The following is a 57,671-nucleotide window of genomic DNA, read 5'->3' as shown; positions in this document are numbered from 1 at the left end:
TATTTCCAGGCCATTCAGCGCGGTGATTTGCTTTGTGGAGATAAACTTCCCTCTATTCGCGAGCAGGCACAGGTATTAAACGTTGCCAAAATAACGGTCGTGATGGCCTATGATAAGCTCATGGCCGCGGGATTAATTAAGAGTCGACAAGGTATCGGCTACGAGGTCATCTTCACCACACCTGTACGCACAACGCCAGCAATCGTGCCCGTCGCGCAGGGTTCCCCGCCGATGAAACCTAAAGCGGCTGGGATCCCCACCGATGTTTATGCAGAGCCTGGGCGAGAGTGCTATTGCCAAATGAGCGTTCCCGATCCCAATGCTTTTCCCTGGTCAAGCTGGCGCAAATGGAATAACGCCCCCAGCGTCCTCAAGGAACAATTATTCACCCGATATCATTCACCAAATGGATTATTTTCACTGCGTGAACAATTGGTCAGATACCTTAATTTATCTCGCGGTATTAATACTCGAGCAGAGAACATCATTATTACTAACGGGATTCAGGAAGGACTGTCACTGCTCAGTCAACTCTTTATTAACCATCATACTTTCAGTCAGCAAAAAAAGTGCCATATTGTAACCGAGTCCCCTTGTTATTCGGGGGCCTGGCATCTGTTTAATTATTACGGCGCAGACATTACGCCAATTGCTGTCGATAACCACGGACTGCAAACAGATAATTTACCGGAATATGCTACCCAGCTTTGTTATGTTACTCCAGCGCATCAGTATCCGCTGGGTAGCGTCCTGTCACTGGAGCGGCGTCAGGCATTATTAACATGGGCGCAGCGCGTCGGCGCTTACATTATTGAAGACGATTACGATGCCGTTTTTACCTATGGAGAAAATCCCCTTCCCGCGCTGAAAGCCATGGATTATCACAACCGGGTTATCTATATAGGGACATTTTCCAAAACATTGGGACCAGGAGGACGTCTTGGCTATCTCATTTGCCCTGACGAACTGCTTCCGGCCGTACAGAATATGAAAGCGCTCAACAACAACGGGAGCCAGTGGTTGTTGCAGCAATTTTTGGCCGAATTAATGCAAAATCAGGTGTTTTATACGCATATCAGCAAGCTGGCCTGCAATTATGCGGCACGTCTTACGCTATTACGCGACGGCCTATCCGCACTGTTTCCCGAAGGGAAAATCGCGGGCGCAACGGCAGGTCTGCACCTCTCATTACGCATTGCCTGGTCCCCCGAAATTATCGCCAGGCTACAACAACGCTGCCTGCTGGCCGGGATTCGTTTCGATACGTTGCCAGATATAGAGAATGGCTCAGAAGCCGCATGGCGTGAAGAGAACAGCGACGCAGTTATGTTTTTTGGATTTGGTGGATTGCAGTTACAGCAGATAAAAAGAGTCCTGGCGGTACTGGAGCAGGCGCTATCGCAGCCTTAATGGATTACAGGGATCGAGCCTGCCGCTCAATCCCTGTTGTTCGCCTTACAGCAGATCGCGGAACTGTGTTTGTTTCAGCGCCAGCTCAACGCCACGGACTTCCGCCAGTCCTTTCAGACGACCAATCGCAGAGTAGCCCGGGTTGGTTTTTTTATGCAAATCATCAAGCATCTGGTGCCCGTGATCGGGGCGCATCGGGATTGGACGCAGATCGCCCGCCTTTTTACGACGCTGCTCTTCGCTCAGAATCGCCGCCACCACCGATACCATATCCACATCGCCCTGCAAATGCGCACCTTCGTGGAAGGTTTTCGGGTTATCTTCACGGCAAGTTGAACGCAGATGCGTGAAGTGAATACGATCGCCAAAGGTTTCAATCATTTTCACCAGATCGTTATCGGCGCGTACGCCGTAGGAGCCGGTGCACATGGTGAAACCGTTATTGATGCTGTCGACGGTGTCTTTCAGCCACTGCATATCTTCGATGGTCGAAACGATGCGCGGCAGGCCAAGGATCGGACGCGGCGGATCGTCCGGGTGTACGGCCAGACGCACGCCGACTTCTTCTGCCACTGGCACTATCGCCCGCAGGAATACCGCCATGTTATTGCGCAAGTCGTCTTTGCTGATGCCGTCATATTCAGCAAGGCGCGCACGGAACTGATCCAGGGTATACCCCTCTTCGGCACCGGGCAGACCTGCGATGATATTGCGCGTCAGTTTTTCAATATCGGCCTCGCTCATGGCATTGAAATAGTCCAGCGCCTGGCGTTGTTCTTCCGGGGTGTAATCCGCTTCAGCCCCTGAACGTTTGAGGATATGCAGCTCAAAGGCAGCAAAAGCGATCTGGTCAAAACGCAGCGCTTTGGAGCCGTCCGGCAACTGATACTCGAGGTCAGTACGCGTCCAGTCGAGGATCGGCATGAAGTTATAGCACACGGTATCGATGCCGCAGGTCGCCAGATTACGGATACTCTGCTGATAGTTAGCAATCCACGTTTGATATTGACCAGAGTGCGTTTTGATATCTTCGTGGACGGGGATACTTTCCACCACTGACCAGGTCAGCCCTTTTTCAGCCAGAATAGCCTGGCGCTTTTTAATCTCTTCTACCGGCCAGACTTCACCGTTGGCAATGTGGTGCAAGGCGGTCACAACACCCGTTGCGCCAGCCTGACGCACATCATCAAGCGATACTGGATCGTTAGGTCCGTACCAACGCCAGGTTTGTTCCATGGTTTCACCTCACAAGTTGTTATACCAAATTAGACTCACTTAATGACGACTACCATACAGGCATCTGGGCGAGGATCAACGAATCCGCAATGATTGGTTGATCCAGCTCACATTACCCGGATAAATGAGGCACACCAATTCAATTTGCTGTCATATAACTTTATACTGCCATTGTTAATTAATGGTTAATCAGGTGTATTGAATGAAAACTATTGCCTCAGTGCCGCTCGCGAAAAATGTCATGATGCCGCAGTACGATCGCCAACAATTAAAAACGCGGATTGTGCATTTTGGTTTCGGTGCTTTTCACCGCGCCCATCAGGCATTACTGACCGATCGGGTACTGAATGCACAGGGTGGGGACTGGGGAATTTGTGAGATAAGTCTGTTCAGCGGCGATCGACTAATGAGTCAGCTTCGCGAGCAGGATCATTTATTTACCGTGTTAGAAAAAGGGGCGAATGGCAACCAACCGATTGTTATCGGCTCCGTCAAAGAATGTCTGAACGCCACGCTGGATTCGCTGGCGGCCATTATCGAAAAATTCTGTGAACCTCAGGTGGCGATTGTCTCGTTAACGATTACGGAAAAAGGCTACTGCATCGATCCGGCAACAGGCTCGCTGGATCTTTCTCATCCACGCATTATTCATGATCTACAGACTCCGGCTGAGCCACATTCCGCACCCGGCATTATTGTTGAAGCGCTGCACCGCCGACGTGAACGCGGGCTGCAACCTTTTACCGTCCTCTCCTGCGATAATATCCCGGATAATGGCCATGTGGTAAAAAACGCCGTACTGGGAATGGCGGAGAAACGCTCACCTGAGCTGGCCCACTGGATCCAGGAGCATGTCAGCTTCCCGGGTACCATGGTGGACAGGATTGTTCCTGCCGCCACCGAAGAGTCACTGGCTGAAATCGCTCGTGAGTTGGGGGTGGCCGATCCCTGTGCAATCAGCTGCGAGCCCTTTATTCAGTGGGTGATTGAAGACAATTTTGTGTGTGGTCGTCCGCAGTGGGAAACCGCCGGCGTACAAATGGTTGAAAACGTTCTGCCGTGGGAACAAATGAAATTGCGGATGCTGAACGGTAGCCATTCGTTTCTCGCGTATCTCGGCTATCTGGCCGGGTTTCAGCACATCAGCGACTGCATGCAGGACAGCGCTTTTCGTGAAGCCGCCTACCGTCTGATGCTCAACGAACAGGCGCCTACCCTGCAAATCACCGATGTTGATTTAGACCAATATGCCGCTAGCCTGCTGGAACGCTTTGCCAACCCGGCGTTGAAGCATAAAACCTGGCAAATCGCGATGGATGGTAGCCAAAAATTACCCCAGCGTATGCTGGAAGGGATCCGCGTACATTTAGCACGGCGCAGCGAGTGGCCGCTGCTGGCACTCGGCGTCGCAGGCTGGATGCGTTACGTGAGCGGAGTGGATGATTCAGGTGCGGCCATTGATATTCGTGATCCATTGAGCGAGAAAATCAGCGCGCTTGTGAAGCAGAGTACAGACTCAGAACGCGTCAGCGCCCTGCTTTCTCTGCATGAGATTTTCGCCACCGATCTGGTACAGAATCCGCAGTTTGTTGCGGCTATTCAGCTCGCCTGGCAGCGTATTGCCCAATATGGTGCGCATCAGGCTGTCATTGAAACGTTAAAAAGTTAACGATTTCTGCCATTAATCAGGACGAAGCGCGTCTTCGTCCTCTCACCCCTTCTCTTTTTCCCCGTTTTTCGCCAGGATTGTTAAATGCCATTACGGCAATTTATGATTCTGGAGTAAATGTGACTAAAACCAATCTCATCACCGGTTTTCTCGGCAGTGGCAAAACCACCTCTATTCTTCATTTATTGGCAAACAAAGATCCCGCAGAGAAGTGGGCCGTACTGGTCAATGAGTTTGGCGAAGTAGGTATTGATGGCGCCCTGTTAGCCGACAGCGGCGCATTGCTAAAAGAGATCCCCGGCGGCTGCATGTGCTGTGTTAACGGCCTGCCAATGCAGGTTGGCCTCAATACGTTGTTGCGTCAGGGAAAACCTGACCGACTGCTCATTGAACCTACCGGCCTCGGACATCCCAAACAGATTCTGGATTTACTTACCGCGCCGGTTTACGAACCGTGGATCGATTTGCGCGCGACCCTTTGTATTCTTGATCCTCGCCAGCTACTGGATGAAAAAAGCGTCGCCAATGACAATTTCCGCGATCAACTGGCTGCCGCCGATATCATCGTCGCCAACAAAGCCGACCGCGCCACAACGGAAAGCGAAAACGCCCTGCAAACCTGGTGGCAGCACTATGGCGGCAATCGTCAGTTGGTCCATGCCGATCATGGAAATATTGCCGGTCAATTACTGGATTTGCCCCGACTAAACCTGGCGCAGCTTCCCGCAAGCGCTGAGCACGCCCATAGTCATGCTGACAAGAAAGGGCTGGCGGCGTTAAGTTTGCCCGCACAACAGCGTTGGCGTCGCAGCCTGAACAGCGGTCAGGGTCATCAGGCCTGCGGCTGGATCTTTGACGCCGATACGGTGTTCGATACCATCGGCCTGCTGGAATGGTCGCGCCTTGCACCCGTAGGGCGTGTAAAAGGTGTAATGCGTATCAAAGAGGGGCTGGTGCGCATTAACCGTCAGGGAGACGACTGGCATATTGAGACGCAAAACGTCGCTCCGCCGGATAGCCGTATTGAACTCATCTCCGATACCGACACCGACTGGAATACGTTACAGAGCGCATTGTTGAGACTTCGTTTAGACGGTAGCGCGTAAGGTTGCCTTCGTTTTATAGCAATGGTAAACGACGATGAAAACCCGATACCCTCTTATTATACTGCTCAATATTGCAGGTATAGCGCTGTTTCTGTCCTGGTATATTCCCGCCGGGCACGGGTTCTGGTCCTCACTGGATACGGGCGTCTTCCGTTTCTTCAATCAGAAGCTGGTTGAAAGCCCGCTGTTTCTGTGGATTGTTGCGATCACCAATAACCGGGCATTTGATGGCTGCTCGTTGTTGGCTATGGGCGCACTGATGCTGCACTTTTGGCTGAAGGATACGGCGGAAGGTCGCCGGCGTATTGTGGCTATTGGTCTGGTGATGCTGCTCACCGCAGTGGTATTAAATCAGTTGGGCCAGGCGCTTATTCCGGTTAAACGCGCCAGCCCTACTCTGATGCTGGATAATATTTATCGCGTCAGCGAACTGCTGCATATTCCAACCAAAGATGCCTCCAGAGACAGTTTTCCTGGCGATCACGGCATGATGCTGCTTATTTTTTCCGCATTTATGCTGCGTTATTTCGGAAAAGTTGCAGGCATAATCGGCCTTATTATCGCTGTGGTTTTTGCTTTTCCACGCGTAATGATCGGCGCTCACTGGCTCACCGATATCGTGGTCGGCTCCATGACGGTTGTGCTGATTGGCTTACCCTGGTGGCTAATGACGCCATTAAGCGATCGTCTGGTCACGCTGTTTGTGAATTATCTGCCCGGCAAAAACAAACAATTTTCAAACAAATAACGCAAAACAATTAACATCATCAGGGAAACTTCTGATTCCCTGATGATGACGACCGATATTCCATCATTCTGATTGTCATTCTCCTGTCATCTTATTCATGTTTAGAATGAATGGCTTGCATATTTTTTACGCTAATTGTTCTTAATTTAGCCAATGCCGTTTATTCACTTTCTGTATCAATTTTTCTTATAAGAAATCACATAAAATCTCTCGCAATGACTGGGGCGATCGGGTAACCTCGAACTCGTTTTGCCTCGCGGGACAATTATTCCCTTTCTGAATAAATTTGTGCGTTCTGCCACAGATTTGACCTTAAGGAATTGTCTCATCGTGCGATGGTAATTAGTCTCGTCACGTTTGGCATTTTTTATAACGATATTTATCGTTAAGGACTTCAAGGGAAAACAAACAAAATGGTCAAATCTCAACCGATTTTGAGATATATCTTGCGGGGCATACCCGCGATAGCAGTTGCGGTTCTGCTTTCCGCATGTAGTACCACGAACACCGCCAGGAATATGCATTCTGAGACGCATGCTGTGGGCAATGGAGATAACTCTTCACTGCAAGCCTCTCAGGATGAATTTGAAAATATGGTCCGTAATATCGATGTTAAATCACGTATTATGGATCAGTATGCTGACTGGAAAGGCGTGCGTTACCGCCTTGGCGGCAGCACCAAAAAAGGTATTGATTGCTCCAGCTTCGTACAGCGTACGTTCCGTGAGCAGTTTGGTTTAGAGCTTCCGCGCTCAACCTACGAACAACAGGAAACGGGTAAATCCGTTTCGCGTACTAATCTGCGCACAGGCGATCTGGTTCTGTTCCGTGCTGGCTCCACAGGCCGCCACGTCGGTATCTATATCGGCAACAACCAGTTTGTTCATGCCTCGACCAGCAGTGGCGTTATCATTTCCAGCATGAACGAGCCTTACTGGAAAAAACGTTACAACGAAGCTCGCCGGGTTCTGAGCCGCAGTTAATTTCGTTTGGCAGCTATCCCTTGGCTATCCTGATGAGACATATCAAAAGCACTGCTTCGGCGGTGCTTTTTTGTTTCGCCTCTCGACTAAGAAAAATCTCACAGCATGGACCATTTCAGGTTATATTCATACAGAATAAGCGGTTACTACAGGTAAACATAAGGAACTATGTTCAGACGCAGCTCTTCATCCGGTCGGAAAATCCTGCTTTCCTGTATGTTAACGGGGCTTATCGTCGCATTGCTCGTGAGTACCCTGCAATTTTTGGTTACCTGGCATAAGCGAGAGGTTAAGTACGAAACGCTGCTTGCCGATATCCAGAATTATGTCAGTAGTTACTTTGCAGATCTCAAAACCACCACAGATGCGCTTCAACCCCTGCTGGAAAAGAACTGCCAGCAAGTCGCTGCAAAACTTACCTCCAGTGCGGCTTTTAACCTCAACGTTCGCGCTTTTTTGCTGGTAAAAGACGGCATTGCTTTTTGCTCCTCCGCAACAGGCGCAATGAACGCCCCCATTTTGTCGCTGATCCCCAAGCTGAATATCAACAAAGATGTTGATGTGGAAATACTTTCCGGGACGCCCATGATGCCGGATAAGCCAGCGATAATGATTTGGCACCGCAATCCCTCGTTCCATAACAGCGGCGTATTTTCTTCATTGAATATCAACCTGGCGCCCTATCTGCTTTATACCGCCCGCGAGGATAATTTTAATGGTATTGCCGTTATTGCTGGCGACACGGCTATTTCAACATTTTCATCCCGAATTATGGACGTCTCTGCGCTGCCTAACACGCCATGGCGCCAGGCGACGCTTAAAGAGGTACCGCTGAAGATTCGTTTGTATGCGCAAGAGTGGACGTACAACGACATCTGGTACGCGATTATGTTGGGATGTATGGCCGGGATTATCACCGGGGTTCTCCTCTGGTATTACATCTTCACTGTCCGGTTACGCCCTGGTAAAGATATCCTCCACGCCATCAAACATAATCAATTTTATGTGGTGTACCAGCCCGTCGTAGAGATGCAAACGCTGGAGGTAAAAGGTGTTGAGGTGTTATTACGTTGGCATCATCCATCAACGGGTGAGATCCCACCGGATGCCTTCATTCATTATGCAGAATCGCAGAAAATGATTGTCCCGCTGACCCAACACCTCTTTAAGTTAATAGCGCAGGACGCCCCGACGCTGCAAAAAGTGTTTCCTGCTGGCGCCAAACTGGGGATTAACATCGCACCAACGCACCTGCACGGCGAGAGTTTTAAAGATGACATTCGACGGCTGCGCGCCTCGCTTCCCGCGAACCATTTTCAGTTAGTGCTGGAAATCACTGAACGCGATATGCTTAATCAACACGAGGCGACACAGCTATTCGAATGGCTACACTCTGTTGGCTTTGAAATTGCTATTGATGATTTCGGCACCGGTCATAGCGCGCTTATCTATCTGGAACGCTTCACCGTTGACTACCTGAAAATCGATCGCGGGTTTATTAACGCCATCGGCACAGAAACCCTGACCTCTCCGGTTCTGGACGCCGTGTTGACACTCTCTAAGCGTCTTAATATGCTGACGGTTGCTGAAGGGGTAGAAACACCTGAGCAAGCTCGTTGGCTGCGCGATCGTGGAGTACATTTTTTCCAGGGATACTGGATTAGCCGACCGTTAAAGCTTGCTGATTTCGTGCGTTGGATGGCGCAGCCCAATAAGCCAACGTGGTGATCGCAGTTTGCGATTCATATACTCTTACTCGCCGCCACACCCCTTATCTCTCAGGCATGATGCCCGTCGGGTTGTGACAGGAAAAGGAAAGCGCTTTTATATGATCCCTCGCCTACTGCTGCTGTTTATCGCCCTCATCGGGTTTAGCGTTCAGGCGCAATCCATCAAAGAAAGCTATGCGTTTGCCGTACTGGGCGAACCGAAGTACGCGTTTAACTTTAACCACTTTGATTACGTTAACCCAGCCGCGCCCAAAGGCGGGCAAATCACCCTCTCCGCGATTGGTACGTTCGATAACTTCAACCGCTATGCAATGCGTGGCAATCCCGGCGCGCGCACCGAAACGCTGTACGATACGCTTTTTACCACCTCTGACGACGAGCCTGGCAGCTATTACCCGCTCATTGCCGACAGCGCGCGCTATGCTGACGACTATTCCTGGGTAGAAATCGCCATTAATCCACGGGCGCGTTTTCACGATGGCTCCCCCATTACCGCCAGCGATGTCGCCTTCACCTTTCACAAATTTATGACTGAAGGCGTGCCGCAGTTTCGCCTCGTCTACAAAGGCACAACGGTAAAAGCCATTGCACCGTTAACCGTGCGTATTGAATTAGCCAAACCGGGCAAAGAGGATATGCTCAGCCTGTTTTCATTACCCGTGATGCCTGAGAAATACTGGAAGGATCATAAACTCAGCGATCCCTTATCTTCCCCACCGCTTGCCAGCGGCCCGTACCGTATCACCCAGTGGAAAATGGGCCAGTATATTGTCTATTCGCGTGTCAAAGATTATTGGGCCGCGAACCTGCCCGTTAACCGCGGACGCTGGAACTTTGATACCATCCGCTACGATTACTATCTTGATGACAACGTCGCCTTTGAAGCGTTTAAGGCCGGGGCGTTTGATCTGCGTCTGGAGAACGATGCCAAAAACTGGGCGACACGTTATACCGGCAAAAATTTCGCAAATCATTACATCATCAAAGATGAGCAGAAAAACGAATCCACACAGGATACGCGTTGGCTGGCCTTTAATATTCAGCGTCCGGTATTCAGCGATCGACGCGTACGTGAAGCCATCACGCTGGCCTTTGATTTTGAATGGATGAATAAAGCCCTGTTCTATAACGCCTGGAGCCGGACAAACAGCTATTTTCAGAATACCGAGTATGCCGCAAAAAATTACCCCGATGCGGATGAACTGGTGATACTCGCGCCATTGAAAAAAGATCTCCCCCCTGAGGTCTTCAGCCAAATTTTTCAGCCGCCAAAATCAACAGGTGATGGTTACGATCGTGACAACTTATTGAAAGCCAATACCTTACTGGAACAGGCTGGCTGGATACTAAAGGGACAGCAGCGCGTGAACAGCGCCAGCGGTAAACCCCTGAGCTTCGAACTGTTGCTCCCGGCGGGCAGTAACAGCCAGTGGGTACTGCCGTTCCAGCACAACCTGCAGCGCTTAGGCATCACCATGAACATCCGCCAGGTTGATAATTCGCAAATCACGAACCGCCTGCGCAGTCGCGACTATGACATGATGCCGAGGTTGTACCGCGCGATGCCGTGGCCGAGTTCAGACCTGCAAATTCTGTGGGCTTCTGAGTACATTGACTCCAGCTACAATGCGCCCGGCGTGCAAAGCCCGGTGATTGATAAATTGATCAATCAAATCATCGCGGCGCAAGGTGATAAAGCCAAACTGATCCCGCTGGGACGGGCGCTGGACAGGGTATTAACCTGGAACTACTACATGTTGCCGATGTGGTACATGGCCGAGGATCGTATCGCCTGGTGGGACAAATTTTCACATCCTGCTATTCGCCCAATTTACACCATCGGCCTCGATAACTGGTGGTATGACGTCAACAAAGCGGCGAAGCTACCCGCAGCCAGACGACAGGGAGAGTAAATGGGCGCTTATCTGATTCGACGTCTGCTGCTGGTGATCCCGACGCTCTGGGCCATCATCACCATCAACTTTTTTATCGTGCAAATTGCCCCCGGCGGTCCGGTTGAGCAGGCCGTCGCCGCTATTGAGTTCGGGCAAAGTGGCGCCTTACCCGGCGCGGGCAGCGAAGGCGTTCGCGCCAGCCACGCGCAAACCGGCGTGGGTAACATTAGCGACAGCAATTATCGCGGAGGCCGCGGTCTTGACCCGGAAGTGATTGCAGAAATCACCCGCCGCTACGGGTTCGATAAACCTATTCATGAGCGTTACTTCAAAATGCTCTGGGACTACATTCGTTTCGATTTCGGCGACAGCCTGTTTCGTAGCGCTTCGGTGCTGACGCTTATCAAAGACAGCCTGCCCGTTTCCGTCACGCTGGGGCTGTGGAGTACGCTCATCATTTATCTGGTGTCGATCCCGCTAGGTATCCGTAAAGCGGTACACAATGGCAGTCGATTCGATGTGTGGAGCAGCGCATTCATTATTATCGGCTATGCCATCCCGGCCTTTCTGTTTGCGATTTTGCTGATCGTCTTTTTTGCCGGGGGAAGCTACTACGACCTGTTCCCGCTGCGCGGGCTGGTTTCCGCCAACTTTGACTCTCTGCCCTGGTATCAAAAAATAACCGACTACCTGTGGCATATTACCCTGCCGGTGCTGGCGACGGTGGTTGGCGGGTTTGCCGCGCTGACCATGCTGACTAAAAACTCATTTCTGGATGAAGTCCGCAAGCAGTATGTCGTCACCGCGCGCGCCAAAGGGGTAAGCGAGAAAAATATTCTATGGAAACATGTGTTTCGCAACGCGATGTTACTGGTGATAGCAGGTTTCCCGGCAACGTTTATCAGCATGTTTTTTACCGGCTCGCTGCTGATTGAAGTCATGTTCTCGCTTAACGGACTGGGGTTACTGGGGTATGAATCCACCGTATCACGCGACTACCCGGTGATGTTTGGCACGCTCTATATCTTCACCCTGATCGGACTGCTGCTGAATATTCTCAGTGATATCAGCTATACGCTGGTCGATCCCCGTATTGATTTTGAGGGACGCTAATGTCGCGATTAAGCCCCGTCAATCAGGCCCGCTGGGCGCGTTTTCGTCATAACCGCCGCGGCTACTGGTCGCTGTGGATTTTTCTGGTGTTGTTTGGCCTTAGCCTGTGTTCCGAACTGATTGCCAACGATAAGCCGCTGCTGGTGCGCTATGACAGCAGTTGGTATTTCCCTTTGTTCAAAAACTACAGTGAAAGCGACTTTGGCGGACCACTGGCGACCAAAGCTGATTATCAGGATCCCTGGCTACAGCAGCGCCTGGAGAAGCAGGGCTGGATCCTGTGGGCGCCCGTACGCTTTGGGGCCACCAGCATTAACTTTGCCACTGATAAGCCCTTCCCTTCCCCACCTTCTGCGCAAAACTGGCTGGGGACGGACGCCAACGGCGGCGACGTGTTGGCGCGTATCCTCTACGGCACGCGTATCTCGGTCCTGTTTGGTTTAATGCTGACCCTGTGTTCCAGCGTGATGGGCATCATGGCTGGCGCTATTCAGGGCTATTATGGCGGTAAGGTGGACCTGTGGGGGCAGCGATTCATTGAGGTTTGGTCTGGTATGCCAACGCTGTTTCTGATCATTCTGCTGTCGAGCGTGGTCCAGCCCAACTTCTGGTGGCTGCTGGGCATTACCGTGCTGTTTGGCTGGATGAGTCTGGTTGGCGTGGTACGTGCGGAATTTTTACGTACCCGAAACTTTGATTACATTCGTGCCGCGCAGGCGCTCGGCGTGAGCGATCGCAGTATTATTCTGCGTCATATGCTACCCAACGCGATGGTCGCCGCTCTGACTTTTTTACCGTTTATATTATGCGCCTCGATAACCACCCTGACCTCGCTGGATTTCCTCGGATTCGGCTTACCGCTTGGCTCGCCATCGTTGGGAGAACTCCTGTTACAAGGTAAAAATAACCTGCAGGCGCCGTGGCTTGGGATCACTGCGTTCATCTCCGTTGCCCTGCTTTTATCGCTACTGATCTTTATTGGTGAAGCGGTACGCGACGCGTTTGATCCCAATAAGGCGATTTAAAATGACACAACCTCTGTTAGCTATTGATAATTTATCGGTAGGTTTTCGCCACCAGGAGAGCGTGCGCACCGTGGTCAACACTCTCTCATTGCGGGTTGATGCCGGGCAAACGCTGGCGCTGGTGGGCGAATCTGGCTCAGGGAAAAGTGTGACCGCGCTTTCTATTCTGCGCTTATTACCGTCCCCTCCTGCGGTCTATCTTGCCGGAGATATTCGTTTCCATGGTGAATCATTGCTTCACGCCGACGAGCAGACGCTTCGCGGCGTACGAGGGAACAAAATCGCCATGATTTTCCAGGAGCCGATGGTGTCACTGAACCCGCTTCACAACCTGGAAAAACAGCTTTACGAGGTGCTGTCGCTGCATCGGGGAATGCGTCGCGAGGCCGCCCGGGCAGAGATTCTGACCTGTCTGGACCGCGTCGGGATCCGTCAGGCGGCCAAACGTCTCGCAGATTACCCACACCAATTGTCCGGCGGTGAGCGCCAACGTGTGATGATCGCCATGGCGCTGCTAACGCGGCCAGAACTGCTGATTGCCGATGAACCCACCACCGCGCTGGATGTCTCCGTTCAGGCGCAGATCCTGCAACTGCTGCGGGGGTTACAGCGAGAGCTGAATATGGGATTACTATTCATCACCCATAACCTCAGCATTGTGAAAAAGCTGGCCGATACCGTGGCGGTCATGCAAAACGGCCTGTGCGTTGAGCAAAATCGTGCCGCACAACTGCTCTCTGCGCCCTCGCATCCGTACACGCAGAAATTGTTAAACAGCGAACCTTCCGGTGACCCGGTCCCCTTACCTGTAGGGCAAACTCCCTTGCTGGAAGTGGAAAAACTCCGCGTCGCCTTCCCTGTCCGCAAAGGCATTCTGAAGCGCGTAGTAGACCATAACGTCGTGGTCAACGACGTCAGTTTTTCCCTGCGGCCCGGTGAAACGCTGGGGCTGGTCGGTGAGTCAGGTTCCGGGAAAAGCACCACCGGGCTGGCGCTACTGAGGCTAATCACATCGCAGGGGAGTATTGTGTTCGATGGCCAGGCGTTGCATACCTTAAATCGTCGCCAGCTGTTACCCGTACGTCACCGCATTCAGGTGGTATTTCAGGATCCTAACTCCTCGCTAAACCCACGTTTAAGCGTGCTACAAATTATTGAGGAGGGACTACGCGTTCATCAACCGACACTTACTGCCGAACAACGTGAAGCGCAGGTGAAAGCGGTCATGACGGAAGTGGGGCTGGATAGCGAAACGCGACATCGTTATCCCGCAGAGTTTTCCGGTGGTCAACGTCAACGCATAGCCATTGCCCGGGCGTTGATTCTAAAACCTTCGCTGATCATTCTGGATGAGCCGACATCCTCACTCGACAGGACCGTACAGGCGCAAATCCTGATGTTGTTAAAGTCCTTACAGGAAAAGCATCGTCTGGCCTATATTTTTATCAGCCATGATTTGCATGTCGTACGCGCGTTGTGCCATCAGGTTATTGTGCTAAGGCAGGGAGAAGTTGTGGAACAGGGGCAATGCGAGCACGTATTCAACGCGCCACAACAGGCCTATACGCGTCAGCTGCTCGCGCTAAGCTGACGCTCAAAACGGATTGTTATTTGAAAAAGGTTCTGCGATTGCCACGCCGAAATTTTTCAGTCTGCAGGTCGCAGCAAACTCATCCTGACGATTCACAAACAGGCACGGCTCCCCTTCGCATTCCAGAACGGAACAAGGAACCTCAATGTCACTGAGGGCCTGGCTGAGTTTATGCATGACTGACCACGCGCTATCACCATCCGGGCTGAGCAATTTGAGCGCCACCAGGCTGTTCTCATTGCTCTGGCCGTTTTGCGGAATCGGTTCAACTTTCGAACCTGCGAAACCCACCGACCAACGATAGCACTGCGGCAGACGATGAACGATTGAGAGTTGTAATGTCATCACTTTCTTTCCCTGGAAGCACAATCACTTCACAATTATTTTAAATCAATATTAACACATCATTGACAAAACGTCTTTAAACAGTTGGTAAACGTTTACACCCATGTCCATATGCTGCTTTCCGAACCAGGTATTTAAATTTATTCAATGGTTCTGGCAAATTTCCGGGCTATATGTACTCGTTTCTGAGATCTAACTCAACCTTTTTAACTACAATGATGTGACTTTTTACATAAATTGATTTTACATAAAATAAACATAAGCAGGAGAATTGATAGATTTGCGGTTGATATACATCAACTCTGGAGGCCTTATGACCTCCAGGTTGTGTATTAGATCACCGTTTTTTAGCGCGACTGGCGTAGAGATAGAAGAGAATAGAGCTGGTGGCGCAAAACGCTATCGACCAAATCATCGGCCAGGCCGAGTTAAAAGTCGCCAGTGACAACAGTGCCCCAACAATAGCGCCAATGCCAAATCTGAACGTCCCCGCCAAAGATGATGCCGTTCCCGCCATGTGCGGGAATTCATCCAGGATGACCGCCATCGCGTTAGATGACACCATCGACACGCAGCCGACAAATGCCGCCACGCCCACCACCAACGCCCAAAAACCTACCCCGAACAGCGCACTGAAAACCATCCAGCCCGCCATCACAAACTGGATCCACAGCCCCGCACGGAACATATTCAATGCCCCAACCCGGCGAACAAAGCGGCTGTTGATGATGGTCATCACGAACAGGAAAACAATATTCAGCGCGAAGTAGTAACCGAAATGCTGCGGTGAAACATGGTTAATCTCGATGTAGACAAAAGGCCCGGCGCTAAGGAAAGAAAACATTCCGGCAAAGCTGAACCCGCTGGCCAGCATATAGCTCAGTACGCGCTTATGACGAAACAACGAGGCAAAGTTGCCAAGAGTAGTGCGCAAGCGAAACGGCTGGCGACGCTCTACGGGCAATGTTTCTTTGATCAGCGTAAAGATCATCACTGAAGCCAGAATAGCCGCCACGGCGAGGATCCAAAAGATATAGTGCCAGCTCAGCCATACCAGCACCCAGCCGCCCACAATGGGCGCCAGCAATGGCGCTATCGTGGTGACCAACATGACGAATGACATCATGCGCGAGAACTCTTCCTTCGGATAGATATCGCGCATCAGGGCGTTGATAACCACGCTCGCCGCCGCAGCCGCCAGACCATGGAAGAAACGCATTATGATCAGTTGATCGATAGTTTGCGCCAGCGCACAGGCAACTGCCGCCGCCGCAAACACCAGCGTTCCGCCCAGTATTACCGGCTTACGCCCAATGCTGTCTGCCATTGGACCATACAGCAACTGCCCCACCGCAAAACCTAAAATATAGGTACTGAGGGTCATCTGCGCGCTACCGGCAGGCACACCAAACTGTTCAGAGATAACAGGCAGCGCCGGAAGATACATATCAATCGACAACGGCATCAGCATGGCTAACAAGCCAAGGATAAAGACAATGGCAATTGACGAGTTCTGCCGGGTGGTCACATTTAGCTCCTGAGATTAACGCGGGGTTAAGTTAACGCTGGCAATTTCTTCTTCAGTTAATGGACGGTATTCGCCAGGCTCAAGGTCATCATCAAGCTTAATGGCGCCGATCCGTTCACGGTGCAGTTCTACAACGTGGTTCCCCACGGCGGCGAACATGCGTTTCACCTGATGATAGCGCCCTTCGCTGATGGTCAATCGCACCTGAGTTGGCGTAATGACTTCCAGCACGGCCGGCTTTGTCAGGTCTTTTTCGTTATGCAGTTGTACGCCCCGGGCAAACTGCTCGGCGGTATCATCCGCCACTGGCGATTCCAGCGTCACCAGATAGGTCTTCTCACAATGGTGACGTGGCGAAGTGATGCGATGCGACCACTGTCCGTCATCGGTCATCAGCACCAGTCCGGTGGTGTCGATATCCAGACGGCCTGCCGCATGTAATTTGTGTGCGACGGGTTCATCGAGGAAATAAAGAACCGTCGGGTGATCCGGATCATCCGTTGAACAAACATAGCCCTGCGGCTTATTCAGCATAAAATAGCGCGGGCCATTCTGTTGAATCAGGGAATTGCCGTCATATTCGACGTCATGTTCTGGCAGCAGCTTAAAGGCGCTATTTCTGACGATTTCACCGTCGACGGTAACGCGGTTAGCACGGATCTCACGCCCGGCAATAGCGCGGCTGACGCCGAGTTGCTGAGCGATAAATTTATCAAGTCGCATGAGTGTGATTTTTGCCTGTAAAAATACGAGAATCGGGTTTGCGCCCGAAAAGTGGGACTGTTATCCGCCCAGTATAGCGGCGTTACACCATCCCTCAAGGGAAATGATTCATGGCATACTATTCATTGTTACTGTTTACCTTAGTGAGCCCATGATTTTTACTCTTCGCCCGTACCAACAAGAAGCCGTGGACGCCACGCTCAACCATTTTCGCCACCACCGCACGCCGGCGGTTATCGTCCTGCCAACCGGCGCGGGCAAAAGCCTGGTGATAGCGGAACTGGCCCGCGTGGCGCGTGGTCGCGTGCTGGTACTGGCGCACGTCAAAGAGCTGGTCGCGCAAAACCACGCCAAATATTGCGCGTTGGGGCTGGAGGCCGATATTTTTGCCGCCGGGCTGAAGCGTAAAGAGAGCCATGGGAAAGTGGTATTTGGCAGCGTACAGTCGGTGGCGCGTAATCTGGATGCCTTTCAGGGAGAGTTTTCCCTGCTGATCGTCGATGAATGTCACCGCATCGGTGATGATGAAGAGAGTCAGTATCAGCAAATCCTCACTCACCTGACCAACGTCAATCCCCACTTACGCCTGCTGGGGCTTACCGCCACGCCTTTTCGTCTGGGTAAAGGCTGGATTTACCACTTTCATTATCACGGAATGGTGCGCGGCGATGAAAAAGCGCTGTTTCGCGACTGCATTTATGAATTACCGCTGCGCTATATGATTAAACACGGCTACCTGACGCCGCCGGAACGCCTCGACATGCCGGTCGTGCAGTATGATTTCAGCCGCCTGCAGGCACAAAGTAACGGCCTGTTCAGCGAGGCGGACCTTAATCGGGAATTAAAAAAGCAGCAGCGAATCACGCCGCATATCATCAGCCAGATTATTGAGTTTGCCCAGACGCGCAAAGGGGTGATGATTTTCGCCGCCACCGTTGAACACGCCAAAGAAATTCTGGGCCTGCTGCCTGCTGACGATGCCGCGCTTATTACCGGAGATACGCCAGGCGCGGAGCGTGACGTACTGATTGAAGAGTTTAAAGCCCAGCGCTTTCGCTATCTGGTGAATGTGTCGGTCCTGACTACCGGCTTCGATGCCCCACACGTCGACCTTATCGCCATTCTGCGCCCGACGGAATCAGTCAGCCTGTACCAACAAATTGTTGGTCGCGGACTGCGCCTGGCCCCTGGTAAAACCGACTGTCTGATCCTCGATTACGCGGGTAATCCCCACGATCTGTACGCCCCGGAAGTGGGTGCGCCGAAGGGAAAAAGCGACAACGTGCCGGTACAGGTGTTCTGCCCTGCCTGCGGATTTGCCAACACCTTCTGGGGTAAAACAACGGCTGACGGCACGCTGATTGAACATTTTGGTCGCCGCTGCCAGGGATGGTTTGAAGATGATGACGGTCATCGCGAACAGTGCGACTTCCGTTTCCGTTTTAAAAATTGCCCGCAGTGCAACGCGGAAAATGACATTGCCGCCCGCCGCTGCCGTGAATGCGATACGGTGCTGGTCGACCCGGATGATATGCTGAAAGCGGCGTTGAGGCTAAAAGATGCGCTGGTCCTGCGCTGTAGCGGTATGGTGTTACAAAATGGCCAGGATGAAAAAGGCGAATGGCTAAAAATCACCTATTACGATGAAGACGGGGCCGACGTCAGCGAACGCTTTCGTCTACACACTCCCGCGCAGCGTACGGCATTCGAACAACTGTTTATTCGCCCGCACACCCGTACCCCCGGTATTCCCTTACGCTGGATAACCGCCGCCGATATCCTCGCCCAGCAGGCGCTGTTACGCCATCCTGATTTCGTGGTTGCGCGCATGAAAGGTCAGTACTGGCAGGTGCGTGAAAAGGTCTTCGATTATGAAGGTCGCTTTCGCCGGGCACATGAATTACGCGGTTAATTGTACTTTTGATTGATGTACCAGCCGTTTGAGTATAGAATCTCGCCCGCTTTTGCATACGCAAAGCAGATCACTTACCTGTTGCTGGGTCGCCTGTAGCAGGAATTATTAAAGAGAGATTTAAATGTTTACTATCAACGCTGAAGTACGTAAAGAGCAGGGTAAGGGTGCGAGCCGCCGCCTGCGTGCCGCTAACAAGTTCCCGGCAATCATCTACGGTGGCGCAGAAGCCCCGATTGCTATCGAACTGGATCACGATGCAGTTATGAACATGCAAGCTAAAGCTGAATTCTACAGCGAAGTTCTGACCATCGTTGTTGACGGTAAAGAAGTTAAAGTTAAAGCTCAGGCTGTACAGCGTCACGCTTTCAAGCCGAAGCTGACTCACATCGACTTCGTTCGCGCGTAATCGCCTGGAAGTTGAAGAAAACCCCGCCTCGGCGGGGTTTTTTTATGGGGTTTATCCGTGGGCCGGATAGGGCTTTACGCAGCCATCCGGCATTAACGGTTTACTTCCCGCCCGACGTGCGGCGCTGGAGCTGGTCGCGCAGGTTCGGCGGCGTACCTTTGATGGTCAGGGTATCAGTAGCCGGATCCCAGAAAATACGCTCGCCCAGCAGCATGGCGTCAAAATTAATGGTTAACCCACCACCGCTGCCGGCAAATTTGGTTAACTGGCGCAACGTACTGCGATCCGCCGGGAAGCTCTCTTCCAGCTCATACCCTTTATCAGCAGCGAATTCGCTGAAGCTGACTTCACTGACGCCGGAAAGCTCTTTAGACAGCGACTCCAGCTCAATCTCCTCACCGGCCTGTAGCTGCTCGTTGCAGTAGCTGTACACCTGCTGACGCACGTTCTGGCGCTCGGCTTTATCCAGTTGCGCCTCATTGGTGAAGTCATCGACCGCCTGCAGCAGACCGCGGTTTTGCGCTTTGGCGTTCAGACCTTCGCTGGCGCCGAGAAAGTCCATGAAGAAATCGGCGACTTTGCGCCCTACCCGCCCTTTCAGGAACGTCAGATAGCGTGTGGACTCCGGATTGGTTTCCCACTCGGTTAAATCAATACGCGCCACGATGTCCGCATGATTGATATCCAGATAGTGCGTCGGATTGATATCCAGATTTTCATTGACGCGCATGCTGCTTAAATTGTTCAGTACGGCAACCAGCAGATACTCTACCGCCAGATAGCGGTAATGGCAGAACAAGACAATACCACCATCGGCAAAAGGATATTTCGCCAGCTCGTCCCGCAAACGCCCTGTCGCGGCACGGCTAAAGGCCAGAAAATCCTCTTCACCCTGACGCTGTAAACGCAGCGTTTGCGCCAGCTCGCTCTCTTCGCTGAACAGGCCATAGGCTTTATTCTTGGCGCTATACACCCGATGCAGTTCAGCCATCATATCGACAACGGTCGCTGTCGGTTCCAGTAATGAATCGCGCAAGACCAGCTCAAGGTTTTGCTCATCACGTTTGATAAGCTGGTGCAGGGCAATCTGGTTGATATCCAGACTCATGATAAACTCTCCTTTTAGACCGGGCGGTATTCAACCACCTGCCGGGCAGTGACGCAATAGAAGATAAAAAAGCAGAAAAAAAACTGTCCGTACGGTAATATGTTGCCCTTTCATGAACAGACTGATTTCGATTTATGCCACAAATTTCCCGCTATAGTGACGAACACGTTGAACAACTGCTGAATGAGATGCTCAACGTACTGGAAAAACATAAGGCGCCGACCGATCTTTCCCTGATGGTACTGGGAAACATGGTGACTAACCTTATCAATACAAGCATCGCACCGGCCCAGCGCCAGGCGATTGCCAACTCTTTTGCCCGCGCATTACAGTCTTCGGTAAACGACGACCAAGCGCATTAAGAGCCTGATCCGGGGAAACGAACAACAGTTTATGGTAACTCATCGTCAGCGCTACCGTGAGAAAGTCTCCCAGATGGTTAGCTGGGGGCACTGGTTTGCTTTGTTCAACATTCTGTTGGCCATGGTACTCGGTAGCCGTTACCTGTTTGTCGCCGACTGGCCGACTACGCTTGCAGGGCGCGTTTATTCCTACCTGAGCGTTGTCGGGCATTTTAGCTTCCTGGTGTTTGCCACCTATCTGCTGATCCTGTTTCCCCTGACGTTTATCGTCATGTCCCAGAGGCTGATGCGATTCTTATCAGCAATCCTGGCGACGGCTGGCATGACGTTGTTGTTAATCGACAGCGAAGTTTTTACCCGCTTCCACCTGCACCTCAACCCGATCGTCTGGGAACTGGTCATTAACCCTGACCAGAATGAAGCGGCGCGTGACTGGCAACTGATGTTTATCAGCGTGCCGGTTATTCTGTTAATCGAAATGCTGTTTGCGACCTGGAGCTGGCAAAAACTACGCAGCCTGACGCGTCGTCGCCATTTTGCTAAACCGTTAGCCGCATTCTTCTTCGTTTCCTTTATCGCCTCGCATGTGGTGTACATCTGGGCAGACGCCAATTTCTATCGCCCTATTACCATGCAACGCGCGAACCTGCCGCTCTCCTACCCGATGACGGCACGCAAGTTTCTGGAAAAACATGGTCTGTTGGATGCGCAAGAATATCAACGCCGCCTGATCGAGCAGGGAAACCCGGAAGCGGTTTCCGTGCAGTACCCGCTCAGCGAACTGCGCTACCGCGATATGGGAACCGGACAGAACGTTCTGCTGATCACCGTAGACGGCCTGAACTACTCCCGTTTTGAAAAACAGATGCCAGCGCTGGCTGAATTCGCTGAGCAGAATATCGCCTTTACGCGTCACATGAGCACAGGCAACACCACGGATAACGGGATTTTTGGCCTGTTCTATGGCGTTTCTCCAAGCTATATGGACGGCATTTTGTCGACCCGAACGCCTGCGGCGCTGATCTCTGCGCTGAACCAGCAGGGATATCAGTTGGGGCTATTCTCCTCGGATGGCTTTACCAGCCCACTTTATCGCCAGGCGCTACTGTCAGATTTCTCTATGCCGAGCGTGCAAACGCAGTCTGACGAGCAGACCGCCAGCCAGTGGATCAACTGGCTGGGCCGCTACGCGCAGGAAGATAACCGCTGGTTCTCCTGGGTCTCCTTTAACGGGACGAACCTGAACGACAGCAACCAGAAGAACTTTGCCAAACGCTACGCCAATGCCGCTCAGGATGTGGATGCCAACATTAACCGGATCCTTAGCGCCCTGCGCGACTCCGGTAAACTGAACAACACGGTGGTGATTATTACCGCGGGTCGGGGCGTACCGCTGACTCAGGAAGAGAACAATTTTGTCTGGTCGCGCGGTCATCTGCAGGTTCCTCTGATTATTCACTGGCCGGGAACACCTGCTCAGCGCATCAATAGCCTGACCGATCATACGGACCTGATGACGACGCTCATGCAACGTCTGCTCCACGTCAGCACGCCAGCTAACGAGTACTCGCAGGGCCAGGATTTGTTTAATGCAACCCGCCGCCATTACTGGGTTACCGCCGCCGACGGCAGCACGCTGGCGATTACCACGCCAGAGATGACGCTGGTGCTTAACAACAACGGTAACTATCAGACCTATGATTTACACGGTGAGAAGATAAAAGATCAGAAACCGCAACTGAGCCTGCTGCTGCAAGTTCTGACGGATGAGAAACGATTTATTGCTAACTGATTAATTATAAATCAGTTAGCAAGCCACCCTCTTGCATTCACGCTGGAAAGCAGTAGTATTGTCAGCCATAGCGTCGGCACGTAGCGCAGCCTGGTAGCGCACCGTCATGGGGTGTCGGGGGTCGGAGGTTCAAATCCTCTCGTGCCGACCAAAAATCCCAATAAAACCAACCCTTGTGGTTGGTTTTTTTATACCTGTTTTCTGAACGGGGAAGTAACGGGGATTAATCGGGGAAAAATCCCCGACGCAAAGCGTCGACTTCGCGGTAAAATTTCAGCTATACACATCACCGGGAAGTCATCAACCTCATTTATGAAAAAGGAATTTTGATAGTCTGCCCGGTGCAAAAGATATCCTGAAGCAATGCTATTGTCAGAGAAAACGAATTTAAGGAACTCATCCTTTTGTTGCTTTTTCTGAAACAGTTGAGCTTCCCTTTCCACATCGCCATCATCTACCTATAGCTTACCCATTTCTGATGTCGTAGATAATTTCCCCACAATGGTCTTCAACCACAGACAACTTCGTATTAGCAACGTCAAATTTACAAAGTTGCTAAAGTAGCCAACCATCGACATAGCAAAGGCTGCTATTTTTGATTTATCATCACTTATCGTTTTCTGTCCAGCCAAATACACCGCGTACAGAACGCTTCCCAAAGAGAATGAAGCCAAGAAGGTTTTAAAGTCACACAGGCCCCAGCCCAATCATAATACCCTGCATTCACTTTGTAATGACAAGGCTGATTTTCTTCATTACGGATTAGAACAGCAAGCATCAATAGCCAGTGATTATTGGTTACTTCTCACATATGGATTTAATAGTGGCACCTTATATTTATCTGTATACAGAGATTACAATCCTAATGAATCAGTTTATTCTTTAATATCAAAATACAAAGCTGTTATGAAAGGATTTCCCGGATGAAAAAATCAACTATTATCCCCTTAATATTTCTTCTGTCAGGCTGCCCCGGTGGAGGTGTACCAGTTCCACAGCAACGTAGTGTTTTTAAACAAGGCGATACTATTTGCTTCACTGTAAATAAAACAGATGTTTTAGAGCGTTATAGTATCTACTATTCGCCTGGCAGGAAATATACAGTTATTAAAGCAGATGATGGAATCTCTCTAAAATATCCTGACACTTGCTTTAAAATTAAATTAAAGCACGGATATATATATAATATATCTTATTCTCTCAACAATAAAAGCTATTCAGATTCATTCTTTATAGATAACGATGGAAACTATTAATTATGTCATTACCAGCTTATTTATTTTTATATGATGAAAACGGAATGCAGATTCCGGGAGATTGTTTATCCTTAGGCCGTGAAGGTGCTATTGAAGTCATGAATAGTAGTTACGGTGTGAGACAGCCTGTTGATAGCAACACTGGCAGCATGACAGGCTGTAGGCAGCATAATCCCGTAATTGTGCATAAGCAACTTGATAAAGTCAGCCCTTACCTGGCTGTAGCTGTTTGTGAAGGGAAGAGACTGCAAAAGGCAGTCATTAAATATTATGAGACTATAGAAGCAGGGATCGAAGTAGAGATTTATAATATTACTCTGGAAGATGTCGTTATATCCTCTGTAGATTTTACACATGTCTACTACCCCGGTAGTTCATCTCCTAATATGCATGAGGTAGTAGGTCTTAGATTCCATGACATTGAATGGAATTATGTTAGAGGGAATATTAAATACAATGATGCCTGGATGAAACCAGCAAAAAAAGAACAGCAACAATAAATAAACGGGCATCACGCGCCCTCTATTTCATCAATCAATTTTAAACTCAACAATATCAGAACGTGGGTAACGTTTTTGTACCTGGGTACCCATTCCTGATGAAGAACGACGGCTGATGCGTAAAGACGTACGGGTCGATCCTCAATGCTCCAGATTGTTACACCATAACCATTTGTGAACGTTGGTTCTCAATAAGGCGCTGTAACTATACATTACTGACAGAACCGTAACCGTATGCAGGATCGGCCCGATTGCAGATACTGAAAAGTTATGCCATAGCCTGCTGCCATTTTCCACCCGCCCCCCAGCCCCCTCCCGGCGTCTTACCGTTCTTGAGCATCACATTGTCCATGTATTCTCCCTCTCTTCAGCACAGGTTTTACTACTTACCCATGCACAAATTGGGGTAAAATTTATCCTCTCATCAGCGCGATGAATCTGGACGATTGATGCGCTGAAAACAATAATGATACTAATAAAACTCAGGAGAATAGTATGCCTGAAGCAACGCCTTTTCGGGTGCTGATTGTCGATGACCACCCACTGATGCGGCGGGGAATTAGTCAATTATTGCAACTGGATCCCGCATTTAACGTAGTAGCTGAAGCAGGTGACGGCGCAAGTGCGATCGATCTGGCAAACCGTCTGGACCTTGACGTGATCCTGTTGGATCTCAATATGAAAGGTATGAGTGGGCTGGATACCCTGAATGCGCTGCGTCGGGACGGTGTGACCGCACAAATTATCATTCTGACCGTTTCGGATGCTGCCAGCGATGTATACGCCCTAATTGACGCGGGTGCGGATGGTTATTTGCTCAAAGACAGCGATCCTGAAGTCCTGCTGGAAGCCATTCGCAGCGGAGCCAAAGGCGGTAAAGCGTTCAGTACACGCGTCAGTGAATATCTGCGCGAACGCGACCTGTTCGGCGCACAAGAAGATCCGTTCAGCATTCTCACCGAACGCGAGCTGGATGTCTTGCACGAACTGGCTCAGGGGCTGTCGAATAAACAGATTGCTTCAGTGCTGAATATTTCCGAACAGACGGTGAAGGTGCATATTCGCAACCTGCTGCGCAAACTCAACGTGCGCTCTCGCGTTGCTGCCACTATTTTGTTTTTGCAAACGCGCGGTATGCAATAACCAGATATTGCCCGATAGCGCTACGCTTATCGGGCCTACACGTCACGTGCATCGCCAGGCCGGATAAGACGCGTTGCGTCGCCATCCGGCATCTTCCACTCTTACTTCTCCTGCGGCGTTAGCTGCTCCATCGCCTGTTTAATACTGCGCTCGATTACCGCCCGACGGGTATCGTTGGCGGGTAATAATTTCAGCATCATCTCCCACGCCGCAACCGCTTCGCCGAAGCGCTGCTGTTCGAAAGCGTTAAACGCGTACATGCTCAATACGCGCACGTTGGCATGTTCACCGCGTATTAGTTGACGTAACAGCTCCCCGCCCCGACGGTTATCATTAGGGTCGGATGAACGGGTCAACGCTTCCGCATAGCCCAGCGCCGCATCACTGTTTTTCGGATCCAGCCGATAAGCATTGGCATAGGCTTCAGTAGCCGTGCTGGCGTTGCCGAGCACCATGCCAATGCGTCCAAGCATAATCCAGCCTTCAACGTTTGCGGGATCGGCCTGTAAGCGAGTGCGCAGCCCCAACGCCAGACGCGTCATGTCTTCTTCATTCAACGGGTCGGCTTTTGGATCCAATGCCCGCTCCAGCAGCGCTGGGGCCTGAGCGGTGGCCTGTTGCCAGACCTGCACCTGTTTATAGTTCCCGGTTTGGTAATAGCTCACCGCGCCGACCACCAGCGCCACCACGATGCCGGGCACAAAGAGTCCGAATCCACCGCGCTTGCCATCCGGGATGATGTCGTCAGGAAACTCTTCTTGTTTCACCCGCACGCGTCGGCGAGTACGGGCGAAAATAATCCAGCCCCCGAGACCAATCGCTACCGCCGGCATCACCCACAGCAGCACGGTCAGCGGAGTTAACGGCGGATCGTAAGTGACGAAGTTGCCGTAGCGCGCCACCATGTAGTCAACAATCTCTTTCTGACTTTTGCCTTCCTGCATCAGTTCGTACACTTTCTGCCGCAGGTCGGTGGCAATCATTGAGTTAGAGTCGGCAATGCTGTTGTTCTGACACTTAGGACAACGCAGTTGCTCGGTAAGCTGGCGGAACTGCTGCTCCTGCGCTTCATCCTTAAACTGCATTACATCGATAGTCGCCAGCGCGGATCCCGAGATAACCAGCATCAGCAGGCCCAATAAAAATCTCATTGCGCAGCCTCCTTACTGTACTTGTCCCACAGCGGTTTGATCTCGCTTTCCCACACCCGGGCGTTAAGATCACCGGCATGGCGATAGCGAATAATACCTTTCCCGTCGATCAGGAACGTCTCCGGCGCGCCGTACACGCCAAGATCGAGGCCGAGCATACCGTCGCCGTCAAACAGACTTAATGAGTAAGGATTGCCCAGCTCTTTCAGCCAGACAATGGCTTTCTGACGATCGTCTTTATAGTTCAGACCCACTACCCGCACGCCTTGCGCAGACAGCTGATTCAGATACTGATGCTCGGCGCGACAGGTCGGACACCAGGTCGCCCAGACGTTCAGCAACACCGGCTTGCCCTGCGTCAGCACATCGGCCTGATAATGCTGACCCGGGTTTTCCAGCGATTCCAGGCGGAACGTCGGAACAGGTTTGCCGATCAACGCCGACTCCAGATTGGTAGGGTCGTCTCCCTGCGCGTTACGCGCTAACTGCCACAGCAGCGCCGCCGCAATAATGAGAAAAATAATAAACGGAATTAACAGTGCGTTGCGCTTCATACAGCCTCCGACGCATTTTTTTGCACCGCGGCGCGAGGGCGCGTGCGCTGGCGATAGCGTGGATCAAACAGGCAGAACACCCCGCCCAGCGCCATCAGCAATCCTCCGGCCCAAATCCAGCGAATAAACGGTTTGTAATACAAACGTACAGCCCATGCGCCGTTATCCAGCTCTTCACCCAGCGCAGCATACAGATCGCGCGTGAACCCGCCGTCAATCGCCGCTTCGGTCATCATCGAACTGGTGCTGTTATAGAAGCGTTTCTCCGCATGCAGCGTGGCTGCCGGTTTACCATCACGCGTGACGCCAATAATGGCGACCCCGCCCCGGTAGTTTGGTCCGGTAATATCTTTCACTTCACGGAAAGTAAACTGATAGTCATGGATGCTGACGCTATCACCCGCTTTCATACGGACATCGCGTTCCACGCTGTAATTCTGGCTAAAGGCAATACCAACAATGGTAATCGCCAGCCCAACGTGAGCCGATACCATCCCCCAGTAGCTGGGCGTCAGCTTCGTTCCACGAGAAATGCGCAGGTACGCTTCGGACATGGCCAGCACAAAAATCCAGCACGCCATCGCCAGCCCCACCACCGTCATGGCGGCAATACGATCCTCAAACAGCCACGGCAACAGCAGCGACAGAATTAGCGTGGTGACAAACGCGATGATCAGTAACGTTTTCAGTTTACGCGGTCGGTCACGGCCCCAGCGCACTAATGGCCCAATGCCCAGCAGCAACGCAAACGGCGCCATCAGCCAGGTAAACATGGTATTGAAGAACGGCTCGCCAATCGAAATGCTGCCCAGCCCAAGCTGTTTGTGCACCAGCGGCAGTAGCGTGCCCAATAACACCACCAGCATAGCGGCGATCAGCAGGACGTTGTTACCCAACAGCAGTGATTCACGCGACCACAGCGCGTTGTTTACCCGCGAGCGGACCTTATGCCCACGCACCGCAAACAGCAGCAGGGAACCGCCAATCACCAGCACCATGAAGGCCAGTATAAACATCCCTCGCGACGGGTCTGAGGCGAAAGCATGCACCGAAACCAGTACGCCGGAGCGTACCAGGAAAGTCCCCAACAGGCACAGCGAGAAGGCGCTGATTGACAGCAGCAAGGTCCAGGCTTTGAAGCTGGCGCGCTGTTCGGTTACCGACAGCGAGTGCATCAGGGCTGTGCCCACCAGCCATGGCATAAAGGAGGCGTTCTCAACCGGATCCCAGAACCACCAGCCGCCCCAGCCCAGCTCGTAATAGGCCCAGGCCGAACCGAGTACAATCCCCAGCGTCAGAAACACCCACGCCGCCAGCGTCCATGGACGCGAAAAGCGAGCGAAGGTGCTGTCCAGACGCCCGCTCATCAACGCGGCGATCGCAAACGCGAAAGCTACCGAGAAACCGACATACCCCATGTACAGCAACGGCGGATGGAAAATCAGTCCCGGATCCTGCAACAGCGGATTCAGATCTCGCCCTTCAACAGGGAAATTGGGCAACGTGCGGGCAAACGGATTAGAGGTAAACAGGATAAACAGCAGGAAGCCGACGCTGACCATCCCCATCACCGCCAACACGCGGGCGACAATGTCCAGCGGCATGCGCTGGCTGAACGCCGCGACGGCGAACGTCCAGCCGCTCATCAGCAGCACCCACAGCAGCAGCGAGCCTTCATGCGCGCCCCATGTCGCTGCCACCCGGTACCAGACAGGAAGCTGGGTATTGGAGTTACTGGCGACGTAGGTCACGGTAAAGTCATTAACCACGAAGGCATTAACCAGAATCAGGAACGCCCCCATCACGCAGATAAACAAGACCCAGGCAAAGGGCCGTGCGGAGGCCATCATCCGCACGTCGCCGCGCGCCACGCCCCACAACGGATAGACCGACAGCAGTAGTGCAACGCCAAGCGCAAGGCACAACAGCGCATTGCCAATTTCCGGCATCATGACGTTTTATCCTTATAAACACTTTCCGGGCGACGGTGGTTTTCCTGCATCGCTTTTTCGACTTCCGGCGGGGTGTAATTTTCATCATGTTTGGCCAGAACCTCTTTAGCCTGCACATGATTTCCCTTGTCCAGCTCGCCCTGAACAACAACCCCCTGCCCTTCGCGGAACAGGTCCGGCAAAATGCCTTCATAGGTCACATCCACCACACCTTCGGCGTCATAGATGCTGAAAGTTACTTTAAGCGATTGCGGATCGCGCTTCACGCTGCCCGGCATCACCATCCCACCCACGCGTAGACGCTGACCGACTTCAGGCATCTGCTGTGTCTCGCGCTTACCGTAGAGTATCTCTCCCGGGGTGTAGAACAGATCGATATTGGAACGCAGCGCGTAGAGCACCAGCGAAATGGTCAACGCCAGACCTGCCAGTACCGCGCAGGCTATCCATAGCCGATTTTTACGTCGAATATTCACGCCGCCTCCCGTTGTACTTGCGCTGCGCGCATGCGCGCTTCCCTCGCCCGCTGCTGGGCCACGCCGCGTAAGATTGCGCGATGCTGTAATGTTGAATGCAGCACCAGCACCAGCAGCGGAATAACGCTCATGGCAACAGCCAGCCAGACATACAAGGCGTAACCGCCCATCGCGAAAAAATCACTCCATGATGCAAATGCAGGGGTCATTGGCGGCCTCTTTTTAAGATCAGTTCGCTCACCCACGGGCGGCGTTTTTCCATCATCAAAATCAGGTTACGCATGCGCATTAGCGCCAGCGTGACAAACAGCAACAGGTAACCGACAATCGCCAGACGCAGCGGTGCGCGCATTGCCGGATCGATGCTTTGCTGCATACGGGTTGACCCCTGATGCAGCGTGTTCCACCACTCGACCGAGTAGTGAATAATCGGTAAGTTGACCACACCAATCAACACCAGAATACCGGCGGCACGCCCTGCCAGGCGGCGGTCGTCAAACGCATGCCACAATGCAATGGCACCAACGTAGAGAAACAGCAACACCAGTTCAGAGGTGAGTCGGGCATCCCAGACCCACCAGGTTCCCCACATCGGTTTGCCCCATGCGGACCCCGTCACCAGCGCAATAAAGGTAAACACAGCGCCAATGGGCGCCATCGCAGCCAGCGCCAGATTGGCCATTTTCATCTGCCAGACCAGGCCGATAAACGCCGCAACAGCCATCGAGGCATAAATTCCCATCGACCAGATTGCCGCCGGAACGTGCAGATAAATGATGCGATAGCTCTGTCCCTGCTGATAATCAGCCGGCGCGAAGCCAAAGCCCCACACCCATCCGGTTATTAATACAACCGCGCTGGCAATCGCCAGCCACGGAATAAACCAGCCGCAGATCTGATAGAGCCGAGGGGGCATCGCCAATTGATGAAGTGTTTTCCACATAGTTCAGTCACCAGACTCCATTAATTAATATCCGTTTTGCCGGAGCGCCTTGCCCGGCCTGCAAATCCTGTCGCATTACTGCACGCTGATCCGTAACGCCGCAGCCGTGGCAAACGGGCTTAACGTGGCGCTGCCTACCAACAACGCCCCCAGAATCGCCATGTATCCTTCAACAGGCAAGTGCATGGAGGCCGCATCCATCGCCGCGGTCGCAAAAATCAGTAGTGGAATAGTAAGCGGGAGAACCAGCACGCTTAACAGCACGCCGCCGCGCTTTAAACCCACCGTCAGACCTACGCCAGGCGCGCCGAGAAAACCCAACGTCGGCGTGCCGAGCAGCAAAGTCAGCGCCATAATTTTCCAGCCGTACATATCCATGCCCAGCAGTAATGCCACCAGCGGAGAGAGGATTAACAGCGGCAAACCGGTTACGACCCAGTGCGCCATCACTTTCGCCAGCACAACCGCCGGAAGCGGCAGCGACAGCAGCATCAACTGCTCAAGGCTGCCGTCCTGTAAGTCATCACGAAACAAGCGCTCCAGCGCCAGCAATGACGCCAGCAGCGCCGCAACCCAGATAATGCCCGGCGCAATACGCGCCAGCAGCTGTGGCTCCGGCCCAATGCTCAGAGGAAACAACGTGATAACAATCAGAAAGAACCATAAAGGATTGGCGATTTCCGCACTATGACGAAACGCAACTCGCAGTTCTAAACGGAAGATTCGCCACATCATTGCGTTGCCCTCTCGCTGGTCAGCGCAATACGTCGCACTTTATTGGTCTCAACATTAAGCGGCTGGTGGGTAGTGAGAATGACAATACCGCCCTGTTCCGTATGCTGTGCCATACGCTGAGTCAGTCGCTCAACGCCGTTTACATCAATGGCGGTAAAGGGTTCATCGAGGATCCACAGCCGGGCGCGGGTCAGCCACAAACGGGCCAGCGCCACGCGCCGCTGTTGTCCGGCGGAAAGTTGATTCACCGGAATATCTTCGTATCCGGCAAGTCCCGCCTGCGCCAGCGCGTCCAGACACTGTGCGATGTCGCCATCGTGATGGAAAAAACGCAGGTTCTCCAACGCCGAAAGCCGGGTTTTTATCCCCGGCTGATGTCCGATCCACAGCAATTGCTGATGGTAGCTGTCCCGCACGTGATGCAGGGGTTGCTCTTGCCAGCAAACCTCCCCTGCGTCGGGACGCGCCAGCCCGGTAAGCAACCGCAGTAAAGTGGTTTTCCCCGCGCCGTTGCTGCCGGTAATTTGTACCCATTCCCCTGCGTTGACGCGAAATGACAGATCGCTGAACAGTATTCTGTCATCCCGCTCGCAAAGTAATTCTCTGGCTTCAAGCATACCTGGTTATCTACATCCTGTTAAAAGCCCGGTTTGACTTCGCGCATATCAGGCAGTTTGTGCGCTATCCCTTTATGACAGTCAATACAGGTTTGCCCGTCTTTCACGGCCTGGTCATGCATTTTGGCCGCAACGCCTTTCTGGGCGGTTAAATCCATAAACTCGAAGTTGTGACAGTTGCGACACTCTTGCGAATTATTATCTTTCATACGCCGCCACTCATTTTGCGCCATCGTCAGACGATGATCTTCAAATTTCTGCGGTGTATCTATTAACCCCAGCGCCTTCGCGTACAGCTCTTTACTGGCCTTGATCTTACGGATCATTTTCGGGCCCCACTCATGCGGGACGTGGCAATCAGGGCAAGTCGCACGCACACCGCTGCGGTTGTTGTAGTGTACGGTTTCCATATATTCCTGGTACACCGTATTGCGCATTTCGTGACAGCTAATGCAGAACTCTTCCGTATTGGCCTTTTCCATACCGGTATTAAAGCCGCCCCAGAAAATAATGCCGCCCACAAAGCCGATTAACAACAGCGTGCCGAGCGCCAGACGGCTGGGGCGACGCCACCATTGCCAGACGCGCTTAATCCAGCCTGGTTTACGGTTAGAATTTTCCATAATGACCTCTTATTTCCCGTAACCTTTCGAGGGGGTGAAGGTATTTTCAACAATCGGCGCAGCGTCAGCCTGCGGGACGTGACATTGCAGACAGAAATAACGACGCGGCGCGACTTCAGCCAATACCTTGCCGTCGCTGTCCATAAAGTGCGTCGGACTGATGCGCGGCGCGCCGGTGGTGCGATAGCTTTCCACACCGTGGCACTGCAGGCAGCGGTTAGTATTGGTCGTCACCTGATACCCTTCAACGCTGTGCGGAACCATTGGCGGTTGATTCACATAGTTCAGCGGCATACGCTCCTGCTCTTTCGGCATGCGAATCGCCCCTTCCTGCGTCCCTGAGACTTCCGGTGACTGGCTTAGGTCCACTCCGTTTGCAGCCCAAACGGCCCCACTGACGACCAGGGCAAGCAGGGCCGTCCATTGACTCAGCTTTTTAATCAGGTCATGGCTTTTCATGATTTCGCTCCCGAACTCCATCGTGTTGTTATTGTAAAAACATCCTCAGAACAGACATCCACGCAGCGACCGCAGGCCATGCAATCGCGACTGGTTACCTGCACCGGGCTTTGCTCATCCAGCACCGGCGCACGTAGCACATGCGGTTCCGGGCAAACATGAAAACAATCCATACAGCGGTTACATCTGTTACGTTCTTTTGCCGAAACGGTTAATGCGCCTTTACTTCCCACTACGCTATACAGTGCGCCCAGTGGGCAGAGATGCCCGCACCAGCCATGCTCAACGACCAGTAGATCAAATAAAAACAGCGCCAGAATCAGCAGCGCTCCACTGCCAAATCCCATTATCAGACTCCGTCCGAGCAGAGAGACGGGATTTATCCATTCCCACAGCAGCGTACCGGTCAAGGCGGAACCGACCAGGATAACCACCAGCAGGACATACCGTATATAGCGCGGTAGGGTCGCGGACTGATTCAGGTCAAACCTTCTGCGTAACCAACTGGCTAAATCGGTGACCGGGTTCATCGGACAAACCCAGCTGCAAAACAGACGCTTACCCGCAAGGGCATACAGCACCGTGATGACGACCGCCCCCGTTAACGCAACCGTTGCCGGCAGGTGTCCGCTGGCCAGGCTTTGCAACGTAATTAGCGGATCGGTGAATGGGACAGTATCCAACAGCAGGCTGCCACTGTAATTGCCATGCAGGATCCATACGCCAAACCACGGGCCGCTCAGGAACATCGCCAGTATCAGAAACTGACTCAGACGACGCAGCAGCAGCCAGCGATGACTCTTCCACCACCCTTTTTTTGCCTGCGCTTCACGCCCGGCGTCACGTTTACGATTTGCCATTATTCCCCTCCAGCCAACCGAAGCGGTAATGGTGTCCTAACTCCCCTTTCGCCAGCGACAGCGGCAGCACTTTTATTGCTGGCTGCTCCAGTACGCAGACTTTTTCGCATTTCCCGCAGCCGGTACAGGCATCGCTATGGACGGTTGGAATAAACCGCGCATGCTTGCCGGTACGCATATTGCGGTCCAGCTCAAGGGTGATAGCCTCATCGATTTTCGGGCACTCGCGATAGCAAACATCGCAGCGTAGCCCTTGATAGTTGAGGCAGTTTTCGTGATCCAGCAGTACCGCCAGCCCCATACGCGAATCGTCAATGGATTCAATTTCCTTGTCCAACGCGCCGCTGGGGCAGACTTTGGCGCACGGAATGTCCTCACACATTTCGCAAGGAATATCGCGGGCGACAAAATACGGTGTACCTGCTGCCAACCCGGAGGCCAGCGTCGCCAGTTTCAGCGTGTCATACGGGCATGCCTGAACGCACTGACCGCAGCGCACACAGGCGCTGGCGAATGCCTCCTCGCTCAATGCGCCAGGCGGGCGTAACCGCACGCCGGTTGCACGTGCGGTTTGCTGTTGTAACCCCAGCGCCACGCCAACGACGGCCAGCCCGCCCGCCGCGCGAACCATATCGCGCAGAAAGCGGCGGCGGCCATTTTGGGGTTTTGCTGACCGGGACATAACGCGTTACACCTTCGCCAGTTTCACAGCGCACTTCTTGAAATCCGTCTCTTTGGAGAGCGGATCCGTCGCATCCAGCGTCAGATTGTTCACCAGCTGTGCGGCATCGAAGAACGGCATGTATACCAGCCCCTGCGGCGGACGGTTACGCCCGCGCGTTTCAACAATCGAGATAACTTCGCCACGGCGGGAAACCACTTTGACTTTATCGCCACGGCGCAGATCGCGCGCTTTTGCATCCAGCGGGTGGATAAACAGCACAGCTTCCGGGAAGGCGCGGTGCAGTTCAGGCACACGACGCGTCATGCTGCCGGTATGCCAGTGCTCCAGCACACGTCCAGTGGAAAGCCACAGGTCATACTCTTTATCCGGCGCTTCAGCGGCAGGTTCAAATGGCAGCGCGAAGATGACCGCTTTGCCGTCCGGCTTACCATAGAACTTGTAGCTTTCCCCCGCTTTCACGTACGGGTCGTTGCCTTCGCTGTAGCGCCACTGAGTCTCTTTGCCCTCAACGACCGGCCAGCGTAAACCGCGCGCTTTGTGGTAATCGTCGAATGGTGCGAGATCGTGCCCGTGGCCACGGCCAAACCAGGCGTACTCTTCGAACAGCCCTTTTTGCAGATAGAAGCCCAGCTCGCGGGATTCATCGTTGAGCTGATCTTCAGCCAGTTCAGCTACCGGGAATTTGGTCACGGCTGGCGTGGCGAACAGCACGTCATACAGCGTTTTGCCGCGCAGCTCCGGTTTCTGCGCCAGTAGTTCTTCCGGCCATACCTCTTCTGTTTTGAAGCGACGGGAAAACTGCACCAGTTGCCACAGATCCGATTTCGATTCACCCGGCGCTTTAATCTGCTGACGCCAGAACTGAGTGCGTCGTTCCGCGTTACCGTAAGCCCCTTCTTTCTCTACCCACATTGCGGTCGGTAGGATCAGATCGGCTGACAGGGCGCTGACCGTCGGGTACGGATCGGAGACGATGATGAAGTTGCGCGGATCGCGCCAGCCCGGCATACGCTCTTCGTTGATGTTCGGACCGGCCTGCATGTTGTTGGTGCACATCGTCCAGTAGACATTGAGTTTGCCATCTTTCAGCGCACGGTCTTGCGCCACGGCATGCAGCCCGACTTTTGCCGGAATGGTCCCCGATGGGATATTCCAGTGCTTCTCACAGATATCGCGGTGTTTTTCGTTGGTGACCACCATGTCCGCAGGCAGACGATGGGAGAACGTCCCAACTTCACGCGCGGTACCGCAGGCGGAAGGCTGACCGGTCAATGAGAACGGACCACAGCCTGGCTGAGAAATTTTACCGGTCAGCAGGTGCAGGTTATAGACCAGGTTGTTGGCCCACACGCCGCGGGTATGCTGGTTAAAGCCCATCGTCCAGTAGGAGATGACTTTTTTCTTCGGATCGGCATACAACTGCGCCAACTGTTCCAGTTGATCTTTCGGTACGCCGGTCATTTCGGCGGTTTTATCCAGCGTGTACTCAGCAACGAAGGCTTTGTAATCCTCAAAGCTCATCGGTTCAGAGGCATCGGAACCTGGATTCTTCGCCGCTTTTTCCAGCGGATGGGTTGGACGCAGGCCGTAGCCGATGTCCGTCACCCCTTTACGCAGGTTAACGTGCTTGCTAAAGAAATCCTGGTTGATCGCATTGTTTTGAATGATGTAGTTTGCGATGTAGTTGAGGATCACCAGATCGGTTTGCGGCGTGAAGACCATACCGTTATCCGCCAGCTCAAAGCTACGATGCTGGAAGGTGGAGAGCACCGCGACGGTAACATTCGGATCGGACAAACGACGGTTGGTGATGCGCGACCACAGAATCGGGTGCATCTCCGCCATATTCGCGCCCCACAAGACGAAAGCATCGGCATGCTCAATATCGTCATAACAGCCCATCGGCTCATCCATACCAAAGGTACGCATAAAGCCAACCACCGCTGACGCCATGCAGTGACGCGCGTTCGGGTCAATGTTATTAGAACGGAAGCCGGCTTTAAACAATTTGGCGGCGGCGTAACCTTCCCAAATCGTCCACTGACCCGAGCCGAACATGCCGATAGACTCTGGGCCTTTTTCTTTCATGGACGTTTTGAATTTCTCTTCCATCACGTCAAAGGCCTGCTCCCAGCTAATCGGCGTGAATTCACCCTCTTTGTGATACTTCCCGTCCTTCATGCGCAGCATCGGCTGTGTTAAACGGTCTTTTCCGTACATGATTTTCGGCAGGAAGTAACCTTTGATGCAGTTAAGCCCACGGTTAACCGGCGCATCCGGATCGCCCTGGCATGCCACTACACGCCCTTGCTGCGTCCCGACCAATACGCCACAGCCTGTCCCGCAGAAACGGCACGGGGCTTTGTCCCATTTGATGGCTTCTTGCTGACCGACTACCGCGCGGGCTACGCCCGGCACGCTTAACCCGGCAGCCGCCGCAGCGGCCGCAACGGCGTTAGCTTTCATAAAGCTACGACGACTGAGTTTCATGGTGTTTCCTCACCTTGCTCATCCTGCTGGTGATAAACCAGCGACACCGCCAGCACGCCCGCAACGTTGCGCACTGACTCAATAGTTTTCATTAGCGTTTCACTTTGCTCTGCTTCCACCACCACAATGAGCTGGCCGCTTTCCACATCGCTAAGTGCAACTTCGCAACCCGGAAACGAACGCAACTGCGTGGCGATATCATTGATATGCTGACTTTTGGCCTGAACGACCAGGCTGCAGACCTGCCAGTTACTGTCCATGGTTGTACTCCGCATTAATGGCTGATACCGGGCAAATCGCGACACACGCGCCGCATCCGTTACAGGCCTGATTGTCGAGCTGTGGCTGATAAATACCGGACAGCGTGGGGCGAAAGGTTATGGCCATGGGTTCACAGCTATCCTGACAGCGATGACACTCAACTGACTGGTGTGCGAGACAGTTTTCCCCGATCGTAAAATTCAGATCCCATGCCCTGGTGTGGCGCGGAAGAAAAAGTGATTCGGGACAGGCCTCTGCGCAGGCATAACAAAAGCTGCACTCGCCGTGTTTGAAATTTACGCTCGGATAACCACCCTGGCCTCGCTGCAGGATGTCGGTTTCACACGCCTGGATGCAGGCGTCACAACGAAGGCAATGGGCCAGAAAGTGAGAGTCTTCCTTGCTCCACGGCGGACGGATCCCTGCGTTGGCGTTACGCCAACTGCCTGTCAACATGCCTCGACGGGATAAATCAACCATGACATTGTCCTTCCATAATGACGCTCTCCCCCGGCGGGTTGAACGACATAAAAAACTGCACTATTTATGAGTAGTTATTTTTAGTCGTAAGATATTTCAGGATGTGTAAGAGGAGCATACCCCGATCGGGGTAAATGCTGTTGCCGGATCAAAAGAGTGTTGAGTTGACGGGAAAAAATGCGCTTTTGCTCACATTTCAATGGGTTATATAATAAATTACACAACGAATACATCACAAAGAGAATAATCTTAAAATTAAGATAAATCTTAGAATATATCGCTACACATAACCGACAACACTCAAATACTCACTGAAAATATAAGTAAATCCAGATTAATAGATAATGCAAATATGTTAACCTGCCCCAGACTCGTTCATAAGACAGAAGAAAGGAAACACTGTGAACAATAAGATGAAGACAATTGTCCCTGCCGTGCTTTTCGCCGCCTTTGCCAGCACCTCTGCCTGGGCTGGCAGTAACGATACCGGTGCTCAGCCGCTGGAAAAGGTCGCCCCTTATCCTAAAGCGGAAAAGGGTATGAAGCGCCAGGTAATCCAGCTTCCCCCTGAGAAAGATGAATCTACCCTGAAAGTAGAACTATTAATCGGCCAGACGCTGGAGGTCGACTGCAACCAACATCGCCTGGGTGGAGAACTGGATAGCAAAACGCTGGAAGGTTGGGGATACGACTACTACGTTTTCGACAAAGTCACCTCTCCGGTTTCAACCATGATGGCCTGCCCTGACGGTAAAAAAGAGAAGAAATTTATTACCGCGTATCTGGGTGATGACGGTATGCTGCGCTACAACAGCAAGTTGCCGATTGTGGTCTACACCCCGGAAAACGTGGAAGTGAAATACCGTATCTGGAAAGCGGAAGAGAAGATTCAGGACGCCGTCGCTCGCTAAGTGAGAATGTGCCGGATGGCGGCGTTCCGCCTTATCCGGCCTACAGACGCGTGAACCAGGCCGGATAAGCGCAGCGCTTATCCGGCATTTTATTTACAGCGCGATATCCGCCACAGCTTTCTGCTCAGGCTGCGGTTGAGCCTGAGGTTTCAACTGCGGTTTTGGCGCTTCATCGGCAACCTGCGGCTTGTCGTATTTCAGACCCAGAACTTCGCTGGTGTATTGCAGCTCTTGTTCAGTTGCCTCAACGTTTCCGTTCAGCTTAGTACCATAAGACGGAATAATCGTTTTCAGCTTCGCCTGCCACTCGGGGCTGGCGACTTTATCTTTAAACACTTTTTCCATCAGATGCAGCATGATCGGCGCCGCGGTTGATGCACCAGGCGAAGCGCCCAGCAGTGCAGCAATCGTACCTTCTTTATCGCTGACCACTTCAGTTCCCAGACGTAGCACGCCGCCCTTTTCTGCATCACTTTTAATGATCTGCACACGCTGCCCCGCCTGCCATAGACGCCAGTCCTCTTTTTTCGCCTGCGGATAGTATTCTTGCAGTGCGGCAAAACGGTCGTCATCGCTCAGCATCACCTGACTTACCAGATATTTCACCAGATCGAAGTTATCCAGACCTACGTTGACCATCGGCATAAAGTTCGACGTCGTGGTCGAGCTGAGCAGATCCCACAATGAACCGTTTTTCAGGAACTTGGTGGAGAATGTCGCGAATGGCCCAAACAGCACGACACGCTTGCCATCCAGGATACGGGTATCGATGTGCGGTACCGACATCGGCGGCGCGCCCACAGAGGCCTGACCATACACTTTCGCCAGGTGGCGATTCACTACGTCCGGGTTTTCCGCCACCAGGAACTGGCCGCCAACCGGGAATCCGGCATAGCCTTTCGCTTCTGGAATGTCGGTTTCCTGCAACAGCTTCAGCGCAGCGCCACCGGCACCGATAAAGACAAACTTCGCCTTGATATCATGTTCCGCTTCGTTGTTTTTCAGATCGGCGACCGTAACGGTCCAGCTATTGTCTGCATTACGCTTAAAGCCTCGTACTTCGGTGCTCAGTTGCAGCGCAAAGTTGGGCTTCTTCTGCAACGAGGCAATCAGTTGGCGCGTGATTTCACCATAGTTAACATCAGTACCAATCTCGGTGCGCGTTGCCGCGACTTTCTGTTTCGGATCGCGGCCTTCCATGACCAGCGGCGCCCACTCTTTAATCTGCGCGTGATCTTCGGAATAACGCATACCACGGAATAAGGTGCTCTGCTGCAGGGCGGTGTAACGGGCGCGCAGGAAATTCACGTTCTCGTCGCCCCAGACAAAACTCATATGCGGGACGGTAGTGATAAATGAGCGCGGTTCATGCATCACGCCATTATTGACCTGATAAGCCCAAAACTGACGGGAAATCTGGAAGGCTTCGTTGATTTCGACTGCCTTTTCTATGCTGATGCTACCGTCGGCCTTTTTAGGCGTGTAGTTCAGCTCCATCAGTGCGGAGTGGCCGGTTCCGGCGTTGTTCCAGCCGTTCGAACTTTCCTGAGCGACGCCATCCAGTCGCTCGACCATGGTCATTGACCATTGTGGCTCCAGCTCTTGTAAATAGGTTCCCAGCGTGGCGCTCATGATACCGCCGCCAATCAACAGTACATCCGTTTCCTGCTCTTCCGCCGCTTTCGCTTTTGCTGCCATTGAGACAACGTTCAGCCCTACAGCCATGGTGAAGAGCATGGCAGTCACTTTTTTCATAATGTTAATGCCTTACTTTTAGTATCGCTTTTTGCTTTTAATGCAGGTGAAAATCGAGCGGCACCAACGGTAACACTTAAGTAAAAACAATTAAATATTGTTTATAAATTATATTTTAATTTTAAAAATGTTATTAATACGTTGATAATTTATACGGTTATTGACAATCACTTCTGGAAACCTGCCCGCCAGACGCGTACTATGCTGCGCTTTGCTATTCACGCACGGATGCCTGTCGGTCTGCTGTTATCAGGCCCTTTCTGACCTGAGAGTTACTATGTCTGCAACACACTCCTCCCCTGCGGTGACAGAACAGGGCACCCGCGCCGTACTGCGACAACCCCGCCTGTTGGTACGAGAAACGCTGGCGGGAGTGGTAACCGCCCTGGCGCTGATCCCGGAAGTGATCTCTTTTTCCGTTATTGCGGGCGTCGATCCTAAAGTCAGCCTGATAGCTTCCGTCGTGTTGTGCCTGGCAATGTCTTTTTTAGGCGGCCGTCCGGCAATGGTTACCGCCGCGGCAGGATCGGTTGCGCTGGTGATTGGTCCGATGGTGCATCAACATGGCGTGCAGTACATCCTGCCTGCGGTGGTGCTGGCTGGGATGATTCAGATCCTGTTTGGCGTATCAGGGATGGCGCGTCTGATGCGATTCATTCCTACAGCCGTCATGACCGGCTTTGTCAACGCCCTGGGCATTTTGATTTTCTTTGCCCAGGTCCCGCATTTCTGGGGGAAAAGCCCGCTAATCTGGGGACTGTTTATCCTGACGCTGCTGATTGTGCTGTGGGTTCCGCGATTGATTAAAACAATCCCCGCGCCGCTTATCGCCATTGTGCTGCTGACGATATTTACTGTAAGCAGCGGGCAACTGTTACCGACCGTCGGTGATGGAGGTTCAATGAGCGGTAGCCTTCCGGGGTTAACGCAGTTGTTAGTGCCGCTCAACCTGCAAACATTGGCCATTATCTGGCCCTGTGCGCTGAGCATCGCTTTTGTCGGTTTGATGGAGTCGCTGTTAACCGCCCGTCTGGTGGATGATCTGACGGTGACACCGTCGAATAAGAATCGAGAGAGCACTGGACTGGGGATAGCCAATATTCTGGCCGGATTTTATGGCGGCATTGCCGGGTGCGCGATGATTGGTCAGACCATCGTTAACGTCGAGATGGGCAAAGGACGCAGCCGCGTTTCGACGATTGCCGCCGGGCTGGTGTTGCTGCTGCTAGTCACCGCGTTGAGCGAAGTCATGGCGAAAATACCCATGTCGGTGCTGGCGGGAATTATGGTGATTGTGGCGGTGAAAACCTTCAGTTGGCAGAGTATCCAGCCCGCGACACTGACGAAAATCCCCGTTACTGAAACGCTGGTCATGCTGATAACCGTCGTCGCAACGGTCGCGACCGGTAACCTGGCGATTGGCGTGGTTGCAGGAGTGATGACGATGCTCATCCTGCCGCGCATCGTCAGACGTAAACGCGCGGCTACATCAGAAATAGCGTTGCCAGACCGAGAAAAATAAAGAAACCGCCGGTATCGGTGATTGCCGTGATCATGACGCTTGAGCCGACCGCCGGGTCGCGCCCGAGCTTCACCATCGTCATGGGAATAATCACCCCCATCAACGCCGCCATCAGCAGATTAAGCATCATCGCCAGGGTCATCACGCCGCCGAGCGCCATATCATCGTACAGCCACCAGGTAATGCCACCCATAATCCCCCCCCAGACGAGGCCATTTACCAGCGCCACGCCCATCTCGCGCAGGATCAAAAATGTCAGGTTTCCCGGCTGAATATTTTGTAGCGCCAGCGCGCGAACGATCATGGTGATAGTTTGATTTCCGGTATTGCCGCCGATCCCTGCCACAATCGGCATCAGCGAGGCCAGCGCCACCAGTTGCGAGATCGTATGTTCAAAGCCATCAATGACCCGCGAGGCGATAAAGGCGGTACAGAGATTAATGGCCAACCATGCCCAGCGGGTTTTTACCGCTTTGGTAACAGGAGCAAACACATCCTCTTCGGCGCTCAAGCCCCCCATTCGACGCAGATCGGTATCGGTCTCTTCGTATACCACATCAACGATCTCATCAATGGTCAAACGGCCCATCAACTTACCGGCAGGATCAACCACCGCGGCACTGACCAGGTTGTCACGTTCGAACGTACGCGCGGCGTTTTCGGCTATGTCTTCCGGGGAAAAGGTGAGTGGGTCATCTTCCATCACCTCGCTGACTTTACGCTGCACATCATTGAGCAGGATACAGGTTAGCGTCAGTTCGCCGACCAGCACCTTATTGCGATCGGTTACGAAAAGTTTATCGGTGTTCTCCGGCATCCTGCCCAGCCGCCGTAAATAGCGCTGCACCACTTCCAGCGTCACGTCCGGGCGCACGGTGATGACTTCGAACTCCATAATCGCACCGACGCGATTCTTCTCATAGTGCAGTACCTGGCGCACGCGCGCCCGCTCCTCTGCGGGTAACGTTGCCAGCAGACGGCCTGTGAGATTACGCGGCAAATGCTGGACCAGATAAATCTGTTCATCGATGTCGAGATATTGCAGGGCATCCAGCAGCTCGCGGTCGCTCATCTCATCAATCAGATCGTCCCAGACGTTTTCTGACGCCTCAAGCAGGACGTTACCGCGTTTTTCATTTTGGACCAGCCGCCACAGGGCGTGGCGCTCTTCAGAAGGTAATGCTTCGAGGGTATCGGCCAGATCGGGCGGCGGCAGGTGCGCCACCAGCGCCCCTACCTCAGCAATATCGTCGGCTAAGGTACCGACGTCATATTGCTCAGCCAGGGTAAGCTTGCCCAACAGCGTGGAAATAATGGCTTTATCAGTGGTCAGCAGCCAAATGAGGCGCGCGCGCTCTTCATCACGCAGTCTGGCGCTGTTTTTGTTGAATGCGGACATTAATCATAAATCCATGATATGAAATATCATTAATCATGATGCCGATTTATGTAAATAACAATAAACGCAACCGCCGGGCGGCTAAAAAACCGGCGGTTGCAGGGATTACGCAGTACGAGCGACGGCATCTCGCGAGGCGGCGTCACGCTCATCGCCCACTAATTCACTTAACTGTCCGTTACGCATCTCCAACAGACGATCGGCGTGAACAAAATAGTGATCGTCATGGCTAATAGCGAAGATGGTTTTACCCATTTCCTGCATCAGCGGCAATAACACCTGATAGAACTCACGGCGGAAGTGCGGGTCCTGATCGGCAGCCCATTCATCCAGCAGAATAATGTCACGCTCCTCCGCCAGCGCCAGCAGCAGCGCTACGCGTTTTTTCTGCCCTTTCGACAGCTTGAGATTGAGAATACGCCCATCGTTCAGCTCAAGCTTGTGACCCATCTTCAGATGTTCCAGCCACTTCACCACCAGCGCCGGATCGGCCTCTTTACCTTCCGGACCGAGCAGTTTGTCGAACAACCAGACGTCGGTAAACACGGCGGAGAACAGCTTGCGATAGTCCTCTGGTTTTTCGACAGCAACCGCTTTGCCGTCGAGCAGGATCTCGCCTGACTGCGGTTGATACAACCCGGTGAGTAACATAGCCAGTGTGGATTTCCCGCTACCATTGCCGCCAATCAGGAAGATCAGTTCCCCGCGACGAATAGTCAGATTTACCGGTCCGACAGAGAACGCATTATCCTGATAGTGGAATACCACGTTACGCAGCTCCAGCGTTTGCCAGTCCGGAAACGCGGTTGGTCGCGGGAATTCGGCCTTAAAGGGCGCCAGTGAGAATTTATTCAGCTTGTTAAAAGCGACCTGTGCTGTGAGCAGCGTCGGCAGTGCGCCAACGGCAGAAAGCAGCGGCGTACGCAGGAATAACAGCGTCAGCGAATAGGTCGCCGCCACGGCGGTATCCGCCCAGCCCAGACTGTTAGCCATCCAGAACACCAGGCCAATGGCGCCCAGCATCATAATGTTCGACCAGTTCACCGCGCTGAGGTGGAAGGTATCGGCACGGATAATATGGTGACGATATTCTTTAGCGTCCTGGACGTATAATTGATTAAAGATATGCTCGGCGCGCTCGCGGTTGAGCGTCAACTCTTTGCGCCCTTCCAGCACCGTCTGGTAATCGTTGTACAATTTGTCTTCTGTTTCGCGCAGGGTCGCCATATGTTTATATACCCGCGCGACCAGCACAAACCCGCCCCAGATGGTGATTGCCATCCAGATTGCCGTCACCAGCAGCATTTTGGTTGATAGCATCGCCAGATACGCCGCCGACCCAATAGTCAGGATAATCCCCTGCACCAGCTCAGGCAGACGAACAAAAGCAATGGTGATGTTGCGGATATCGCTGGTTAAACCGGCCAGCAACGAGGCGCTGCCAAGCTGTTCGATACGCTCGACGTGGGTGTCCAGAATACGCTTGATAAATTCACTACGCAGGCGGTAAACAAAGTGGTGTCCCAGCGTGGTTAACGCCAGCTGTGAGCCAAGGGTAACAACCATCAACAGCAGCAGCAGGCCAAGAAACTCCGGCAGCACCATCAACGTGGTGTCGACCGTTTCAATCAGGCGCTGGTTAATAAACGCAATCAGCCCAATTCCCAACGCAGCGCTGGCGAGGCTGAGCGCCATGACGCTGATAAATGGCCAGCGATACTGCCGCCAGACAAGAAGTAAAAGTTCCATGCAAACAACCCGGACAAGTAATAACAGCCCGCAGTTTAAACATCTCTTTGCCGACAGCAATAATAATTCTTATTTTTATTCTTTTTTACCAGCCTGGCGAAACGTCAGATTGTAACGACAGTCACCGGTTAACGGATGATATCCTGTCTTAAGCGGCTGGATCCCATGATAAAACAGCCGTGAGTTCCCACCCCATACCACGACATCGCCATGCTCCAGCAGTAAACGTTTTAAAGGGTCATTACGGCGCAAACCGCCAAACTGAAAGATGGCCGGTAACCCTAGCGAGACAGAAACGATAGGCGCCCGCAGGTCAGGTTCGTCTTTATCCTGATGTAATGACAGTTTCGCCCCTGGCGTGTAGCGGTTAATAAGGCAGGCATCGGGTTGAAAATCGGCATAGCCCGCCGCCGTTGCCGCCTGCTGGCACAGCGCAGCGAAAGCATCCGGCATCGGCGGCCAAGGCGTACCGGATAGTGGGTCAAACGGAGAATAAAGGTAGCCATGTTGATCCGTCGTCCAGCCCAAATGACCGCAGTTGGTCATCGCCACCGACATCGTGTAACCGCCGGGCGTCACCATCTGGCGAAACGGCGACTGTCGGGCGACAGCCGCGATCGCCTGCAGCAAAGAAGGTGCGGACTCAAAGGCAAAACGCCGCAAAATTACCGCGCCGGATGCCAGCGGTTCCTGCCAGGGTTTCTCATCCGCAAAAAGATCAAGCATTACGTTTCCTCCCCAGTAGTTTCTCGTTGCAGTAACTGCGCTTTGCGCGCAATACCCCAGCGGTAGCCCGAAAGCGCGCCATCATTACGGATCACCCGGTGACACGGGATGACAATCGCCAGTTTGTTGGCTCCGCAGGCGCTGGCCACCGCGCGCACCGCTTTCGGTTTACCGATGGCGCTGGCTAACTGCTGGTAACTAACCGTCTTCCCACATGGGATTGCGCGCAGCGCCTGCCACACCTGCAGCTGGAATGCGGTCCCGCGGATATCCAGCGGCAGCGACAATGGCGTATTGCGCGTATTAATCACGGCGATGACCTCACGCACATGCTGCTGGAAATCGGCATCGGCTGCTTCATCCTGAGCGGCGGGAAACAGCTCATGCAGTTCCGCGACCAATGTAGCATCATCATCACCCAGCAAGATCGCGCAGATACCGCGTTCGCTTTCCGCCACCAGGCAACGACCCAGGGCGCAATCTGCCAAGGTATAGCGCACAGAAACGTTGTCGCCGCCTTTGCGAAATTGCCTGGCGGTCATCCCTAGTGCCTGATCCGCTTGCCGGTAATAGCTGCTGCTGTCGGGGAATCCGGCGTTCAGAATCGCCTCGGTTACTGGTGCTCCTTTTGCCAGGGCATCGCGCAGACGACGAGCGCGCCAAGACTGCTGCCACGCTTTCGGGGTCATGCCCGTCGTGGCTTTAAACAGACGGTGCAAGTGATACGGGCTCATCGCCACCTGCTGCGCCAGCTCATCCAGCGTGAGGGGCGACTCCTGCTCCAGCAACTGACAGGCGTGGGCTATTTTGTCCAGCCGATGCTGCTGCGCGCTGTCTTTATCCGGCTGGCAGCGTTTACAGGGCCGAAACCCGGCAGCCTGCGCCTGCTCGGCATCAGCAAAGAAACTGACATTTTTGCGCAGCGCATGCTTCGCCCGACAGGACGGGCGGCAGAAAATACCGGTAGTGTGGACGGCGAAAACAAACTGACCGTCGGCGTCAGCATCACGATCCACAACAGACTGCCAGCGGTCATCATCAGTTATGTGTAAACGACTTTTCATTATGGACTCCTTTGTTAAGCATAGCGCTTAGCCTCAGTGTGTCCTGATAGCCAGGTATAAAAACCCGCAATCTTGCTTTTTAATTTTTTTCGCTGAGCAGAAAGCTTTTAAACTGCGGCGACATCCAGGTTTTAAACCCTTGCCCCTCTTTCATAATCATATACACCGCCAGCCCTTCACGACGCACCACCTCTTTGGCCTTTTCCGGGCCGAGCACCATCAAACCGGTATCCCAGCCGTCAGCCTCCAGCGCCGTAGGGGCTATCACCGTCACAGACACCAGATTGTGTTCGATCGGACTCCCTGTTTGCGGATCGATAACATGCGACAGGCGTTTACCGTCCAGCTCGTAATAGTTACGGTAGCTACCGGAGGTGCTGATGCCGTGCCCGTTAATGTCGACAACCGCTTGCACCGCGTTTTCACGATCGGTGGGTTTCTGGATCGCCACCCGCCATGGATGGCCTTCCGCATTCATACCACGACTGTTTAGCGCACCGCCAACGGAAACCAGATAACGGGCGATCCCCTCTTGCTCCATCAGTCGCGCCAGATGATCGGCGGCATAACCTTCACCAACGGTAGACAGATCCACATACAGATCCGGCAAGTCTTTTTGCAGGTAATCCCGATGAGCCTCATTAATCACTTTCAAATGTGAAAGTCCGGTTTGCGCTTTTGCGGCGTCAATTTGCGCCTGAGCGGGAATGTGTACGGGTTGCTGATCCGGACCGAAACCCCACAGGTTAACCAACGGTCCCACGGTAATATCCATCGCCCCATCGGTTTTCGCGCCAATTCGCAGCGCCGACGTGACGATATCCGCCATAGCGTCATTAACCGGCCACGGCGACAGGCTTTTCGACAGATTAAAGCGCATCAGGGCAGAATCATTTTTATAGGTTGAAAGAAGCTGATCGTCAGCATCAAGCTGAGTCTGGATCTTCGCCTGCAACTCCCTGGCGCGTTTGGCATCCACGCCCACCGCGCTGACCCGCCAGAAGGTGCCCATCGTTTTACCTTCCAGAACGGTGGCGGATTGTGCGGTCTGAGCCGGTTTAGGGGCCTCATCGCACCCGACAAAAAAGATCGTCACAGCTATTAGCGCTGCGCGATAAAAATTCATTTCCATACGTAATTATCCTCATGCGAACGGGCGCAAGAGTACACCAAAAATCGTTGTTTGTACGGCGAAAAAAAAGCATTAAAAAAGGCCCCGCAGGGCCTTTTAACAATAATAAGCGCAGATTAGAACTGGTAAACCAGGCCCAGTGCTACGATATCATCGGTAGAGATGCCAGCATCACGAGTGAACTGGTTGTCATCCAGCAGGTTGATTTTGTAATCAACATAGGTGGACATGTTTTTGTTGAAGTAGTAGGTTGCGCCAACATCAACATATTTCACGATGTCCTGGTCACCGTAACCATTGTTCAGGTCTTTACCTTTAGACTGCAGGTAAGCCACAGACGGACGCAGACCGAAGTCGAACTGGTACTGCGCAACAGCTTCGAAGTTCTGCGCTTTGTTAGCCCAGCCCAACTTACCCGCACGCGTTGCGTTGTAGGTCTGGGTGTACTGTGCTGCCAGGTACACGTTGTTCGCGTCGTATTTCAGACCACCAGTGTAAGTTTCAGCACGATCGCCAGTACCGAAGTTCAGCTTGTTCTGCTCGTCAGTACGTTTAGAGCTGGTGACTGCAGTACCCAGGGAGAAGCCTTCACCGATATCATAGGTGATAGATCCGCCAACGCCGTCGCCGTTCTGATTCAGTGCATCACGACCGTTGCCGGTCACACCCGTCATGCCTTCGCCTTCCGGGCTACCGTTTTTACCCTGGTACTGAATGGCAAAGTTCAGGCCATCAACCAGACCGAAGAAGTCGGTGTTACGGTAGGTCGCAAAGCCGTTACCACGCTGCTGCATGAAGTTGTCAGAAGTGTAAGTGTCGCCACCGAATTCCGGCAGAACGTCGGTCCAGGACGTTACGTCGTAAACCACGCCGTAGTTACGACCGTAGTCGAAAGAACCTGCATCAGCGAACTTCAGACCAGCAAACGCCACACGGGTCCAGGCGTTGTTTTCGTTTTCAGAGGAGTTACCCATGATCTGGTATTCCCACTGGCCATAACCGGTCAGTTGGTCGTTAACCGGGTTTCGCCTTTGAAGCCGATACGCATATAGGTCTGATCACCATCTTTAGAAGAGTCATCAGAGAAATAGTGCAGACCATCGACTTTACCGTACAGGTCTAATTTGTTGCCGTCTTTGTTGTAAATTTCAGCCGCATTTGCTGCGCCTGCTACCAGCAGAGCCGGTACCAGGAGGGACAGTACTTTAACTTTCATGTTATTAACCCTCTGTTATATGCCTTTATTGCTTTTTTATGCCACTGCTCACTGGCTAACCCTCATTAACCAGTCGGCAACTTCATTCTCCGCAAAAACACAGAATAATCCAACACGAATATGATACTAATACTTTAAAGATGTTTCATTTATCTATGTAGATGTTTCAAAATATTAACAAAAGGGAACTTTTTTTAATTAAGAAAATGGAGAGAATAAGCACAAATAGTCAAGAATCATTATAAAATATATATAAATCAATAAATTAAACAAATGGCAACCATAGCACCGAATGATAAAAAAAAATCTTCACTCGCAACTAAAATAGACTCGCTATCATCATTAACTTTATTTATTACCGTCATTCATTCATGAATGTCTGTTTACCCCTATTTCAACCGAATGCTCTGCGTTCGGTTTTTTTTTACTCTTCTTTACACAAAGCTGACTGCTCTGTGCTACCGATGAAAAACTATCACGTCTATTAATCATCCCGTCACGTCGAGATCAGAAATAAACCTTATTATTAATTTCTTGTTATTTAATGCTAAATGTATACATCCACTACAAAATATTTGTACCCGTTATTATCCGCTGTACACTTTTGCACCATCGGAGGGTTGCAGCAAAATGTGACGTAGACAATGCAAACTCTGTGGCATGGTCCAGGTATGGCAATTCATACATTACCCTTTATACTGCCCCTTCAACTTTCGCGTCGTTTAACAGGTCATAAACACGAATGAGTCAGTCTGACACAACGGCTTCTACCCGATTCTCCCTACTACCGGGAAATATTACCCGTTACTTCTTATTACTGATCGTGGTGCTGTTGGTGATGATGGGCGTCATGGTCCAGAGCGCCGTCAATACCTGGCTAAAGGATAAGAGCTATCAGATTGTCGATATCACCCATGCCATTCATAAAAGGGTCGATACCTGGCGATACGTGACCTGGCAAATTTATGACAATATTGCCGCCACGCCGGGCTCGCCTGGCGCAGAAGGGCTGCAGGAAACTCGCCTGAAACAAGATGTCTACTATCTTGAAAAACCTCGCAGAAAAACCGAGGCGCTGATTTTCGGCTCACATGACAGCTCTACGCTGGAGATGACCCAACGAATCTCAACCTATCTGGATACGCTGTGGGGCGCGGAAAATATTCCATGGTCAATGTATTACCTTAATGGTCAGGACAATAGCCTGATCCTTATCTCAACATTGCCGCTAAAAGATCTGACTTCCGGCTTTAAGGAATCGACGATCGGTAATATTGTCGACTCCCGGCGCGCTGAAATGTTGCAGCAGGCCAATGCGCTGGATGAGCGCGAAAGCTTCTCGTCGTTGCGCCGTCTGGTCTGGCAAAACGGACATTACTTCACGCTGCGCACGACCTTTAATCAGCCGGGACATCTGGCAACGGTTGTCGCCTTTGACCTGCCGATTAATGACCTGATCCCTGCCGGCATGCCGCTGGACAGTTTCCATCTGGTCCCTGATGCCAGTTCAACGACTGAACATGTTAATGAAAAAGAGTCGCCTGACAGCGTCAGTATTAGCTTCAACAACAGTAAAATTGAGATCTCATCGGCGCTGGACACGACGGATATGCGGCTGGTCTGGCAGGTTCCATTTGGCTCATTGCTACTCGATACGCTGCAAAACATTCTGCTGCCGCTGTTACTGAACATCGCGTTGCTGGCCCTGGCGCTGTTTGGTTATACCACCTTTCGTCACCTCCCTGCCCGTTCAACCGAAGTGGCGCCAAATCATGCGGCAAATAATGAACTGCGGATCCTGCGTGCGATCAATGAAGAGATTGTTTCCCTGCTGCCGCTGGGATTGTTGGTGCACGATCAAGAAGCCAACCGCACGGTAATTAGCAATAAAATTGCCGACCACCTGCTGCCGCATTTAAATCTGCAAAATATTACCAGTATGGCGGAACAACATCAGGGCGTTATTCAGGCCACTATCAATAATGAACTGTATGAAATCAGGCTGTTTCGCAGCCAGATCTCATCGCGAACGCAGATCTTTATCATTCGTGACCAGGACCGTGAAGTACTGGTTAATAAGAAGTTGAAGCAAGCGCAGCGGCTGTATGAGAAAAACCAGCAGGCCCGCGCGGCCTTTATGCAGAATATTGGTAATGCGCTGAAGGACCCGGCTAAAACACTGGCTGCTAATGCCGCCGCGCTCAATACCCCCGACAGCCAAAAACTGGCCAATCAGGCCGACGTTCTGGTTCGCATGGTGGATGAAATCCAGTTGGCTAACTTGCTGGAAAGCGACGCCTGGAAAGGTGAATCGACGCTGTTTTCCGTGCAGGCGTTGATTGACGACGTGGTCCCGGAGGTGTTGCCGGCTATTAAGCGTAAAGGGCTGCAGCTACTGATTAAAAATCACCTTAGCGCTCATGACGAACGCCGTGGCGACCGCGATGCCCTACGTCGTATTTTGCTGTTGCTGATTCAATATGCGGTAACCACCACGCAGATTGGTAAAATCACACTGGAGGTCGATCAGGATGAATCGGAAGCTGAACGTCTGACCTTCCGCATTCTGGATACCGGGGAAGGCGTCACGCTACAGGAAGTTGATAACCTGCATTTCCCGTTCATTAATGACACACAAGGCGATCGTTATGGCAAAGCCAACCCATTAACGTTTTGGCTGTGCGATCAGTTAGCCCGTAAGCTGGGTGGACACCTGAACATTAAAGCGCGGGAAGAGCTTGGAACACGTTATATAGTCCATGTTAAAATGCCTCTGCACGATCAACATGCTGATAGTGAAGAGCGCCTGTTAGATGACGTCTGCGTGATGGTTGATGTGACCTCTAATGACGTACGGAGCATTGTATTACGTCAACTGGAAAACTGGGGGGCAACCTGCATCACGCCCGACGAACGGTTGAATAGTCAAGAATATGATCTCTTTTTAACAGATAATCCGTCTAATCTTACTGCCTCGGGCTTGCTTTTAAGCGATGATGAGTCTGGCGTACGGAAAATTGGCCCCGGCCAGCTGCGCGTCAACTTTAATATGAGCAATGCTATGCAGGAAGCTGTCCTCGAGCTGATAGAAGAGCAGTTGGCACAAGAAGAGCTCCAGGAGCTCCCTCTCGGCGGAGATGCAAACGCCGAACTTCATGCCAGCGGTTACTATGCACTCTTTGTAGACACAGTACCGGATGATGTTAAGAGGTTGTATACTGAGGCAGCAATCAGTGATTTCGCTGCGTTAGCCCAAACGGCTCATCGCCTGAAAGGCGTGTTTGCCATGCTTAATCTGGTACCCGGCAAGCAGTTATGTGAAGCGCTGGAACATCTTATTCAAGAGAAAGATGCTCCAGGTATAGAAAAATACATCAGCGACATTGACGCATACGTCAAGAGCTTGCTGTAGCAAGGTAGCCCAATACATGAACACTATGAACGTAATTATTGCCGATGACCACCCGATTGTACTGTTCGGTATTCGTAAGTCACTTGAACAGATCGAGTGGGTTAATGTTGTCGGCGAATTTGAAGACTCCACAGCACTGATCAACAATTTGCCTAAGTTAGATGCTCATGTGTTGATTACCGACCTCTCCATGCCGGGAGATAAATACGGTGATGGGATCACGTTAATAAAATACATCAAGCGCCATTTCCCGAGCCTGTCGATTATTGTACTGACCATGAACAATAACCCGGCCATCCTGAGCGCGGTGCTGGATCTCGATATTGAAGGGATTGTCCTGAAGCAAGGCGCGCCAACAGACCTGCCGAAAGCGCTGGCCGCGCTGCAAAAGGGGAAGAAATTTACTCCGGAAAGCGTTTCTCGTCTGCTGGAAAAAATCAGCGCCAGTGGCTATGGCGACAAACGCCTGTCACCGAAAGAGAGCGAAGTTCTGCGCCTGTTTGCCGAAGGTTTCCTGGTGACTGAAATTGCCAAAAAGCTCAACCGCAGTATTAAAACCATCAGCAGCCAGAAAAAATCGGCGATGATGAAACTCGGTGTGGAAAACGATATCGCGCTGTTGAATTACCTCTCTTCCGTGACGCTGAGTCCTTCAGATAAAGAGTAATTAACTGCCTGATGGCACTGCGTTTATCAGGCCTACGAACAGTTTGTTCCGTAGGCCTGGTAAGGCAAACCCCGCTATCCGGCATCTTTATCCCCGCGCCTTCCTCACTCTTTCCGCATAGACCGTCAGCGTTTGCTTCAATACATCTAATGTCACTGGCTTGGAAAGACAGCTATCCATACCGGATTCCAGACACCGCTGCTTCTCTTCAGCCAGCGCGTTTGCCGTCACGCCCACAACCGGCAACGTTAAACCTAACTGGCGGATGCGCTGAGTCAAGCGATAACCATCCATGTTTGGCATGTTGACGTCGCTCAGCACGATGTCGATATGGTTTTTACTCAGTACATTGAGGGCATCGACACCGTCATTTGCCGTTTTACACTGATATCCCAACGATCCCAGTTGATCGGCCAGTAAACGCCGGTTGATAGGATGATCGTCGACCACCAGTATCATCATGTCATCGTTGGTAGCGCCGACTTTATCCGGGGCGGGTAGCGCCGTCGAGAGTTCTTCACTCCCCAGATCAACGCTGTAAATATGCGCCAGCAGCGCGGGCAGTTCGTGCGGTGACGCCACGCTGTGCACCCACTCCCCTGGCCCCCTTTCCAACGGAATCCCAATATGGCGACGGCAGAAAATCACCGCGGCACGTCCTTGCCACGCCTGTTCCAGCACATCATCGGCAACCAACAAGTCATCAGCATCCGGGCGCTGCCCCTCATAACGCAGCACGGTCACCCCGTTACGCATCAGACTGGATTCGACAAAGCGATACAGCGATGCGTTACGCACCGCCAGCCAGCAACGGGTGCCAGCCAGTCCTTCTACGCCTTTTTTCTGCGGATACTGGGCGCCATAAAGAGGAATACGGAGCGTAAACTGGCTGCCCATTCCCGGTTCTGAATCAACGGAAATGTCGCCATCCATCATGCTGATCAGTTTTTCACAGATAGCCAAACCGAGCCCGGTTCCCTGGAAATTACGCTGTACGCCAGTGCCCACCTGGAAGAAAGGATCGAACAAACGGACCACTTCTTTGGCGGGGATACCCACCCCGGTATCACGCACACGGATACTGAGGTAATCACCGTCACACTGCACATGCAGCACAATGCAGCCGGTATCGGTAAACTTGATCGCGTTACTCAGCAGATTGGAGATCACCTGCTGTAAACGCATAGGATCGCCATTCAACGCGACGGGCACATCCGGGTCGATGAAACAGTACAATCCCAACTGCTTACGCACCACCAGCGGCAGATAGTTTGCCGTAATATGGCTCATCACTTCACGCGGTGAGAACTCGCGCGGTTCAATCTTCAACTGTTCAGATTCAATTTTCGAGAAATCGAGAATATCGCTGATAATTTTCAACAGCAGGCTGGAAGAGTTATTCATCGCCGTCACCAGGCGATCCACCCCATTGGGTAACTCTTTGGTTTGCAACAAATCGAGGTTACCGATAATGCCATACAGCGGCGTACGCAGCTCATGGCTCACTGTCGCAAGGAACATCGATTTGGACTGACTCGCCTGTTCCGCCGCCTGGGCCATCTCCTGCAACGACTCTTCCATTTTAACGCGCGCACTGACGTCAACCAGGACGCAAATTGCCACGTTTTCATTGCGATAGCGCGAATGCACAAAGCTGATTTGCAGATTGGTATTGTTACTGGTCAGCACATCGACAAAATTAACCTGCTGGCCGCAGATGATTTGCGTTAACCGTTGCCGGTCTTCATGCGTCAGCATGTTCAGATAGGTATGCGCCAGTTCATTACTCAGGATGTTAATGCCATCCAGCGTGCGCAAAATACAAATCCCCACCGGCGCGGAAGCCACGATTTTACGGTTAAATTGCTCGTGTTCCTCCAGGCGCTGAGCATCGCTTTCCGCAGGAATAAAAATACGCCGCTCATACATACGCGTAAGCATAAACAATGCCGCGCCGACCAGCACATTCAGCAGAATAGCGTTCAGGATCATCATGCGGATCCGCTCCAGCACCAGATCAACCGGAACAGAGTACACAATGCTCAGCGATGACGGCGGGAGATTTTTCTTCAGCACCAGATCGCGAAAACCCGGCGTATAGCCAAACCAGGAACGCTCCTGCATCCAGCGTGGTTCAGCCTTAATATTCCCCTCAGGGCCGGTGAGCGAAATCAGCGCATGACCATTTTCATCGAGAATGGTCACCCCCATCGGCAAACTGCCCGGCGTGAAGAAGTTCTCCATGCGAATAGGTTGTTCCACGCCCAGCAGCGCCTGCAGACGGTTGGCAAGATAAACCGGCGTCAGCGCATAGAAATAGCCCACTCCAGGACGCGGCCCCTGGCTAATCCAGAACAGGTTATTACCGTTTTCATCCTGCGGCGCATTGCGATACTTAATAATGCGCTCATGCAGCGCTTTCAGGGCCTGGTCACGTTCGACGGGCATCTCACGCAGACCAAAGTTCGCCATACAGAGATTATCGCTGCCGATCAGGAATACGCGATTCAAATCATAGGCAGCAGAAAAATTGTCGCGCCAGTAGCGCATAAACCACGCCAGCGACTCCAGAGAACCTCGCCAGGCGTTGCCCACCACCGAACAGTCGGAGTCGGCAAACAGCGGCTCAAAATTAGGTACGACGGTTTTGTCATCCCGCGCCCGCAGCGACATCACGCCGTTTTCCGCCGTTAAGCGATTCTCGGCAATATATTTCAGCTCTTTAATAACATCCGATGTGCGCTGGATATAACGCTGGGCCTGGTCGGAGCTGAGGTTAAGTTCCTGATGGATCTCAGACTCTCTCTGGTGCAGCGCGTTCACAATGTAGAACACGGAGGCAAAAGCGATCAGACACCAGATCAGGAGCGCCAACGCTCTGAACAGGTAGCGTGAGACTTTTAGGGTTGAATGAACGGAAGCAAGGTATTTCAAAGGGGCGAAGCTCCGCCTCAGGGCATTAATAGAGTGTGGTTAAGGTAGCGGTAAATGTCCGGCGTCGCAATGCCCTCTCTTTACGGGAATATGATACACCGCTCTGAAACCGTTGTCTTAACCCGTGATAATCGTCGTTTGCCTGAAACACACTGCACGGATGTCTGAATGCGCGACCTGAGATGGCTGGCTCGTCGGTTATATCCACGACGATTACGCAACCAAATGATCATGATGGCCATTCTGATGGTCATCATTCCGACGATATCCATAGGTTATATCGTAGAAACTGAAGGCCGTTCAGCAGTCTTATCTGAAAAAGAGAAAAAACTGTCATCAGTCATAGCGCTGCTAAACGATGCGCTGGGCGACAGCTTTAACGACTACGATAACCTGCCGCGCGAAGAGCGCATTCGGGCGCTTAATCATGAGTTAGCTCCTGTTACCGAGCGAATTACCCGGGCGTTTCCCGGCGTTGGCGCAGGGTATTACCACAAAGCGCTGGATGCCATTATCACCTACGCGCCCTCTGCGCTGTATCAGAGCAATGTAGGTATCACTATCACCGACGATCATCCGGGACGCGAAGTAATGAGTAGCAATGCGCCAGTGGTCTATTCAGGGCGACAGGTGCGTGGCGACATACTCAACTCCATGATCCCAATAGAGCGCCAGGGAGAGGTTATTGGGTACATCTGGGCCAATGAGCTAACCCAAGATATTCGCCAGCAGGCCTGGAGAATGGACGTCAGGATAATTGCCGTACTGGTTACCGGGCTCATCTTTAGCCTGCTGTTGATCGTGCATTTTTCACGCCGACTCAGTGCGAATATCGACATTATCACTGATGGACTCTCAACGCTGGCACAAAAAACGCCCGCCCGACTGCCTGAACTCCCCGGCGAGTTAGGACAAATCAGCCGTAGCGTTAATGCGCTGGCGCAAACGCTACGGGACACCAAAACCCTCAACGATCTGATTATTGAAAATGCCGCAGATGGTGTGATCGCCATCGACAGACAAGGTGACGTCACCACCATGAACCCGGCGGCAGAGCAGATAACGGGCTACACACTGCATGAGCTGGTGGGTCAATCTTATGCGACGCTGTTTGCCAATACGCAGTTTCATAGCCCGGTACTGGATACTCTCGAGCACGGTACTGAGCACGTGGCTCAGGAGATTAGCTTTCCGGGACGTGAACGCACCATTGAGATAAGTGTTACCACCAGCCGGATCCATAACGCACACGGCGAACTGATTGGCGCGCTGGTTATTTTCTCCGATTTAACCGCCCGGAAAGAGACCCAGCGT

At 52.4% G+C, this 57,671-nt stretch carries 49 protein-coding genes, 1 tRNA gene and 1 pseudogene (2 of these 51 only partly in view); 23 read left to right on the top strand and 28 right to left on the bottom strand.

What is annotated here, in order from left to right:
- Positions 1 to 1,410 carry the 3' portion of a PLP-dependent aminotransferase family protein gene (locus tag M4I31_RS08100; protein ID WP_038642037.1) on the top strand. 63 nt of this gene lie to the left of the window's left edge, so the window shows 1,410 of its 1,473 coding nt (coding positions 64-1,473); its start codon lies off the left edge, out of view; it ends in the stop codon at positions 1,408 to 1,410.
- A gap of 45 nt (positions 1,411 to 1,455) precedes the next feature.
- Here M4I31_RS08100 and uxuA read toward each other — a convergent pair whose 3' ends face one another.
- Positions 1,456 to 2,646 carry a mannonate dehydratase gene (gene uxuA, locus M4I31_RS08095; RefSeq protein ID WP_038642040.1) on the bottom strand — a complete coding sequence of 397 codons (1,191 nt, stop codon included), beginning with the start codon at positions 2,644 to 2,646 and terminating at the stop codon, positions 1,456 to 1,458.
- A gap of 202 nt (positions 2,647 to 2,848) precedes the next feature.
- On the opposite strand from uxuA, the gene M4I31_RS08090 reads away from it, so the two are divergent.
- The 9 genes from M4I31_RS08090 to yejF all read left to right on the top strand — a co-directional run bounded on the left by M4I31_RS08090 (position 2,849) and on the right by yejF (position 14,506).
- Positions 2,849 to 4,315, top strand: a complete 1,467-nt coding sequence (locus M4I31_RS08090; protein ID WP_085047862.1) for a mannitol dehydrogenase family protein — start codon at positions 2,849 to 2,851, stop codon at positions 4,313 to 4,315.
- A 119-nt stretch (positions 4,316 to 4,434) separates the two neighbouring features.
- Positions 4,435 to 5,421 (top strand): GTP-binding protein, encoded by a 987-nt coding sequence (locus M4I31_RS08085; protein WP_069323434.1) that lies wholly within the window; start codon positions 4,435 to 4,437, stop codon positions 5,419 to 5,421.
- A 34-nt stretch (positions 5,422 to 5,455) separates the two neighbouring features.
- The gene (locus M4I31_RS08080; protein WP_069323433.1) at positions 5,456 to 6,169 is read left to right on the top strand and encodes a phosphatase PAP2 family protein; all 714 of its coding nucleotides are present in this window, start codon (positions 5,456 to 5,458) and stop codon (positions 6,167 to 6,169) included.
- A gap of 413 nt (positions 6,170 to 6,582) precedes the next feature.
- Positions 6,583 to 7,152, top strand: a complete 570-nt coding sequence (mepS, locus tag M4I31_RS08075) for a bifunctional murein DD-endopeptidase/murein LD-carboxypeptidase (RefSeq protein ID WP_003027474.1) — start codon at positions 6,583 to 6,585, stop codon at positions 7,150 to 7,152.
- Between the two features lie 168 nt (positions 7,153 to 7,320).
- Positions 7,321 to 8,880 (top strand): cyclic di-GMP phosphodiesterase, encoded by a 1,560-nt coding sequence (locus M4I31_RS08070; protein ID WP_069323432.1) that lies wholly within the window; start codon positions 7,321 to 7,323, stop codon positions 8,878 to 8,880.
- A 100-nt stretch (positions 8,881 to 8,980) separates the two neighbouring features.
- Positions 8,981 to 10,795, top strand: a complete 1,815-nt coding sequence (locus tag M4I31_RS08065; RefSeq protein ID WP_085047860.1) for an extracellular solute-binding protein — start codon at positions 8,981 to 8,983, stop codon at positions 10,793 to 10,795.
- The gene (locus tag M4I31_RS08060) at positions 10,796 to 11,890 is read left to right on the top strand and encodes a microcin C ABC transporter permease YejB (RefSeq protein WP_038642053.1); all 1,095 of its coding nucleotides are present in this window, start codon (positions 10,796 to 10,798) and stop codon (positions 11,888 to 11,890) included.
- A complete protein-coding gene (locus tag M4I31_RS08055) occupies positions 11,890 to 12,915 on the top strand; it encodes an ABC transporter permease (protein WP_061382084.1) in 1,026 nt (341 codons plus the stop codon). Before M4I31_RS08060 ends, M4I31_RS08055 begins: the two co-directional genes overlap by 1 nt.
- A 1-nt stretch (position 12,916) precedes the next feature.
- A complete protein-coding gene (gene yejF, locus M4I31_RS08050; protein ID WP_085047859.1) occupies positions 12,917 to 14,506 on the top strand; it encodes a microcin C ABC transporter ATP-binding protein YejF in 1,590 nt (529 codons plus the stop codon).
- A gap of 3 nt (positions 14,507 to 14,509) precedes the next feature.
- Here the strand turns inward: yejF and M4I31_RS08045 are convergent, their stop codons facing one another.
- From M4I31_RS08045 to rsuA, 3 genes are all read right to left on the bottom strand, one after another.
- Positions 14,510 to 14,854 (bottom strand): YejG family protein, encoded by a 345-nt coding sequence (locus tag M4I31_RS08045; RefSeq protein ID WP_029139605.1) that lies wholly within the window; start codon positions 14,852 to 14,854, stop codon positions 14,510 to 14,512.
- A gap of 334 nt (positions 14,855 to 15,188) precedes the next feature.
- A complete protein-coding gene (locus tag M4I31_RS08040; protein ID WP_042307254.1) occupies positions 15,189 to 16,379 on the bottom strand; it encodes a Bcr/CflA family multidrug efflux MFS transporter in 1,191 nt (396 codons plus the stop codon).
- A gap of 15 nt (positions 16,380 to 16,394) precedes the next feature.
- Entirely contained in the window at positions 16,395 to 17,102 is a 708-nt protein-coding gene (rsuA, locus tag M4I31_RS08035) for a 16S rRNA pseudouridine(516) synthase RsuA (protein WP_061382086.1), read from the bottom strand.
- A 151-nt stretch (positions 17,103 to 17,253) separates the two neighbouring features.
- On the opposite strand from rsuA, the gene M4I31_RS08030 reads away from it, so the two are divergent.
- Together M4I31_RS08030 and rplY are read left to right on the top strand one after the other, a co-directional pair.
- On the top strand, positions 17,254 to 19,014 hold the full coding sequence (locus M4I31_RS08030; protein ID WP_085048254.1) for a DEAD/DEAH box helicase: 1,761 nt from the start codon (positions 17,254 to 17,256) through the stop codon (positions 19,012 to 19,014).
- A gap of 124 nt (positions 19,015 to 19,138) precedes the next feature.
- Entirely contained in the window at positions 19,139 to 19,423 is a 285-nt protein-coding gene (gene rplY / locus M4I31_RS08025; protein ID WP_006683755.1) for a 50S ribosomal protein L25, read from the top strand.
- A gap of 100 nt (positions 19,424 to 19,523) precedes the next feature.
- On the opposite strand, the gene yejK is transcribed toward rplY, so the two are convergent.
- Positions 19,524 to 20,531, bottom strand: coding sequence for a nucleoid-associated protein YejK (gene yejK / locus M4I31_RS08020; RefSeq protein WP_006683753.1), 1,008 nt, complete (start codon positions 20,529 to 20,531; stop codon positions 19,524 to 19,526).
- 134 nt (positions 20,532 to 20,665) lie between these two features.
- On the opposite strand from yejK, the gene M4I31_RS08015 reads away from it, so the two are divergent.
- The 6 genes from M4I31_RS08015 (at position 20,666) to narP (ending at position 25,584) form a co-directional block, all read left to right on the top strand.
- Positions 20,666 to 20,893, top strand: coding sequence for a YejL family protein (locus M4I31_RS08015; protein WP_003027506.1), 228 nt, complete (start codon positions 20,666 to 20,668; stop codon positions 20,891 to 20,893).
- 31 nt (positions 20,894 to 20,924) lie between these two features.
- Positions 20,925 to 22,685, top strand: a complete 1,761-nt coding sequence (yejM, locus tag M4I31_RS08010) for an LPS biosynthesis-modulating metalloenzyme YejM (protein WP_085047858.1) — start codon at positions 20,925 to 20,927, stop codon at positions 22,683 to 22,685.
- A 74-nt stretch (positions 22,686 to 22,759) separates the two neighbouring features.
- Positions 22,760 to 22,836 (top strand) — tRNA-Pro (locus M4I31_RS08005).
- Positions 22,837 to 23,608: 772 nt separating this feature from the next.
- Positions 23,609 to 23,941, top strand: coding sequence for a putative T6SS immunity periplasmic lipoprotein (locus tag M4I31_RS08000; protein WP_069323424.1), 333 nt, complete (start codon positions 23,609 to 23,611; stop codon positions 23,939 to 23,941).
- A 2-nt stretch (positions 23,942 to 23,943) separates the two neighbouring features.
- Positions 23,944 to 24,441, top strand: coding sequence for a type VI secretion system tube protein Hcp (locus tag M4I31_RS07995; protein WP_085047856.1), 498 nt, complete (start codon positions 23,944 to 23,946; stop codon positions 24,439 to 24,441).
- Positions 24,442 to 24,936: 495 nt separating this feature from the next.
- The gene (gene narP, locus M4I31_RS07990) at positions 24,937 to 25,584 is read left to right on the top strand and encodes a nitrate/nitrite response regulator protein NarP (RefSeq protein ID WP_016153764.1); all 648 of its coding nucleotides are present in this window, start codon (positions 24,937 to 24,939) and stop codon (positions 25,582 to 25,584) included.
- Between the two features lie 101 nt (positions 25,585 to 25,685).
- On the opposite strand, the gene M4I31_RS07985 is transcribed toward narP, so the two are convergent.
- The 15 genes from M4I31_RS07985 to napF form a co-directional block, all read right to left on the bottom strand.
- A complete protein-coding gene (locus M4I31_RS07985) occupies positions 25,686 to 26,735 on the bottom strand; it encodes a cytochrome c-type biogenesis protein CcmH (RefSeq protein ID WP_085047855.1) in 1,050 nt (349 codons plus the stop codon).
- A complete protein-coding gene (gene dsbE, locus M4I31_RS07980; protein WP_003834613.1) occupies positions 26,732 to 27,289 on the bottom strand; it encodes a thiol:disulfide interchange protein DsbE in 558 nt (185 codons plus the stop codon). Before dsbE ends, M4I31_RS07985 begins: the two co-directional genes overlap by 4 nt.
- Positions 27,286 to 29,241 carry a heme lyase CcmF/NrfE family subunit gene (locus M4I31_RS07975; RefSeq protein ID WP_085047854.1) on the bottom strand — a complete coding sequence of 652 codons (1,956 nt, stop codon included), beginning with the start codon at positions 29,239 to 29,241 and terminating at the stop codon, positions 27,286 to 27,288. Before M4I31_RS07975 ends, dsbE begins: the two co-directional genes overlap by 4 nt.
- Positions 29,238 to 29,717, bottom strand: a complete 480-nt coding sequence (gene ccmE / locus M4I31_RS07970; RefSeq protein WP_038642175.1) for a cytochrome c maturation protein CcmE — start codon at positions 29,715 to 29,717, stop codon at positions 29,238 to 29,240. Before ccmE ends, M4I31_RS07975 begins: the two co-directional genes overlap by 4 nt.
- The gene (gene ccmD / locus M4I31_RS07965; RefSeq protein ID WP_085047853.1) at positions 29,714 to 29,926 is read right to left on the bottom strand and encodes a heme exporter protein CcmD; all 213 of its coding nucleotides are present in this window, start codon (positions 29,924 to 29,926) and stop codon (positions 29,714 to 29,716) included. Before ccmD ends, ccmE begins: the two co-directional genes overlap by 4 nt.
- Positions 29,923 to 30,660, bottom strand: coding sequence for a heme ABC transporter permease (locus M4I31_RS07960; RefSeq protein ID WP_006683732.1), 738 nt, complete (start codon positions 30,658 to 30,660; stop codon positions 29,923 to 29,925). Before M4I31_RS07960 ends, ccmD begins: the two co-directional genes overlap by 4 nt.
- Positions 30,661 to 30,735: 75 nt before the next feature.
- Positions 30,736 to 31,395: a heme exporter protein CcmB gene (gene ccmB / locus M4I31_RS07955; protein WP_038642180.1), complete on the bottom strand. Its 660-nt coding sequence runs from the start codon at positions 31,393 to 31,395 to the stop codon at positions 30,736 to 30,738.
- Positions 31,392 to 32,012 carry a cytochrome c biogenesis heme-transporting ATPase CcmA gene (ccmA, locus tag M4I31_RS07950; RefSeq protein ID WP_038642182.1) on the bottom strand — a complete coding sequence of 207 codons (621 nt, stop codon included), beginning with the start codon at positions 32,010 to 32,012 and terminating at the stop codon, positions 31,392 to 31,394. Before ccmA ends, ccmB begins: the two co-directional genes overlap by 4 nt.
- Positions 32,013 to 32,032: 20 nt before the next feature.
- Positions 32,033 to 32,635, bottom strand: a complete 603-nt coding sequence (gene napC, locus M4I31_RS07945) for a cytochrome c-type protein NapC (RefSeq protein ID WP_003027548.1) — start codon at positions 32,633 to 32,635, stop codon at positions 32,033 to 32,035.
- A gap of 9 nt (positions 32,636 to 32,644) precedes the next feature.
- On the bottom strand, positions 32,645 to 33,094 hold the full coding sequence (napB, locus tag M4I31_RS07940; protein WP_038642185.1) for a nitrate reductase cytochrome c-type subunit: 450 nt from the start codon (positions 33,092 to 33,094) through the stop codon (positions 32,645 to 32,647).
- A complete protein-coding gene (napH, locus tag M4I31_RS07935) occupies positions 33,091 to 33,954 on the bottom strand; it encodes a quinol dehydrogenase ferredoxin subunit NapH (RefSeq protein ID WP_085047852.1) in 864 nt (287 codons plus the stop codon). Before napH ends, napB begins: the two co-directional genes overlap by 4 nt.
- Positions 33,941 to 34,636, bottom strand: a complete 696-nt coding sequence (gene napG / locus M4I31_RS07930; RefSeq protein ID WP_038642189.1) for a ferredoxin-type protein NapG — start codon at positions 34,634 to 34,636, stop codon at positions 33,941 to 33,943. Before napG ends, napH begins: the two co-directional genes overlap by 14 nt.
- 6 nt (positions 34,637 to 34,642) lie before the next feature.
- The gene (gene napA / locus M4I31_RS07925; protein ID WP_038642191.1) at positions 34,643 to 37,129 is read right to left on the bottom strand and encodes a nitrate reductase catalytic subunit NapA; all 2,487 of its coding nucleotides are present in this window, start codon (positions 37,127 to 37,129) and stop codon (positions 34,643 to 34,645) included.
- Positions 37,126 to 37,389, bottom strand: coding sequence for a chaperone NapD (napD, locus tag M4I31_RS07920; protein ID WP_038642193.1), 264 nt, complete (start codon positions 37,387 to 37,389; stop codon positions 37,126 to 37,128). The genes napA and napD overlap by 4 nt, the downstream gene beginning before the upstream one ends.
- A complete protein-coding gene (gene napF / locus M4I31_RS07915; RefSeq protein WP_038642195.1) occupies positions 37,379 to 37,870 on the bottom strand; it encodes a ferredoxin-type protein NapF in 492 nt (163 codons plus the stop codon). The genes napD and napF overlap by 11 nt, the downstream gene beginning before the upstream one ends.
- A 413-nt stretch (positions 37,871 to 38,283) precedes the next feature.
- On the opposite strand from napF, the gene eco reads away from it, so the two are divergent.
- Complete coding sequence (gene eco / locus M4I31_RS07910) at positions 38,284 to 38,781, top strand: serine protease inhibitor ecotin (RefSeq protein ID WP_038643271.1); 498 nt, start codon at positions 38,284 to 38,286, stop codon at positions 38,779 to 38,781.
- A gap of 93 nt (positions 38,782 to 38,874) precedes the next feature.
- Here eco and mqo read toward each other — a convergent pair whose 3' ends face one another.
- Complete coding sequence (mqo, locus tag M4I31_RS07905; protein ID WP_085047851.1) at positions 38,875 to 40,536, bottom strand: malate dehydrogenase (quinone); 1,662 nt, start codon at positions 40,534 to 40,536, stop codon at positions 38,875 to 38,877.
- A gap of 277 nt (positions 40,537 to 40,813) precedes the next feature.
- Here mqo and M4I31_RS07900 point away from each other — a divergent pair, with 277 nt between their 5' ends.
- Positions 40,814 to 42,058, top strand: a complete 1,245-nt coding sequence (locus tag M4I31_RS07900; RefSeq protein WP_085047850.1) for a SulP family inorganic anion transporter — start codon at positions 40,814 to 40,816, stop codon at positions 42,056 to 42,058.
- On the opposite strand, the gene mgtE is transcribed toward M4I31_RS07900, so the two are convergent.
- The 6 genes and pseudogenes from mgtE to M4I31_RS07870 all read right to left on the bottom strand — a co-directional run bounded on the left by mgtE (position 42,021) and on the right by M4I31_RS07870 (position 49,344).
- Positions 42,021 to 43,457, bottom strand: a complete 1,437-nt coding sequence (gene mgtE, locus M4I31_RS07895) for a magnesium transporter (RefSeq protein ID WP_069323415.1) — start codon at positions 43,455 to 43,457, stop codon at positions 42,021 to 42,023. The two genes, M4I31_RS07900 and mgtE, sit on opposite strands and share 38 nt — an antisense overlap.
- Before the next feature lie 105 nt (positions 43,458 to 43,562).
- On the bottom strand, positions 43,563 to 45,206 hold the full coding sequence (locus M4I31_RS07890; RefSeq protein WP_085047849.1) for a multidrug ABC transporter permease/ATP-binding protein: 1,644 nt from the start codon (positions 45,204 to 45,206) through the stop codon (positions 43,563 to 43,565).
- A gap of 75 nt (positions 45,207 to 45,281) precedes the next feature.
- The gene (alkB, locus tag M4I31_RS07885; protein ID WP_085047848.1) at positions 45,282 to 45,932 is read right to left on the bottom strand and encodes a DNA oxidative demethylase AlkB; all 651 of its coding nucleotides are present in this window, start codon (positions 45,930 to 45,932) and stop codon (positions 45,282 to 45,284) included.
- Positions 45,932 to 46,996, bottom strand: a complete 1,065-nt coding sequence (gene ada, locus M4I31_RS07880; protein ID WP_085047847.1) for a bifunctional DNA-binding transcriptional regulator/O6-methylguanine-DNA methyltransferase Ada — start codon at positions 46,994 to 46,996, stop codon at positions 45,932 to 45,934. Before ada ends, alkB begins: the two co-directional genes overlap by 1 nt.
- Before the next feature lie 79 nt (positions 46,997 to 47,075).
- Positions 47,076 to 48,128: an FAD:protein FMN transferase ApbE gene (gene apbE, locus M4I31_RS07875; RefSeq protein WP_085047846.1), complete on the bottom strand. Its 1,053-nt coding sequence runs from the start codon at positions 48,126 to 48,128 to the stop codon at positions 47,076 to 47,078.
- A gap of 116 nt (positions 48,129 to 48,244) precedes the next feature.
- Positions 48,245 to 49,344: pseudogene (locus M4I31_RS07870) on the bottom strand (porin OmpC).
- Positions 49,345 to 50,086: 742 nt separating this feature from the next.
- Here M4I31_RS07870 and rcsD point away from each other — a divergent pair.
- The gene (rcsD, locus tag M4I31_RS07865) at positions 50,087 to 52,756 is read left to right on the top strand and encodes a phosphotransferase RcsD (protein WP_085047844.1); all 2,670 of its coding nucleotides are present in this window, start codon (positions 50,087 to 50,089) and stop codon (positions 52,754 to 52,756) included.
- A gap of 16 nt (positions 52,757 to 52,772) precedes the next feature.
- Positions 52,773 to 53,423, top strand: coding sequence for a response regulator transcription factor RcsB (gene rcsB, locus M4I31_RS07860; RefSeq protein ID WP_003027592.1), 651 nt, complete (start codon positions 52,773 to 52,775; stop codon positions 53,421 to 53,423).
- 87 nt (positions 53,424 to 53,510) lie between these two features.
- Here rcsB and rcsC read toward each other — a convergent pair whose 3' ends face one another.
- The gene (rcsC, locus tag M4I31_RS07855) at positions 53,511 to 56,357 is read right to left on the bottom strand and encodes a two-component system sensor histidine kinase RcsC (protein WP_085047843.1); all 2,847 of its coding nucleotides are present in this window, start codon (positions 56,355 to 56,357) and stop codon (positions 53,511 to 53,513) included.
- Between the two features lie 168 nt (positions 56,358 to 56,525).
- On the opposite strand from rcsC, the gene atoS reads away from it, so the two are divergent.
- Positions 56,526 to 57,671, top strand: the 5' portion of a protein-coding gene (gene atoS / locus M4I31_RS07850; RefSeq protein WP_085047842.1) for a two-component system sensor histidine kinase AtoS. Its footprint extends 693 nt past the window's final position; only the first 1,146 of its 1,839 coding nucleotides appear in the window; it begins with the start codon at positions 56,526 to 56,528; its stop codon lies off the right edge, out of view.

This window comes from Citrobacter sp. XT1-2-2 (assembly GCF_023516235.1).
Taxonomy (GTDB): Bacteria; Pseudomonadota; Gammaproteobacteria; order Enterobacterales; family Enterobacteriaceae; genus Citrobacter; species Citrobacter werkmanii.
Note: the sequence above shows the minus strand (reverse complement) of the source record. Positions and strands in the feature narration are given on the sequence as shown.

Bases quoted from the DNA above. Each gene is read 5' to 3' on its own strand.
- uxuA (WP_038642040.1), bottom strand. From the start codon at position 2,646: ATGGAACAAACCTGGCGTTGGTACGGACCTAACGATCCAGTATCGCTT.
- M4I31_RS08090 (WP_085047862.1), top strand. From the start codon at position 2,849: ATGAAAACTATTGCCTCAGTGCCGCTCGCGAAAAATGTCATGATGCCG.
- M4I31_RS08080 (WP_069323433.1), top strand. From the start codon at position 5,456: ATGAAAACCCGATACCCTCTTATTATACTGCTCAATATTGCAGGTATA.
- mepS (WP_003027474.1), top strand. From the start codon at position 6,583: ATGGTCAAATCTCAACCGATTTTGAGATATATCTTGCGGGGCATACCC.
- M4I31_RS08070 (WP_069323432.1), top strand. From the start codon at position 7,321: ATGTTCAGACGCAGCTCTTCATCCGGTCGGAAAATCCTGCTTTCCTGT.
- M4I31_RS08065 (WP_085047860.1), top strand. From the start codon at position 8,981: ATGATCCCTCGCCTACTGCTGCTGTTTATCGCCCTCATCGGGTTTAGC.
- M4I31_RS08060 (WP_038642053.1), top strand. From the start codon at position 10,796: ATGGGCGCTTATCTGATTCGACGTCTGCTGCTGGTGATCCCGACGCTC.
- M4I31_RS08055 (WP_061382084.1), top strand. From the start codon at position 11,890: ATGTCGCGATTAAGCCCCGTCAATCAGGCCCGCTGGGCGCGTTTTCGT.
- yejF (WP_085047859.1), top strand. From the start codon at position 12,917: ATGACACAACCTCTGTTAGCTATTGATAATTTATCGGTAGGTTTTCGC.
- rsuA (WP_061382086.1), bottom strand. From the start codon at position 17,102: ATGCGACTTGATAAATTTATCGCTCAGCAACTCGGCGTCAGCCGCGCT.
- M4I31_RS08030 (WP_085048254.1), top strand. From the start codon at position 17,254: ATGATTTTTACTCTTCGCCCGTACCAACAAGAAGCCGTGGACGCCACG.
- rplY (WP_006683755.1), top strand. From the start codon at position 19,139: ATGTTTACTATCAACGCTGAAGTACGTAAAGAGCAGGGTAAGGGTGCG.
- yejK (WP_006683753.1), bottom strand. From the start codon at position 20,531: ATGAGTCTGGATATCAACCAGATTGCCCTGCACCAGCTTATCAAACGT.
- M4I31_RS08015 (WP_003027506.1), top strand. From the start codon at position 20,666: ATGCCACAAATTTCCCGCTATAGTGACGAACACGTTGAACAACTGCTG.
- yejM (WP_085047858.1), top strand. From the start codon at position 20,925: ATGGTAACTCATCGTCAGCGCTACCGTGAGAAAGTCTCCCAGATGGTT.
- M4I31_RS08000 (WP_069323424.1), top strand. From the start codon at position 23,609: ATGAAAAAATCAACTATTATCCCCTTAATATTTCTTCTGTCAGGCTGC.
- M4I31_RS07995 (WP_085047856.1), top strand. From the start codon at position 23,944: ATGTCATTACCAGCTTATTTATTTTTATATGATGAAAACGGAATGCAG.
- narP (WP_016153764.1), top strand. From the start codon at position 24,937: ATGCCTGAAGCAACGCCTTTTCGGGTGCTGATTGTCGATGACCACCCA.
- M4I31_RS07985 (WP_085047855.1), bottom strand. From the start codon at position 26,735: ATGAGATTTTTATTGGGCCTGCTGATGCTGGTTATCTCGGGATCCGCG.
- dsbE (WP_003834613.1), bottom strand. From the start codon at position 27,289: ATGAAGCGCAACGCACTGTTAATTCCGTTTATTATTTTTCTCATTATT.
- M4I31_RS07975 (WP_085047854.1), bottom strand. From the start codon at position 29,241: ATGATGCCGGAAATTGGCAATGCGCTGTTGTGCCTTGCGCTTGGCGTT.
- ccmD (WP_085047853.1), bottom strand. From the start codon at position 29,926: ATGACCCCTGCATTTGCATCATGGAGTGATTTTTTCGCGATGGGCGGT.
- M4I31_RS07960 (WP_006683732.1), bottom strand. From the start codon at position 30,660: ATGTGGAAAACACTTCATCAATTGGCGATGCCCCCTCGGCTCTATCAG.
- ccmB (WP_038642180.1), bottom strand. From the start codon at position 31,395: ATGATGTGGCGAATCTTCCGTTTAGAACTGCGAGTTGCGTTTCGTCAT.
- ccmA (WP_038642182.1), bottom strand. From the start codon at position 32,012: ATGCTTGAAGCCAGAGAATTACTTTGCGAGCGGGATGACAGAATACTG.
- napC (WP_003027548.1), bottom strand. From the start codon at position 32,635: ATGGAAAATTCTAACCGTAAACCAGGCTGGATTAAGCGCGTCTGGCAA.
- napB (WP_038642185.1), bottom strand. From the start codon at position 33,094: ATGAAAAGCCATGACCTGATTAAAAAGCTGAGTCAATGGACGGCCCTG.
- napH (WP_085047852.1), bottom strand. From the start codon at position 33,954: ATGGCAAATCGTAAACGTGACGCCGGGCGTGAAGCGCAGGCAAAAAAA.
- napG (WP_038642189.1), bottom strand. From the start codon at position 34,636: ATGTCCCGGTCAGCAAAACCCCAAAATGGCCGCCGCCGCTTTCTGCGC.
- napA (WP_038642191.1), bottom strand. From the start codon at position 37,129: ATGAAACTCAGTCGTCGTAGCTTTATGAAAGCTAACGCCGTTGCGGCC.
- napD (WP_038642193.1), bottom strand. From the start codon at position 37,389: ATGGACAGTAACTGGCAGGTCTGCAGCCTGGTCGTTCAGGCCAAAAGT.
- napF (WP_038642195.1), bottom strand. From the start codon at position 37,870: ATGGTTGATTTATCCCGTCGAGGCATGTTGACAGGCAGTTGGCGTAAC.
- eco (WP_038643271.1), top strand. From the start codon at position 38,284: ATGAAGACAATTGTCCCTGCCGTGCTTTTCGCCGCCTTTGCCAGCACC.
- mqo (WP_085047851.1), bottom strand. From the start codon at position 40,536: ATGAAAAAAGTGACTGCCATGCTCTTCACCATGGCTGTAGGGCTGAAC.
- M4I31_RS07900 (WP_085047850.1), top strand. From the start codon at position 40,814: ATGTCTGCAACACACTCCTCCCCTGCGGTGACAGAACAGGGCACCCGC.
- mgtE (WP_069323415.1), bottom strand. From the start codon at position 43,457: ATGTCCGCATTCAACAAAAACAGCGCCAGACTGCGTGATGAAGAGCGC.
- M4I31_RS07890 (WP_085047849.1), bottom strand. From the start codon at position 45,206: ATGGAACTTTTACTTCTTGTCTGGCGGCAGTATCGCTGGCCATTTATC.
- alkB (WP_085047848.1), bottom strand. From the start codon at position 45,932: ATGCTTGATCTTTTTGCGGATGAGAAACCCTGGCAGGAACCGCTGGCA.
- ada (WP_085047847.1), bottom strand. From the start codon at position 46,996: ATGAAAAGTCGTTTACACATAACTGATGATGACCGCTGGCAGTCTGTT.
- apbE (WP_085047846.1), bottom strand. From the start codon at position 48,128: ATGGAAATGAATTTTTATCGCGCAGCGCTAATAGCTGTGACGATCTTT.
- rcsD (WP_085047844.1), top strand. From the start codon at position 50,087: ATGAGTCAGTCTGACACAACGGCTTCTACCCGATTCTCCCTACTACCG.
- rcsB (WP_003027592.1), top strand. From the start codon at position 52,773: ATGAACACTATGAACGTAATTATTGCCGATGACCACCCGATTGTACTG.